Annotated in this window: 64 protein-coding genes, 1 pseudogene and 1 riboswitch (1 of these 66 cut by a window edge); of the genes and pseudogenes, 35 read left to right on the plus strand and 30 right to left on the minus strand. The window is 45.4% G+C overall.

Annotated features, from left to right (window positions below; all coding sequences use genetic code 11):
• The 3 genes from B4F99_RS12640 to B4F99_RS12650 form a co-directional block, all read right to left on the minus strand.
• The coding region (locus tag B4F99_RS12640; RefSeq protein ID WP_290758482.1) for a DNA gyrase subunit A at window positions 1-279 on the minus strand (279 nt) is incomplete at its 3' end.
• On the minus strand, window positions 272-2242 hold the full coding sequence (gene parE / locus B4F99_RS12645; RefSeq protein ID WP_035407952.1) for a DNA topoisomerase IV subunit B: 1971 nt from the start codon (window positions 2240-2242) through the stop codon (window positions 272-274). The genes parE and B4F99_RS12640, both read right to left, overlap by 8 nt.
• A 178-nt stretch (window positions 2243-2420) precedes the next feature.
• Window positions 2421-2822: a CoA-binding protein gene (locus tag B4F99_RS12650; protein ID WP_035407950.1), complete on the minus strand. Its 402-nt coding sequence runs from the start codon at window positions 2820-2822 to the stop codon at window positions 2421-2423.
• Between the two features lie 429 nt (window positions 2823-3251).
• On the opposite strand from B4F99_RS12650, the gene B4F99_RS12655 reads away from it, so the two are divergent.
• The 10 genes and pseudogenes from B4F99_RS12655 to B4F99_RS12700 all read left to right on the plus strand — a co-directional run bounded on the left by B4F99_RS12655 (window position 3252) and on the right by B4F99_RS12700 (window position 14128).
• Window positions 3252-4292 (plus strand): tyrosine-type recombinase/integrase, encoded by a 1041-nt coding sequence (locus tag B4F99_RS12655; RefSeq protein WP_290758487.1) that lies wholly within the window; start codon window positions 3252-3254, stop codon window positions 4290-4292.
• 297 nt (window positions 4293-4589) lie between these two features.
• Window positions 4590-6310: pseudogene (locus tag B4F99_RS12660) on the plus strand (DEAD/DEAH box helicase); the annotation flags it as partial.
• A gap of 147 nt (window positions 6311-6457) precedes the next feature.
• Window positions 6458-6916 carry a helicase-related protein gene (locus B4F99_RS12665; protein ID WP_290759475.1) on the plus strand — a complete coding sequence of 153 codons (459 nt, stop codon included), beginning with the start codon at window positions 6458-6460 and terminating at the stop codon, window positions 6914-6916.
• Window positions 6913-7443, plus strand: coding sequence for a glycerol-3-phosphate acyltransferase (locus B4F99_RS12670; protein ID WP_290758490.1), 531 nt, complete (start codon window positions 6913-6915; stop codon window positions 7441-7443). Before B4F99_RS12665 ends, B4F99_RS12670 begins: the two co-directional genes overlap by 4 nt.
• 13 nt (window positions 7444-7456) lie before the next feature.
• Window positions 7457-8263, plus strand: a complete 807-nt coding sequence (locus B4F99_RS12675) for a GNAT family N-acetyltransferase (protein ID WP_290758493.1) — start codon at window positions 7457-7459, stop codon at window positions 8261-8263.
• Between the two features lie 1033 nt (window positions 8264-9296).
• Window positions 9297-9953 (plus strand): 50S ribosomal protein L25/general stress protein Ctc, encoded by a 657-nt coding sequence (locus B4F99_RS12680; protein WP_290758496.1) that lies wholly within the window; start codon window positions 9297-9299, stop codon window positions 9951-9953.
• A 95-nt stretch (window positions 9954-10048) separates the two neighbouring features.
• A riboswitch (TPP riboswitch) is annotated at window positions 10049-10148 on the plus strand.
• A 100-nt stretch (window positions 10149-10248) separates the two neighbouring features.
• A complete protein-coding gene (locus B4F99_RS12685) occupies window positions 10249-10821 on the plus strand; it encodes an ECF transporter S component (protein ID WP_290758499.1) in 573 nt (190 codons plus the stop codon).
• A complete protein-coding gene (locus tag B4F99_RS12690) occupies window positions 10818-12347 on the plus strand; it encodes an ABC transporter ATP-binding protein (protein ID WP_290758502.1) in 1530 nt (509 codons plus the stop codon). Before B4F99_RS12685 ends, B4F99_RS12690 begins: the two co-directional genes overlap by 4 nt.
• Window positions 12319-13041, plus strand: coding sequence for an energy-coupling factor transporter transmembrane component T family protein (locus B4F99_RS12695; RefSeq protein WP_290758505.1), 723 nt, complete (start codon window positions 12319-12321; stop codon window positions 13039-13041). The genes B4F99_RS12690 and B4F99_RS12695 overlap by 29 nt, the downstream gene beginning before the upstream one ends.
• Window positions 13042-13096: 55 nt before the next feature.
• The gene (locus B4F99_RS12700) at window positions 13097-14128 is read left to right on the plus strand and encodes an NAD(P)/FAD-dependent oxidoreductase (protein ID WP_290758508.1); all 1032 of its coding nucleotides are present in this window, start codon (window positions 13097-13099) and stop codon (window positions 14126-14128) included.
• Between the two features lie 73 nt (window positions 14129-14201).
• Here the strand turns inward: B4F99_RS12700 and B4F99_RS12705 are convergent, their stop codons facing one another.
• Entirely contained in the window at window positions 14202-15020 is an 819-nt protein-coding gene (locus tag B4F99_RS12705) for an alpha/beta fold hydrolase (RefSeq protein WP_290758511.1), read from the minus strand.
• Between the two features lie 154 nt (window positions 15021-15174).
• Between B4F99_RS12705 and B4F99_RS12710 the strand changes: the two genes are divergently transcribed.
• Window positions 15175-16443, plus strand: coding sequence for a hypothetical protein (locus tag B4F99_RS12710; protein ID WP_290758514.1), 1269 nt, complete (start codon window positions 15175-15177; stop codon window positions 16441-16443).
• The gene (locus B4F99_RS12715; RefSeq protein WP_290758517.1) at window positions 16440-17705 is read left to right on the plus strand and encodes a hypothetical protein; all 1266 of its coding nucleotides are present in this window, start codon (window positions 16440-16442) and stop codon (window positions 17703-17705) included. The genes B4F99_RS12710 and B4F99_RS12715 overlap by 4 nt, the downstream gene beginning before the upstream one ends.
• A 1-nt stretch (window position 17706) precedes the next feature.
• Here B4F99_RS12715 and B4F99_RS12720 read toward each other — a convergent pair whose 3' ends face one another.
• The 4 genes from B4F99_RS12720 to B4F99_RS12735 all read right to left on the minus strand — a co-directional run bounded on the left by B4F99_RS12720 (window position 17707) and on the right by B4F99_RS12735 (window position 19475).
• Window positions 17707-17943: a hypothetical protein gene (locus B4F99_RS12720; RefSeq protein WP_290758520.1), complete on the minus strand. Its 237-nt coding sequence runs from the start codon at window positions 17941-17943 to the stop codon at window positions 17707-17709.
• A gap of 115 nt (window positions 17944-18058) precedes the next feature.
• Window positions 18059-18388, minus strand: coding sequence for an antibiotic biosynthesis monooxygenase (locus B4F99_RS12725; protein WP_290758523.1), 330 nt, complete (start codon window positions 18386-18388; stop codon window positions 18059-18061).
• A 32-nt stretch (window positions 18389-18420) separates the two neighbouring features.
• On the minus strand, window positions 18421-19044 hold the full coding sequence (locus B4F99_RS12730) for a hypothetical protein (RefSeq protein ID WP_290758526.1): 624 nt from the start codon (window positions 19042-19044) through the stop codon (window positions 18421-18423).
• Entirely contained in the window at window positions 19041-19475 is a 435-nt protein-coding gene (locus tag B4F99_RS12735) for a GNAT family N-acetyltransferase (protein WP_290758529.1), read from the minus strand. The genes B4F99_RS12730 and B4F99_RS12735 overlap by 4 nt, the downstream gene beginning before the upstream one ends.
• 44 nt (window positions 19476-19519) lie before the next feature.
• Here B4F99_RS12735 and B4F99_RS12740 point away from each other — a divergent pair, with 44 nt between their 5' ends.
• The gene (locus B4F99_RS12740) at window positions 19520-20305 is read left to right on the plus strand and encodes a pentapeptide repeat-containing protein (RefSeq protein WP_290758532.1); all 786 of its coding nucleotides are present in this window, start codon (window positions 19520-19522) and stop codon (window positions 20303-20305) included.
• 70 nt (window positions 20306-20375) lie between these two features.
• Here B4F99_RS12740 and B4F99_RS12745 read toward each other — a convergent pair whose 3' ends face one another.
• Window positions 20376-21077: a nucleotidyltransferase domain-containing protein gene (locus B4F99_RS12745; protein ID WP_290758535.1), complete on the minus strand. Its 702-nt coding sequence runs from the start codon at window positions 21075-21077 to the stop codon at window positions 20376-20378.
• A 10-nt stretch (window positions 21078-21087) separates the two neighbouring features.
• Entirely contained in the window at window positions 21088-21561 is a 474-nt protein-coding gene (locus tag B4F99_RS12750) for a hypothetical protein (RefSeq protein ID WP_290758537.1), read from the minus strand.
• A 199-nt stretch (window positions 21562-21760) separates the two neighbouring features.
• Here B4F99_RS12750 and B4F99_RS12755 point away from each other — a divergent pair, with 199 nt between their 5' ends.
• Window positions 21761-22330, plus strand: a complete 570-nt coding sequence (locus B4F99_RS12755; protein WP_290758540.1) for a recombinase family protein — start codon at window positions 21761-21763, stop codon at window positions 22328-22330.
• Between the two features lie 26 nt (window positions 22331-22356).
• Here the strand turns inward: B4F99_RS12755 and B4F99_RS12760 are convergent, their stop codons facing one another.
• Window positions 22357-22764, minus strand: coding sequence for a hypothetical protein (locus tag B4F99_RS12760; RefSeq protein WP_035407875.1), 408 nt, complete (start codon window positions 22762-22764; stop codon window positions 22357-22359).
• 145 nt (window positions 22765-22909) lie between these two features.
• Here B4F99_RS12760 and B4F99_RS12765 point away from each other — a divergent pair, with 145 nt between their 5' ends.
• Window positions 22910-23293, plus strand: a complete 384-nt coding sequence (locus B4F99_RS12765) for a hypothetical protein (protein WP_290758543.1) — start codon at window positions 22910-22912, stop codon at window positions 23291-23293.
• 16 nt (window positions 23294-23309) lie between these two features.
• Here the strand turns inward: B4F99_RS12765 and B4F99_RS12770 are convergent, their stop codons facing one another.
• A complete protein-coding gene (locus tag B4F99_RS12770; protein ID WP_290758546.1) occupies window positions 23310-23837 on the minus strand; it encodes a hypothetical protein in 528 nt (175 codons plus the stop codon).
• Window positions 23838-23947: 110 nt separating this feature from the next.
• Here B4F99_RS12770 and B4F99_RS12775 point away from each other — a divergent pair, with 110 nt between their 5' ends.
• A complete protein-coding gene (locus tag B4F99_RS12775) occupies window positions 23948-24547 on the plus strand; it encodes a TetR/AcrR family transcriptional regulator (protein ID WP_290758548.1) in 600 nt (199 codons plus the stop codon).
• A gap of 40 nt (window positions 24548-24587) precedes the next feature.
• Here B4F99_RS12775 and B4F99_RS12780 read toward each other — a convergent pair whose 3' ends face one another.
• Together B4F99_RS12780 and B4F99_RS12785 are read right to left on the minus strand one after the other, a co-directional pair.
• Window positions 24588-25874: an MATE family efflux transporter gene (locus B4F99_RS12780; protein ID WP_290758551.1), complete on the minus strand. Its 1287-nt coding sequence runs from the start codon at window positions 25872-25874 to the stop codon at window positions 24588-24590.
• A gap of 387 nt (window positions 25875-26261) precedes the next feature.
• Window positions 26262-27131 (minus strand): methyl-accepting chemotaxis protein, encoded by an 870-nt coding sequence (locus tag B4F99_RS12785; protein ID WP_290759478.1) that lies wholly within the window; start codon window positions 27129-27131, stop codon window positions 26262-26264.
• A gap of 285 nt (window positions 27132-27416) precedes the next feature.
• Here B4F99_RS12785 and B4F99_RS12790 point away from each other — a divergent pair, with 285 nt between their 5' ends.
• Window positions 27417-27893 carry a transposase gene (locus B4F99_RS12790; protein WP_290758554.1) on the plus strand — a complete coding sequence of 159 codons (477 nt, stop codon included), beginning with the start codon at window positions 27417-27419 and terminating at the stop codon, window positions 27891-27893.
• Window positions 27890-28321, plus strand: coding sequence for an ISL3 family transposase (locus B4F99_RS12795; RefSeq protein ID WP_414651136.1), 432 nt, complete (start codon window positions 27890-27892; stop codon window positions 28319-28321). The genes B4F99_RS12790 and B4F99_RS12795 overlap by 4 nt, the downstream gene beginning before the upstream one ends.
• A gap of 253 nt (window positions 28322-28574) precedes the next feature.
• Here the strand turns inward: B4F99_RS12795 and drmB are convergent, their stop codons facing one another.
• From drmB to B4F99_RS12815, 4 genes are all read right to left on the minus strand, one after another.
• Entirely contained in the window at window positions 28575-30506 is a 1932-nt protein-coding gene (gene drmB, locus B4F99_RS12800) for a DUF1998 domain-containing protein (protein WP_290759484.1), read from the minus strand.
• Complete coding sequence (locus B4F99_RS12805) at window positions 30478-34026, minus strand: helicase-related protein (RefSeq protein ID WP_290758557.1); 3549 nt, start codon at window positions 34024-34026, stop codon at window positions 30478-30480. Before B4F99_RS12805 ends, drmB begins: the two co-directional genes overlap by 29 nt.
• An 8-nt stretch (window positions 34027-34034) precedes the next feature.
• Window positions 34035-35441 carry a hypothetical protein gene (locus B4F99_RS12810; protein WP_290758560.1) on the minus strand — a complete coding sequence of 469 codons (1407 nt, stop codon included), beginning with the start codon at window positions 35439-35441 and terminating at the stop codon, window positions 34035-34037.
• A gap of 82 nt (window positions 35442-35523) precedes the next feature.
• On the minus strand, window positions 35524-36486 hold the full coding sequence (locus B4F99_RS12815; RefSeq protein ID WP_290758564.1) for a hypothetical protein: 963 nt from the start codon (window positions 36484-36486) through the stop codon (window positions 35524-35526).
• A 297-nt stretch (window positions 36487-36783) separates the two neighbouring features.
• Here B4F99_RS12815 and B4F99_RS12820 point away from each other — a divergent pair, with 297 nt between their 5' ends.
• Together B4F99_RS12820 and B4F99_RS12825 are read left to right on the plus strand one after the other, a co-directional pair.
• Window positions 36784-37923 carry a hypothetical protein gene (locus B4F99_RS12820; protein WP_290758567.1) on the plus strand — a complete coding sequence of 380 codons (1140 nt, stop codon included), beginning with the start codon at window positions 36784-36786 and terminating at the stop codon, window positions 37921-37923.
• 668 nt (window positions 37924-38591) lie between these two features.
• A complete protein-coding gene (locus B4F99_RS12825; RefSeq protein ID WP_290758570.1) occupies window positions 38592-39482 on the plus strand; it encodes a hypothetical protein in 891 nt (296 codons plus the stop codon).
• Window positions 39483-39547: 65 nt separating this feature from the next.
• Here B4F99_RS12825 and B4F99_RS12830 read toward each other — a convergent pair whose 3' ends face one another.
• From B4F99_RS12830 to B4F99_RS12845, 4 genes are all read right to left on the minus strand, one after another.
• Complete coding sequence (locus B4F99_RS12830; RefSeq protein ID WP_035407860.1) at window positions 39548-39985, minus strand: Asp23/Gls24 family envelope stress response protein; 438 nt, start codon at window positions 39983-39985, stop codon at window positions 39548-39550.
• 42 nt (window positions 39986-40027) lie between these two features.
• On the minus strand, window positions 40028-40234 hold the full coding sequence (locus tag B4F99_RS12835; RefSeq protein WP_290758573.1) for a DUF2273 domain-containing protein: 207 nt from the start codon (window positions 40232-40234) through the stop codon (window positions 40028-40030).
• 15 nt (window positions 40235-40249) lie between these two features.
• Entirely contained in the window at window positions 40250-40792 is a 543-nt protein-coding gene (gene amaP / locus B4F99_RS12840) for an alkaline shock response membrane anchor protein AmaP (protein ID WP_290758575.1), read from the minus strand.
• 283 nt (window positions 40793-41075) lie between these two features.
• Complete coding sequence (locus tag B4F99_RS12845) at window positions 41076-41525, minus strand: hypothetical protein (protein WP_290758577.1); 450 nt, start codon at window positions 41523-41525, stop codon at window positions 41076-41078.
• Window positions 41526-41610: 85 nt separating this feature from the next.
• Here B4F99_RS12845 and B4F99_RS12850 point away from each other — a divergent pair, with 85 nt between their 5' ends.
• On the plus strand, window positions 41611-42339 hold the full coding sequence (locus B4F99_RS12850) for an SDR family oxidoreductase (protein WP_290758579.1): 729 nt from the start codon (window positions 41611-41613) through the stop codon (window positions 42337-42339).
• 65 nt (window positions 42340-42404) lie between these two features.
• Here B4F99_RS12850 and B4F99_RS12855 read toward each other — a convergent pair whose 3' ends face one another.
• From B4F99_RS12855 to B4F99_RS12865, 3 genes are all read right to left on the minus strand, one after another.
• A complete protein-coding gene (locus B4F99_RS12855) occupies window positions 42405-43373 on the minus strand; it encodes an LLM class flavin-dependent oxidoreductase (protein WP_290758582.1) in 969 nt (322 codons plus the stop codon).
• Between the two features lie 63 nt (window positions 43374-43436).
• A complete protein-coding gene (locus B4F99_RS12860) occupies window positions 43437-44126 on the minus strand; it encodes an ABC transporter ATP-binding protein (RefSeq protein ID WP_050677982.1) in 690 nt (229 codons plus the stop codon).
• A gap of 107 nt (window positions 44127-44233) precedes the next feature.
• Complete coding sequence (locus B4F99_RS12865; RefSeq protein WP_290750545.1) at window positions 44234-44626, minus strand: hypothetical protein; 393 nt, start codon at window positions 44624-44626, stop codon at window positions 44234-44236.
• Between the two features lie 195 nt (window positions 44627-44821).
• Here B4F99_RS12865 and B4F99_RS12870 point away from each other — a divergent pair, with 195 nt between their 5' ends.
• Both B4F99_RS12870 and B4F99_RS12875 read left to right on the plus strand, forming a co-directional pair.
• On the plus strand, window positions 44822-45340 hold the full coding sequence (locus B4F99_RS12870) for a DUF4256 domain-containing protein (protein WP_290758588.1): 519 nt from the start codon (window positions 44822-44824) through the stop codon (window positions 45338-45340).
• Window positions 45341-45479: 139 nt separating this feature from the next.
• Window positions 45480-46343, plus strand: coding sequence for a sensor domain-containing diguanylate cyclase (locus B4F99_RS12875; RefSeq protein WP_290758591.1), 864 nt, complete (start codon window positions 45480-45482; stop codon window positions 46341-46343).
• On the opposite strand, the gene B4F99_RS12880 is transcribed toward B4F99_RS12875, so the two are convergent.
• A complete protein-coding gene (locus B4F99_RS12880; protein WP_290758594.1) occupies window positions 46305-46994 on the minus strand; it encodes an alpha/beta fold hydrolase in 690 nt (229 codons plus the stop codon). The genes B4F99_RS12875 and B4F99_RS12880 overlap by 39 nt on opposite strands.
• Window positions 46991-47827, minus strand: a complete 837-nt coding sequence (locus B4F99_RS12885) for an alpha/beta fold hydrolase (RefSeq protein ID WP_290759487.1) — start codon at window positions 47825-47827, stop codon at window positions 46991-46993. The genes B4F99_RS12880 and B4F99_RS12885 overlap by 4 nt, the downstream gene beginning before the upstream one ends.
• A 48-nt stretch (window positions 47828-47875) precedes the next feature.
• Between B4F99_RS12885 and B4F99_RS12890 the strand changes: the two genes are divergently transcribed.
• Together B4F99_RS12890 and B4F99_RS12895 are read left to right on the plus strand one after the other, a co-directional pair.
• Window positions 47876-48544, plus strand: coding sequence for an HAD family hydrolase (locus tag B4F99_RS12890; protein ID WP_290758597.1), 669 nt, complete (start codon window positions 47876-47878; stop codon window positions 48542-48544).
• Complete coding sequence (locus B4F99_RS12895; protein ID WP_290758599.1) at window positions 48541-48924, plus strand: GNAT family N-acetyltransferase; 384 nt, start codon at window positions 48541-48543, stop codon at window positions 48922-48924. The genes B4F99_RS12890 and B4F99_RS12895 overlap by 4 nt, the downstream gene beginning before the upstream one ends.
• Here the strand turns inward: B4F99_RS12895 and B4F99_RS12900 are convergent.
• From B4F99_RS12900 to B4F99_RS12910, 3 genes are read right to left on the minus strand one after another with little or no spacing between them, the layout of a single operon-like run.
• Window positions 48916-49353 (minus strand): GNAT family N-acetyltransferase, encoded by a 438-nt coding sequence (locus B4F99_RS12900; protein WP_290758602.1) that lies wholly within the window; start codon window positions 49351-49353, stop codon window positions 48916-48918. The genes B4F99_RS12895 and B4F99_RS12900 overlap by 9 nt on opposite strands.
• A gap of 13 nt (window positions 49354-49366) precedes the next feature.
• On the minus strand, window positions 49367-49822 hold the full coding sequence (locus B4F99_RS12905; protein ID WP_290758605.1) for a hypothetical protein: 456 nt from the start codon (window positions 49820-49822) through the stop codon (window positions 49367-49369).
• Complete coding sequence (locus tag B4F99_RS12910; protein ID WP_290758608.1) at window positions 49819-50313, minus strand: sigma-70 family RNA polymerase sigma factor; 495 nt, start codon at window positions 50311-50313, stop codon at window positions 49819-49821. Before B4F99_RS12910 ends, B4F99_RS12905 begins: the two co-directional genes overlap by 4 nt.
• A gap of 157 nt (window positions 50314-50470) precedes the next feature.
• On the opposite strand from B4F99_RS12910, the gene B4F99_RS12915 reads away from it, so the two are divergent.
• From B4F99_RS12915 to B4F99_RS12960, 10 genes are all read left to right on the plus strand, one after another.
• On the plus strand, window positions 50471-50881 hold the full coding sequence (locus B4F99_RS12915) for a group-specific protein (RefSeq protein WP_290750574.1): 411 nt from the start codon (window positions 50471-50473) through the stop codon (window positions 50879-50881).
• Window positions 50878-51198 carry an AAA family ATPase gene (locus B4F99_RS12920; protein WP_290758611.1) on the plus strand — a complete coding sequence of 107 codons (321 nt, stop codon included), beginning with the start codon at window positions 50878-50880 and terminating at the stop codon, window positions 51196-51198. Before B4F99_RS12915 ends, B4F99_RS12920 begins: the two co-directional genes overlap by 4 nt.
• Window positions 51199-51268: 70 nt before the next feature.
• Complete coding sequence (locus tag B4F99_RS12925; RefSeq protein ID WP_290758613.1) at window positions 51269-51478, plus strand: hypothetical protein; 210 nt, start codon at window positions 51269-51271, stop codon at window positions 51476-51478.
• 66 nt (window positions 51479-51544) lie between these two features.
• Window positions 51545-52351 (plus strand): phosphotransferase, encoded by an 807-nt coding sequence (locus B4F99_RS12930; protein WP_290758615.1) that lies wholly within the window; start codon window positions 51545-51547, stop codon window positions 52349-52351.
• Window positions 52352-52404: 53 nt separating this feature from the next.
• Window positions 52405-52836 (plus strand): hypothetical protein, encoded by a 432-nt coding sequence (locus B4F99_RS12935; protein ID WP_290758617.1) that lies wholly within the window; start codon window positions 52405-52407, stop codon window positions 52834-52836.
• 197 nt (window positions 52837-53033) lie between these two features.
• Window positions 53034-53864 (plus strand): DUF2268 domain-containing protein, encoded by an 831-nt coding sequence (locus tag B4F99_RS12940; protein ID WP_290758619.1) that lies wholly within the window; start codon window positions 53034-53036, stop codon window positions 53862-53864.
• Between the two features lie 9 nt (window positions 53865-53873).
• On the plus strand, window positions 53874-54191 hold the full coding sequence (locus tag B4F99_RS12945; protein ID WP_290758621.1) for a hypothetical protein: 318 nt from the start codon (window positions 53874-53876) through the stop codon (window positions 54189-54191).
• A gap of 540 nt (window positions 54192-54731) precedes the next feature.
• The gene (locus B4F99_RS12950) at window positions 54732-55427 is read left to right on the plus strand and encodes an ABC transporter ATP-binding protein (RefSeq protein ID WP_290758625.1); all 696 of its coding nucleotides are present in this window, start codon (window positions 54732-54734) and stop codon (window positions 55425-55427) included.
• Window positions 55428-55454: 27 nt separating this feature from the next.
• Complete coding sequence (locus B4F99_RS12955) at window positions 55455-56222, plus strand: hypothetical protein (protein WP_290758628.1); 768 nt, start codon at window positions 55455-55457, stop codon at window positions 56220-56222.
• A gap of 19 nt (window positions 56223-56241) precedes the next feature.
• On the plus strand, window positions 56242-57671 hold the 5' portion of the coding sequence (locus B4F99_RS12960; RefSeq protein ID WP_290758631.1) for an ABC transporter permease. It continues 1198 nt past the right edge of the window; the window shows 1430 of its 2628 coding nt (coding positions 1-1430); it begins with the start codon at window positions 56242-56244; the stop codon falls past the right edge of the window.

Consider the following 57671-nt stretch of genomic DNA (forward strand, 5'->3'; position numbering starts at 1 on the left):
TTGGCTCAAGCGGACCATTGCTTCATAGACCGATGAGTCACCATGCGGGTGGTAGTTACCGATGACGACGCCGACCGTCTTCGCCGATTTTCGGTAAGCACGGTCGAACAGGTTGCCTTCCGTATGCATCGCATACAAGATCCGGCGTTGAACCGGTTTCAGACCATCTCGGGCATCCGGTAAGGCACGATCTTGAATGATATATTTCGAATAACGACCAAACCGGTCGCCGACGACTTGCTCGAGCGACAGGTTCAGGATGTTTTGTAGATTAGACATGTTCGTTCACACTCTCTTTCGTCACGTGCTCATTCTCGATGATCGAGAGGTCTTCTGCGAGACCGAAGGCGACATTGTCCTCGATCCACGTCCGGCGGTGTCCGACGTTATCTCCCATCAGGACAGAGACGCGTTTTTCCGCTACGGCAGCATCGTCGATCGTAACCCGAATCAACGTCCGTGTCTCGGGATCCATCGTCGTTTCCCAGAGCTGCGGTGCGTTCATCTCCCCAAGTCCTTTGTAACGCTGGATCATATAACCTTTACCGAACTTCTTCGTCGTTTTCTTAAGCGTCTCTTCGTCCCAGACGTATTCGAACTTCTCCGATTTGCCTTTCCCTTTTGAGACACGATAGAGCGGTGGTAAGGCAACGAAGACCTTCCCAGCGTCGATCAACGGACGCATGTAGCGGAAGAAGAAAGTCAGCAATAAGACTTGGATATGCGCGCCATCGGTATCGGCATCGGTCATGATGATGACTTTATCGAAATTACAATCTGACAAGTCGAAATCAGCTCCGACACCGCCGCCAATCGCGTGAATGATCGTGTTGATCTCTTCATTCTTCATGATATCGGCAAGTTTCGCTTTCTCTGTGTTCAAGACCTTCCCACGAAGTGGAAGGATTGCTTGGAACGTCCGGTTTCGTCCTTGTTTCGCAGAACCACCTGCAGAATCACCCTCGACGAGGAACAATTCATTCTTGTCCGCGTTTTTTGAAGCCGCAGGCGTCAGTTTTCCGTTCAAGATGCTCGAACGTTTTTTCTTTTTCCCGTTTCGTGCTTCTTCGCGCGCTTTCCGTGCCGCTTCCCGGGCTTGCGCAGCGCGAATTGCTTTTTTGATTAACAGCGTCGCCGTTTGCGGGTTTTCCTCCAAGTATGTCGAGAGACGACGACTGATGACAGCGTCACAGCTCGTCCGCGCTTCCGGTGAGCCGAGTTTCGACTTCGTTTGTCCTTCGAACTGGAGGAATTCTTCTGGGATCCGGATCGAGACGATCATCGTCAACCCTTCGCGGATATCATTTCCGTCAAGGTTCTTATCCTTTTCCTTCAAGAGCGTGTTTTTCCGGGCATATTCATTCATGACCCGTGTCATTGCTGTTTTTGCCCCGACTTCATGTGTGCCGCCGTCGCGTGTCCGGACGTTGTTGACGAACGAAAGGACGTTTTCCGAGTACGCATCCGTGAACTGGAAGGCGATATCGACTTCGATCTCATTTTCCGTTCCTTCGAATGCAACTGTCGGATGAAGCGTATCTTTATCATCGTTCAAGTACTGAACGAATTCGCTGACACCGTCTTGGTACTGGAAGATGTCCTGTTTGTCGGACCGTTCGTCCGTCAACGTAATCTTCAGACCTTTTAGCAAGAAGGCTGATTCGCGTAAGCGTTCCGCAAGCGTATCGTAGTTGTATGTCAACGTACTGAAGATCGAGCCATCTGGTTTAAAGTAGACGCTCGTTCCTTTTTGACGCGTCGTACCCGTTTCAAGCAACGTCGTCTTCGGAATCCCGCCGTTTTCAAACGTTTGCTCATATTGTTTCCCGTCACGGAAGATCGTTACTTTCAAATCCGTTGATAAGGCGTTAACGACCGACGCCCCGACGCCGTGTAAGCCACCGGACGTCTTATATCCACCTTGACCGAACTTACCACCGGCGTGAAGGACCGTGAAGATGACTTCAGCAGTCGGTTTTCCTGATGCGTGCATCCCCGTCGGCATCCCACGTCCATGGTCACGGACCGTGATCGCATTATCTTTATGGATCGTGACATCAATTTGTTCCCCGAATCCTGCGAGTGCTTCATCGATCGCGTTATCAACGATCTCGTAGACGAGATGGTGAAGTCCACGGTGATCGGTAGAACCGATATACATACCTGGGCGCTTCCGGACTGCTTCGAGTCCTTCGAGCACCTGTATGGCATCATCATTGTAGTTATTTAAGTCTGTCGCCATTCATTTCACCTCAAAATTCAAAATTACGACGTCGTTTTTACAAACGTTCGTTCGTTATTTCAAGTAGTCTGTCTCTAATTGTAGGCATCTTCTTGCTTCCTGACAAGCATAACCTGTAATGGGCATGAAAAAAGACACCTTCACGAACGGGTGAAGATGCCTAAAGTCGTGCGATGATTCACAGGTATTGATGCTCGATTTTGATGCAACGATTCTCAATATATGGAATGCCAGCGCCGAGCGCCAGGCTCTCTGCTTCGACACTTGAGAGACCCAGTTGATTCCAAATCATCCCGACGTCACCGTGAGCGACAGCATCTTTCGCGACATCCGCCAAAAACTCAGACCGACGGAAAACGTCAACGATATCGATGTGTCCTGGAATGCTTGCAACACTTGGATAGACTTTTTGACCGTTCCACTCGTTTAACGTTGGATTGACCGGAATGACTTCGTACCCGTGTTGAACCAAGTAGTCAGCAATCCAGTTCGCCGTCTTCCCAGAATCACTTGAGACACCGACGACGGCAATGCGTTTTGCATCCTTCAAATACTGACGTGCTTCTTGATCGGTAATCATTTAGAACTCCCCCTTATGAAAATAACTCTTACCTAACACTCTATACCCGAACCAAGATGAAGTATGCGAAATCGAGCACGTTTTCGTCGTTTTTCAGAAATCGTCTTGAAATCAAATGAGTCGACCAATGACCCATCAGACGTCTTCTCGATGCAACTGAGAGCGAAATTGACTATTCATTCTTTTTTAGTGATTTAGGTGACATAATACTATTATTGTTATTAAATAGACTCTACAACCCTTAAACCTCTAAAAATAAGTTAAATTCTCACGTGCATCGAGTTGACCAACGACCCGTCTATCACCTTGTCGATGCAACTGAGCGCTCCCTGTCTGACAATTTAACATTGCGTGAAATAACTATTTCACGCAAACAAGTGTCTGACGTACCAACGTTTGGTATACTACTACTAGAGGGGTGATTGTCGGATGAGTTTATTTAAAAACCTAGGAAAAACGATACATAAAACGACCGTTTCGGCTACAGCACCAGCGATTCCCGGTTATGAGCGGATGCCACGCTTCATTCAGTCCTATTTAGATCAGTTAACAGCCAAACATTTCTCATTAGCAACGATGCGCCGCTACGTCTACGATTATGAGGCGTTCTTTCAATTCGTCGCTGCGGCGTCAGGTGAAGAGGTAACAGCGCGAGATATTCCGCTTGAAGCATTCGTCGAGATCGATGCAGCAGGAATCGAAGCCTACGCCGAATACCTTGCCTTAACGAAACAAAATGCACCGAGCGTCATCAACCGGAAGTTATCAGCGTTACAGTCACTGTTTCGTTATTTGGTCGATACCGGTCAGTTGTCGGAAAACCCGGTCGCCAAAGTCAATCGACCGAAACAAGCGAAACGGGAACCGGTTTATCTGACAAAACGCGAATGGGACGAATTGATTCAGTTATTACCGTCAAACGTTGAGATGAATGCCCGTGAAGCGTCGCATTATGAACGGGATCGTGTTCGCGACGTGACGTTATTCCAATTACTTGGCTATAGCGGGATGCGTTTAAGTGAGATGACGCAACTCGTCTGGAACGATGTCGATTTCCACGAAAACACGCTCCGCGTCATCGGGAAAGGCAATAAAGAACGATTGATTCCACTTGCGAAACCAGCACGAATTGCCTTACGCAAATACGCGATCCATTATCAGATGCCAACGAGCGGCGCCGTACCTGTCTTCCAAAAACACGGGAAACCACTCAGCCCACGGGCAGTCCAGCATATTTTGCAGCGGCACACGGAACGGCTGAAGCCAGTCCTCCCCTTTTTAGAGCGCAAAAAAATTACGCCACATAAACTGCGGCATACGTTTGCGACACGACTTGCGACCGGCGGGGTCGACGTCCTGACGATCCAGCAGTTACTCGGTCACGAATCCGTCGCAACGACGCAGGTCTATGCCCATATCGGTGATTCGGAGAAAAAACGCGCCGTCGATTTATTTGATGGTGAACGATAATAATATTATGTTAACTAAAGGAGGGATCTCATGAATTACGGGCTCAGTGAACGCAAAATCAAACAGATGTCTGATGCCTATGCCTTTCGACGGGGAAAGAAGTATGTCGCTGCCCGAAAGGTCACGTTACACAATTACCGGATGGGTGACGAGCTAATTGAAGCGAGCGTCGACGGCGAGGAACGATTCACGGTGACGGTCCGCGTCAAGGCGCACGGCGTCGACGCTGGCTGTAATTGTCCGTCGCTTGCGATGGATACGTCATTTTGTGGACATATCGTCGCTGTTTTGCTGGCGATGCATCATGTACAGGCACACGGCACACCAACACCGCTCTCACCACAGATTCGTCCGTTCTCGGCGATTCAAGTCGACGACGCAGGCGCGCGCAACTATTTACGCAGTCTCACACCTGATCGTCGGGTGGCGATCCATTTCGAACTGACCGGACCCGTCGTGACGCTCAACCGATTGACGGATAAACAGCAGCATCAACTGTCCTTGCCCTACTTCGATCGTTTGCTTAGACAGACGGAGTATTTACAGCGGGTTGCGGATGTTTCGTTCAGTCCTGATTTACAGGAACGGATCGTTTCCGGTACCCCGATCGTTAAGCTCCATCTCGACCGAACGGCTCAAGAAGTCGAAGTCCGCGTGTCGTTTGATTATCAAGGGATTCAACTGAATCCGCTCGATGAGACGATTTATGCTGGACGGGATCAAGTAACGGAGCAAAGTGTCTTACGCTATTTACGTGAATTCCAAGCAACACCATCGAATTCGCACTATGTCATCACCAGTGACGCCGCGCAGTATGCTTTTTTGCGGAGTCTGCTTGACGAACGGGTTGCGCTTGGTCAACTAGAGTTATTTGCAACGCAAGCCATCCGAACGACGTTACCAAAAGGACCATTTCATCCGCGGATCGAAGTCGACGTGACAGACCGCCTCGACTGGCTTGTGTTCAACTTTTCGATGGACGGAATTCCGGAAGACGAGCTGAAACGTGTCCTGAAGTCGCTCGTCTTACAAAAACGCTATCACCGCTTGAAATCCGGACAGTTCGTATCTTTAGAGGCACGGGCCTTTCAGCAGTTGCAACGGGTTCTCGCCCAGATGGAAGCGAGTGAACGCGACTTACGCGACGGGCGACTCGTCTTACCTGCCGTCCGGAACATGAAGCATCTGATCGGTGCCTCCATCCTGCATCTCCATGCCGATTTGCTCGAGAAATGGATCGAATTGAAATCCGGACAAGGATTCCGGCTCAACTTGCCGAATTCGTTAGAGTCACGACTCTATCCGTATCAACGGACGGGCATTCAATTTCTGAAGAATTTGGACGCGCAAGGTTGTCACGGCATCTTGGCCGATGAGATGGGGCTTGGAAAGACAATTCAAGCGATTGGTTATATAGCAACGATTTCGGATAGTCGTGCACTGATCGTTGCACCGGCATCACTGCTCCGCAACTGGGAGGCGGAACTGAAGCGCTTTTTACCCGGTCGACCGGTTCATGTCGTGACGGGATCTCAAACTAGCCGACTTTCCGAACTGAAGTACTTGGCTGAAAACACAGTGACGATCGTCTCCTACACAACGCTTCGGACCGACGTCCGTCGCCACCCCGTATATGACGTCGTCTTCTTTGATGAAGCACAGCACTTGAAGAATCCGCAGNNCTACGACATCTGCAAGCAAAACGCCGGTTCGCCTTGACGGGAACTCCACTTGAGAATCGACCGCGCGACATCTGGTCGATTTTCCATGTCTTGTTTCCGGAATTACTGCCGGATTTAGCGACGTTTGAGAAATGGTCGTTTGATGACATGCAACAATTCATTCAACCATTTTTATTACGGCGTGAGAAAAAAGATGTCTTACAGGACTTACCAAAGAAGCAGATCGAGCATCATTATGTCGAGCTTGGACCGAATCAAAAACGGTTATATGCGTCGTATCTCGCCAAATTGCAACTCGAGACGTTGCAGCATTTAGACGAAACGAAACGTGAAGATCGTTTGAAGTTACTGGCGGGCTTAACGCGGTTGCGGCAAATTTGCAACGATCCGGGATTATTCGTCGAAGGGTACACAGGGGAAGCAACGAAACGAACGCGTCTGCTCTCACTGATTGCAGAAAAACGGGCAGCCGGAAAACGGATCTTGATCTTCTCGCAGTATACGCAAATGCTCGAGCGCATTCGCTCGGATCTCGCGCAACGTCACCTCCCCCACTTCCTATTGACGGGTGAGACACCGCTCGAAGAGCGGGTCGCGTTATGCGACCGGTTCAATGACGGTGAAGTCGATCTCTTCTTGATTTCGCTTAAAGCCGGCGGAACGGGACTGAATCTCGCAACTGCTGATACCGTCATCCTGTTTGACAGCTGGTGGAATCCGGCTGTTGAACAACAGGCAGCCGATCGCGCCCATCGGCTTGGACAACAATCCGACGTGACCGTCATTAAATTGCTGACACGCGGAACGATCGAAGAGAAGATGACCGAATTGCAAGATCGAAAAGCCAAAATGGTCGATGCCGTCCTGACAGCTCCAGACAGTGACGCCTTGACCGTCAAAGAACTCGTACATCTCGTAGAAACAAAGGAGGAACAACGGTGATCCTTGATCTCCTGCTTGGTTATCTCATCGGTAGTATTTTAGGTGGTACGCTCTGGAAGTACGTCAGTCGTACCGATTTGGCTCAGGTTGGTTCCGGAAACATCGGTGCCCGCAATGCCCATCGTGCCGGTGGGCTTCCGGCTTTTGTATTCGTTTATCTGTTTGATGCCGCGAAGACGGTCCTTGCACTACAGATCACAGACATGTTTTATCCGGTCGCCCTCACCGTGCTCATCGGTCACTTGTTTCCGTTGTTTCACCCACGATGCGGCGGTAAAGGGTACGCTGTATTTTCCGGAATCGTCTTCGCTATCACGCCGTGGGCATATCTTGCCGGATTAGGCATACTCGGTTTGTCTTATCTCGTAACGAAAGATAGTGTCAAAGCGGGGCTTATTCCGGTCGTTTTACTTCCGTTACTACCCGTCTTCTTAGACGCAGGGTCAGTCAATATCTTGTGTACCGTTGCCGTAAGTCTACTTGTCCTGTGGGCTCATGATGCACTCCACAAGCCAGCCATTACATAAGGAGGACGTCTCCATGATCGACTTTTCCATTGCAACTGCGGACGACGCGGAAGCAATCCATGAATTGAACTACCTCACCTTCACAGAAGAGATTCCACAACATCAACCGAACACCGAACGCAAACGGATTGACCGGTTTCATGATCAAAATACTTATCTGATTGGCAAGGAAGACGATCGACTCGTCGCGATGATCGCCATTCGAAAGCATCGTCCCTTTTCGCTTGAGGAAAAGGGCGTGACGCTAGACGAGACACTGACGGATCCAGCAGAAATCCGCTTACTTAGCGTTCGTCCCGAATACCGCAATAGTCGTACGTTCATGCAATTGATGCGCTTTCTAATGGTCTACCTCGAGCGGGAGACGATTGATCATGTCTATATCAGTGGTACGACGCGAGAAGCAACACTATACGCGCGGTTCGGCTTCACACCGATTGCAGCGACGCTTGGTAGTGGTGACGCCCAGTTTGTACCGATGTTGTTGTCGCGCGCAACATACGAACGATCCGTCATCGCGGATGTCTTACGTCCCCTGCATTTTCTAGCCGGTCCGGTCGAGGTTGCGCCGACGGTCCGTCAAGCGGCGCAACAAGCACCGCGTCCACACCGGACGGCCTCGATGCGTCAGCTCGATCAAGATTTACGTGGCCGAATGTGTCAGTTGCTGGATTTGCCACATGTCTCGATGGCCGTCGGCAGCGGTACGCTTGCCAATGATATTGTCGCGCAACAACTCACTGGGCATGGATTGATCCTAAACGGTGGCGAGTTCGGTCAACGCTTGATTGACCATNNCACGTGCCGGCAAGTCTTTTGATGTCCATACGCTTCCCCCCGGTCACCCGATCGACTTGGGGCTACTCGCTCATCAATTGAGGCAAACGGCATACAACTGGATCTGGTTGACGCATTGTGAGACGTCAACAGGTGTTCTCTACGATCTTGATGCAGTAAAAGTGCTGTTAGATCAACGAACCGCACTCGTCGTCGATGCGATCAGCGCTGTTGGAACCGGACATTTCTCATACGCTGGCTGCACTTTCGTCACGACTGTTTCCGGGAAAGCGATTGGTGGTTTACCGGGTCTTGCGTTCATTGGTCACGCAGATCGCGTCCTACCTTCTCTCTGTATTCCCCGTTATCTGGATTTAGGGCTCTACGCGGAAGGGGTTGCCTTTTCCGGCTCGTCGAACCTGTTGCTTGCCTGTCAGGCAGCGCTTGATGCCCTCGATCTTAATCAAGCAGCAATCAAGATGACCTATCTCGAACAAGCCGTCCGCGCAACTGGATTCCAACTCCTCGCACAACAAGAAGCACAAGCGCCGGGAATACTGACGATCGTTCATCCGTCCGCAACTGATTTAGGCGACGCTCTGCGCATTCAGGGGTATCACGTCCAGTACGAAAGCGACTATCTCGTTTACAATCAGTGGCTTCAAATTTCGACGATGGGACAGACGACGATGCGACAAATTGAACGTCTCGTTCATGTTTTAGTTCGTGAAAATCAACGAATCACCATAAAGAATGAAAAAAATGAAAGACCTCTCAACCCCTGATTTCAAGCAGTTTGGAGGTCTTTCGACTTCAAAAAGATAAAAAAAGAGGTTTATGGATTTAAAACATAGGGGTATAAAATCACTAGCACCGCATCAAACCGGTGACTTACTCACACATGTTTCTCAATATCAGCGTAATGACCTGGGAGAGAAATGCAAAGTCACGAAAGCGTCAGACTCATAAGAGTCTGAAACCGATTGTCTTAGCATGATTCATATTGTTCAGGATTCGTCCTGCTCCTACATTCATTACCTTTTGAGGGCTATACCAAATTCAAGGGGGAAATGAACATGTCAGTTAATTTAACAGCCGAAAAACGCGAGGTACGTCCACGCTCACTCCGTAAACAATTGCGTCATGAAGGAAAAGCTCTTGGCGTCGTGTATGGTTACAAAGTGGAAAGTACACCAATCGCATTTGAAGAAAAAGAATTGCTTAAAATCGTCCGAGAAAACGGTGAAAACGTCTTGATTTCACTCAAACTCGACGGTAAAAATATTAACGTCTTGATCAATCGCCGTGATATGGATGTCTTCACACCAACCGTCGATCACGTTGAATTCATCGCTGTGAAAATGGATGAAGAAACAGAAGTCGAAGCAGACGTTGTACTCGTTGGTGAAGCAGCCGGTGCAAAAGTTGGCGGCTTCCTATCACAAACACTCTTTAAAGTAACAGTCGCCGCTACACCAGATAAATTACCAGAGAACGTCGAAGTCGACGTCACGAACCTCGAAATCGGCGATTCGATTTCTATAGCTGATCTTCCAGAGCAAAAAGATTTCCGCATCGTTACAGAAGGCGATATTCAAGTCGCAGCTGTCGTCGAATCGACACTCGAGCAGGATCTTGAAGAAATCGAGGAAGCAGAGGGACAAGCAGAAGCTGGCGAGGACAACGAAGCGTCTTTAGAAGAAACAGCGGAAGAGAACGAAGACAACAAATAAGTCGTTTAACGATACGCCCTTTGCGGCGTATCGTTTTTTTATGTCTTGACAACAGACGCTGGATTGCCTAAAGTGAACAGCGTATCACCTATTACCATATCCACTAGGGGAGCCCAATTGGCTGAGACGATTCACTTCGGACCCTTCGAACCTGATCTAGTTCATACTAGCGTAGGAAAGTGGAGCGATCACATCCAATGACTCCTGCTGCGCGCAGTTTTTCTGAGGACCGCTCTCTTTTTTACGGAGGGCGGTCTTTTTTGGCGTCTCCCCCATTCAAAGGAGGACGTATCTGATGCAACACTGGAAAATGAAAGAAATCATGGTCATGATGATGCTCGCCGTCGCTTGCGGCGTCATCTATCTCGGTTGGTCAACACTCTGGTTACCGATCTCAGCGGTCTTCGGACCTGTCGGTGCCAACTGGATGTTTGGTATCTGGATCATTACGAGTCCGCTCGTCGCAGCAATCATTCAAAAGCCAGGTGCCGCTTTAATTGCGGAAGTCGTCGCGGCAGCCGTCGAACTGTTCACGGGAAGTCATTTTGGTTTATCCGCTCTTCTGATCGGAGTCTGCCAAGGACTTGGTGCGGAACTCGTCTTCGCGATGACGCGTTACCGTCGTTATGACACATGGACCTTGATGTTATCGGGTGTCGGAGCCGCGATTGGTAGCATCGTTTATAGTCTAATCGCGAACGGATTCGGTTACTACACAACGACGACGTTGCTTGCGACAACTGGCTTACAATTGATCAGCGGCGCATTACTCGGTGGCTTGCTTGCAGCGATTCTCGTCCGTCGCCTTGTTGCGACCGGTGTCTTGAACGGGTTTGCGGCAGGACGTGCGAAACGGGAAGTCGCATGATTACTGTCGACGACCTCAGCATCCGCTATCCGGGTCAGATGAAATCGGTGCTCAATCATGTATCGCTGACGATCGAGCACGGGACGACCCTTTTGCTTGGTCGCAGTGGGAGTGGCAAGACGACATTACTTCATGCCCTTGCCGGACTGACACCGGAAACGATTGAAGTCGAACAGACTGGAACTGTTACCCGCTCTGGTTCGGTCGGAGTGCTGTTCCAAAATCCAGAAGAACAGTTTTGTATGGAGACGATCGGACGGGAAATCGCTTTTAGTTTAGAAAATCGCTCGATTCCACGCGTGGAGATGGATGAACGAATTGAACGCTTACTCGCACTCGTCGGTCTCCCTCTCCCCTTCTCTACACCGATCGCGAGTCTATCCGGAGGAATGAAACAGCGTCTCGCGCTCGCAGCGGTCCTAGCACTTGAGCCGACGATCTTATTACTCGATGAACCAACGGCTCAGATTGATCCAATCGGACAACATGAGCTGATGGCGTTGATTTTTCGGATTCAAAAAGAACACGATTTAACGATCGTCTTGATTGAACACCAACTTGATGTCTGTTTGCCGTACGTCGACCAAGTCGTCTTACTTGAGGACGGATCGATTACTGCGACGGCGGATCCACGGGATCTGTTCCCGCAGGATTACAAAGAGCTTCAAACGAAAGGTATTTCCGTTCCCTCTTTGTATCCGTATACCTTAGAGACGTTACCCATAGATGGACCGCAAGCGGCGCGACTTCAGGTGCCTTCCGCTGTCGCTACAGCTGGGCGCTCTTTGTTACACGTCGCTGCATTATCGACGAAAGCGCCATATCCGTTGACCGATGCGACATTTTCCATGCAGACAGGAGAATGGGTGATGCTGCTCGGGGCAAATGGATCCGGGAAAAGTACATTGCTTGCGACACTCGGGCGGTTGCTTCCCAATCGTGGAACGTATCAGCTCCAGGGGCGTCCGGTTCATCGTTACTCCCGGCGTCGCTTTTATGAGCACGTTGGCTATGTCTTTCAACAACCGGATCTGCAGTTTCTTAAGCTGACGGTCGAAGCGGAAATCGACTGGAGTCACCGGGCAGCGACGAATGTTAAGCGCGCGGCGTTGCTTGAACGGCTGGAACTGACATCTGTCAAACAGCAGTCACCACTTGCTCTTAGTACGGGGCAACAACGACGGCTCAGCGTCGCAACGATGATCGGACAAACGAAAGACTTGTTGTTGCTCGATGAACCGACCTTCGGACAAGATGGATTGACGACACGACGCTTAATGGAACAGTTACAGATGGAACAACAGAACGATACGACACTCGTCATGGCGACGCATGATATGGAGCTCGTCGCCCGGTATGCGGATCGTGTCCTCGTCATGGAGCAAGGACGGATTGCTTTTGATGGTCGCCCAAGCGAGTTATTCGCTGACGTTCCATTACTCGAGCGCTGTCAGCTACAACGTCCACTTTCGTACCAATTCCAGGAGGTGAAACGTGATGCAAACGAACGTGTCCCCGTTCGCTGAACTCAATCCCGTCATTAAGGGAAGCGGATTGTTTTTGATCATGTTTGCCTTGATTGCAACGAATGACTGGGTCAAAACGTTAGTATTCCTGAGTTTTGCTATCGCACTGCTACTCCTCTCCGGATGGGGTCCTTTTGATTTCTTGAAGCGACTTGCGCCGTATAGTCTATTATTCTTATTGACGTTCTGGATGATGGCGGCTTTCGGCAAAGGAACGAATATTCTTTGGTCGTTCGGTTGGTTTCATGTCACGTCGGAAAGCGTCGCGCACGGCTGGTTACTTGCCTTGCGGATGGCCACGTTCGTCTGCCTGAGCCTCGCTTTCGTCACGACGACCGATGCGACCCGTTTCGTAATGAGCTTGATCCATCAGGCGAAGTTATCGCCCCGCTTTGCTTACGGATTCCTTGCCGGGATTCGCTTTCTGCCGCAACTGGTCGAAGAAGTCCGCGTTTTGCGGCAAGTCCGGATGATTCGCAATGTGCACAGTCGCTTTCCTGGTGATGGATTTCTTTCAATTGGCTTACCGCTCTTCTCACGGTCGATCCAGCGGGCAGAACGGATGGCGATTGCTCTCGAAGCCCGTCACTTTTCAGCAGAGCGAACGTATTACGAGGTACCGGTCGTTCAGCGTCAGGATATTATTTATCTCGTGGTCATCCTCCTATTCATTAGTCTTGTCTTTTGGCTATGATTACCGCCACCCGTATCCGGGTACACTCTAGCAAGACAGATTGAAGGAGAACGACATGAAACGTATCCTCTTGATTGGTGCAGGTCACGCTCACCTGCATTGCATTACACACGGACCAACAGAAGACGTCGAATGGCTGGTCCTGAACGCCTCGACGTACCAATATTACTCGGGCATGTACTCTGGACTTGCTGACGGAACATACGACATGGATGAGATGCGTATTGACGTCGCCGCCTTATGTCGTGCCTATGATAAACCATTCATCAAGGAGACCGTCATCAAAGTCGACCCTGTTGAAAAGTTCGTCTTCGGTGCATCCGGCAGACGTTACACCTATGACGTCGTCTCAACGAATATCGGCTCATTCGACTGGTCGGAAGATACGACGCGATTATCGATTAAACCGAATTACCGGTTACCGGATACATTAAAGCGACTGCAACAAGCAAAGCGTCCGGTCGTGATTGGGAGCGGACCAGCTGCCGTCGAGATGGCAGCGTCCTTGAAAGCGGCGGGGGTACCGATCACATTGATCACGGATCGAGATATCCTTTCTCGTCATCCGGCAGCGGAAGCCATTACGAGACGGTTAAAAGAACTCGGAGTGTACTGGATCAGGGAACGTCCTATAGATGACGAACTACCACTCCGCTTTAAGCAACACCCACCAATCGAGTCAGATGCAATCGTCCGCTTGACGGGTGCCGAAGCTCCGGCATTGTTTGCAGACAGCAATCTCTTCACGGAAAACGGATTTTTACTCGTCAATGAACAGTTACAAGCGCTCGATCATCCAAGCTTGTTTGCTGCGGGTGACGCGGCGACCCTCGTCGCCTACCCCGACATTCCGAAGAATGGTGTCACGGCTGTCCGACAAGCGCCAATTTTGCTTACGAACCTTTTACGATACCTCAAGGAAGAAGCACTGCAAACCTATCGTCCGCAAACGAACTATTTGACGATTTTATCGATGGGACCGCGTCATGCGGTTTCCCTATATGGTCGTCATTATTCGACTCACCCGTTCGGTTGGTACCTGAAGCGCTGGATCGATCAACGGTTCATGCGGAAGTATCGCTCTTAAAAGCGTGCGCCGGCGCACGCTTTTTCTGTACACAAAAACACAAGCCATGGACGCGTGTCCATGGCTTGTTAAATTAGACGGTTTGATTTCCTTTAACGTACGTCAGTAATGTCTCGTTGAACTTCTCTTGTTCGTCAAGTAACATCCCGTGTCCACTCTCTTCGAAGACTTCGAGTCGCGCATGTGGGATTTCCTTTTGCATCTCTTCCGCAAACTCGAACGGACAGACTTGGTCTTTTTTACCGTGGATGATCAACGTATCGACTTTGATGTTCTCGAGTTTTCCACGTAAGTCTTCGTCACGCAAGGCGATTGCTGACTGAATCGTTCCGTGGGATGAAGCGGCGATGCTAAGACCATGGAACCATTGTTGCAGCGGTTCTGGATGTTCCTTCGCAAAGAAGATTTCACCGAATCCTTTGAGCATCGACGGGCGATCCTGTTTCGTATCGGCAATCAACGCATCGACTTCTTCTTTCGTCATCCCGTATGGGTAGCCGTCACGTTGCGTAAAGACCGGTGCCGCAGCTCCCGCAAGAACGAGCTTACTGACTTTTGAGTCCCCGTAGTGCAAGAGATAGGACAAGGCGATTCCTCCTCCCATCGAGAAGCCAAGCAACGCGACATTCGTTAATTTCAGCTGTTCGATGACTTCATTGACATCGGACGCCATCGTCTTATAATCGTATCCCGTTGCTGGTGCATCTGATTTGCCATAACCACGATAATCGATTCCGACGTAACGGTACCCTTCTTCGACGAGCAGGTTCTTTTGATACTCGAACATGTTGTTGTTTGCTGGCCATCCGTGTAAAAAGACGACTGGTTGACCCGAACCGACATCCTCAACGTAAATCTTCGTGCCATCAACTGCTTGAATGAATGTACCCACCATAAAACCCCCATAGTAATAGATTGACCATGCATGCCTCTATTATTCCCGAGTTAATGGATGTCAAACATCTTGATGTTGAAACGTTATAGAAAATTCTGTCTATTATAGAAAATATGGTAAAATACAGACAATCGTATAGAGGAGGTTTTTCATGAGACGCTATATACATACCAGTATTCTCGCAGGAGCAGTTCTCCTTGCCGGGTGCGGAAAAGAACAATACTTAGATCTTACATATGATGCCAATTACTGGGGCGGTATCTCGACTACCTTTGATGGTCAAGAAATACCGGATCTCCCGAAAAAACAAACGGCGGCTTTGTTGAAGGTTTGTCAGCAAAAACCAGATAAGATGCGCTTGCCAGATCGACATGTGCAACACGAAGGATTTGATTTATACTTCCTACCTCCGAGTGTCCAAGGGCGCGAGTTCCAACACGTTCGTTTCCTGTCAGACGAAAAAAAGGACTATTTGGCGTGTCAGCCGATTCGCCACGCGGATTATGCGGTCCACCAAATCAAGCGCAGTGATTACCCATTCGTCGATTGGTCGAACCAACCGCTTAAAGCTAAATCGACAGACGTTCACTTTAAGCCTGTCCCAAAAGAAGTGACGGATCAACAAAAACAAGAAAATGAAGAAAGTAAAGACACGAAAGGACTTGGTCGTTACCTTTTCCCATCGTATCAATTGTCCTTACCACCGGAAGGACAATTCGTTCTCTTCATGAAAGACAAAAATAAGGATAAAGAACAAACACTCTTCGAGACGACCGAGTCCCGAGTCGGTTCCGAATTGAATTTAGCTTTTCGTGTCATTCCGAATAGTGGTTTGCAGCACACATCGATTGAACTCATGACCAGTGGTGATCGTATTGGGATTCCATCCGTCATTCAAGACCATGTAATGGGGCAATCATATCAAATCCAGCGAAAGCAACTTCCTGCTACGCTTTCAATGGGACAGACGGTTCCTTTTGCGACTGTTTGGAAGAAAGAAGGAGGCAAAATCGTTCAAGAAACATCGCTATATATGCGTCTTAATCAGACCTACAAAAAACCTGAGAATTACAAATATGGCTTTCTTGATGCATCACCAACCACATATGTCGGCTACATTCACGACTCACCAAAGCAGCTCATCGATAACGATTTTAAATTCATCTCGGCCATTCCGGATAAACTAGCAAAAAAAATGGCTCAAGAATTAAAAGAGACCGATGTGATGGAGCCACAAGGAACAAAGCTGAAACAGAAAAAAATGACCTTGATCCGCAAAGGAAAAAGTCAAACGTTCGAACTATTCGAACGCAAACGAGCTAAAAAGCTTGAAATCTATGTTGTCAAACCGGGATCAAAGAAAGGTGCGAAGCTGTCAGGTACGACAAGTGAAGCACTTAGTGAGGTGCTCAACCAATGAATAAACGTTACTGGATCGGACTAACACTTGGAGCGACGCTAGCATTAAGCGGTTGCCAAAGTGACGCCCAGAATTTTAAATGGGATTACTTATCACAAATGTATGATGGAGGGCAATTCAACGAAAAAGAATCTCGCACTTTGTCAGCTAAAGAGCGAACCGTCATCCAAAAAACATGCGCATCTAAAGCGAGCGATGCACCCGTCAATTACGCAGTCGGTAACATCTATTCCGTCATGATGACGAATCCGTTCGAAGATTATGATAGTCAAACCGTTCGTTACGTGAAAGCTGGGAAAAAGACGTATTTATATTGTCAGACATCGTCTAAAGATGGGTATTATCCGTTACCAAAGAAAGAAGACATCTTCAAGAAGACTACTCTGACTCCACAACGGAAAAACTTTAGCATGAAGCCTGTTGTATTAAAAAAAGACGACTGGTTCAATCCTGATGAGAAGATCGCAGACCATTCTGCTCGAAAATTAGAACTTCCAGGATCAGGTTACCTCGTCATCGAGGCAACGGATGTCACAAAAAAAGATGCACGGACGACGATTTTCGCATACGCGAATTCTCTGACACCGTTCACCCGTGATGTCAATCTCTACCTCGTCTACAATCAGCAATACGATTCGACATACGACGTTTCGGTTCGTATACCGCAGTTGTATGGTGGACGCCGTGCGGAACACCCGATCCATTCAATGAAACAACCAGGAAAGGTCCGATTCGTTCCGGGTGACGGCACGCCGGAACATTATGGAACGGTCATCGCAACGGAGAAAAACGGACGCGAATTCCGCTACGAATTATCGATTCGCCATACGATGCAACAACCGACTGAACTCCAAGGACCGGATCGAACAACAGACGACGACGTTGCGGAAAACCAAAACGAGACACTGTTCCATCAAAAACAGTTTTCGCATATCCGTTTTGAAGAAGATGATCGAGGAAATCAGTTTTCGGAAAAAGATATTGATTGGGAAAACATGATCATGATGACAAGTGATGAATCCGGAAAATTAAAAAAAGCGATCAAGACGAGTGAACAGGCTGATGTGCGGGGCAAGAGGGCGAAGTGGAAATACTTGACGTTCCGAAAAGGCGTGACTGGTCAACAGTACGAAGTCTATCTTGATAAACGCGTCAAAAAGACTGACATCTACTTAAAGGATCCAAAGCGTGACGTGTCAATCCACTTATCAGCAACGGGTCGTGACATCATCCTCCCTTTATTCGAGCAGTATGAAAAATGACTTATGTCATGAAGACGAGGTGTTGCAGTAAATAAATCAAGGAACACCAGAAGATGAAAGCGATCCCCTCTTGCAACCACTCTTTACGTGTCAACGGTTCACGTAAGAAGGAGACGCAAGCAAACAGTAAGACGAAGAAGTAGAGATAAATGAAGCCACCGCTCGTCAAGAAACCCAAGAGCAGGATCATACCACCGAGGACGGATAGGCTAGAGACGACAGGTTTACGATAGACCATGCGATGCCACCTCGTTTCATCTAGTTTGTTAGAATATACCCAGATTACGGTAAAACAATCTAATGTATTATTACACACAAGACCCCCGAGAAGAATCCTCTCAGGGGTCTTGTGTTTATTCTGTTGCTGCGCTATGGTCGGCGACGATCGCATATTCCGTGACGGTATTTGAGATGACGAGCGGTTTGACTTCGGACGTCCCGTTATCCCGCTTATGGTGAACCCCTTTATACGCTTGACTCTCCTGCCATGCATGAAACGCCGCTTGATTCGACCATGTCGTCATGATCGTGACGATGTCTTCTTCTTCCTGACTAATATCGACGAGGACTTGCATCCGGTGGAAACCCTCCATCCGTTCGATTCCCTTCGTCGTCTTAAAACGCGCTGCGACTTGATCTGCTGCGCCCTTCACGACGTGTAGCTGATTCATGACGATCCACATGTTCTTTTCCCCCTTTTTTCGTCTTCAGTATACTAAAAGTCACGGGTCATAGAAAACGCGGATGCGTTTTCGCTTAATGACGTCAAGCGTTGGATCATCTCTTTTCCATTTATACGCGTCGCGATCATTTCAAAGTAGAGCGAATGCGGGAAGGCGTCCGGTAACGGTTGGACGGTATGGAAACGTTCCTGACCTGCGACGGTTAACGAGCGCTGCATCGGACGTAATGGTACTTCCCCATCAGCCGTCGTCTTATACGGCTCGAACCGAATCGTTTTCATTTGTTTTGAGCCATTCATGCCGTAGGCGACGAGATACCGACCTTCCGGTGTCGCAAGCAACCGTCCCTCGAACCAATCCGCCTCCGTCGTCTGCTTGGCACGAATGATTCGATCGATCCGTTGTGCCTCATCGGTTTGTTGCAGGAGCAGAAACAAGCGATCATGTTTCGCTTCAAGATATGCGACGGCATAATGTTCAGACAATCGTTCGACGAAGTAGACATCACGCGCTTCGATCGATGTGTTCGTCATCTGTTTATATAACTTCGTGACCGTTTTTGCCGTGAAGGAAGGGGTCTCGGGACGCTGGTACATCCCCGTCAATGCTCCGAGTACTAATCCAATCACTAAGATAAAAAGGAGTCGGCGTTTCATCGGTCGACCTGCTTGACGAGCAGGTGATAGCTAGCACCCGGTGGATAATCATCGATTCGTCCGACTTCGATGAATCCCTGTCGTTCATAAAACGAGAGCGCTTGAAACGAGAACGTCTCGACACGGATTCTGTTGATTCCTGCTTCTCGTGCCCATGTTTCCAATCGATGAAATAACGTCATGCCGAGTCCACTTCCCCGCTCCTCCTCGACGACAATGAACCATTCAATATGTAACCAGCCCCAGTACGCCTCTCCCGTGATGCCACCGATCGGTTGATCGTTTCGCATCGCCGCAAGTAATGTGACGGCTTGTATTCCATTTAACCGTTTTTTGGCATGAAACGGCGAAGTCTCGACGTTATAGCGTCGCACCTGTTGTCTGATCCAATCTTGTCCGTCTTCATTTTCATTGAGTTGAAATTGCAGCATATCCGGACTCCTTTCTTGCTATAGTAGTAGTGGAGGTGAATGCGATGGAACCCACATTCCAGATTGATTGTACGAAGTGTTTTGGTTTATGTTGTACGGCACTTGCTTTTTCAAAATCCAGTGATTTCGGTCATGATAAACCGGAAGCGACACCGTGTCGCAATCTTGATGCGGATTACAGTTGCCGCATCCATGACCGGTTACGCGATAGCGGCTACAAAGGTTGTACCGTCTATGATTGTTTTGGTGCCGGCCAACATTTGTCACAGCAGACGTTCCAAGGCGATGATGCACCAAAGCGACACCAAGCGATTTATGCTGCTTTCCCGAAGATGGTTCACTTGTTTGAGATGATGTGGTACGTAACGGACGGAAAACGCGATGTCACGCGTGACATTCACAATCAACTCGATGAGATGCTTGCCGCGTTGACCCGATACGCTGCCTTACCGGCGGATCAATTTGCACGGCTTGACCTGATGTCAATCCGTCAAACCGTCCGACCCCTCCTTGGAATGATCGCTTCTCGTGTTCAAGTTCAGTATAGCGGAAGACGCGACCAGACACCACGCGACTGGGTCGGAAAACAGCTACAAGGACGAGATTTTTCAGGTGCCAGCGTTCAGAACCAGTGGTTGCTGGCGACGAACTTGTCGAATAGCCGTTTGTGCGGTGTCAACTTTCTCGGAGCTGATCTGCGAGACTGTAACGTCAAAGACGCCGATCTGACAGACGCGCTCTTTTTGACACAAGCACAAATCAATGCCGCAATCGGCAATGCCGCAACACAGTTACCGCCGCGTTTGCTCCGTCCGTCCCATTGGCGTTAAACAGAAGCGAACGATAAAGAGACACGTTTTCGGATCATCGACCGAAAACGTGTCTCTTTATGTATGCTTGTTATCTTTTTCCGAGCATAAAGCCGTCAAAATAACGCCCGCCAAACGGTGCGAGATAATCGTCGACTAACGCGATGACGACTCGGCGGTCATTCGACTGATAATACGACTCAAAAGCTCTTGTGTGTCGACTGGCATATTCTTCGTCAAACTCCGCAAGAGCACGGATTGTCCACTTCCCTTGTCCGATGTAGCGTTGATTGGCACGAAGGACGAATTCGATGCTCTGTTCATATAAACGTGACGCAATCGCTAGACCTTCTGCGCGGTTCGTCACACTCTCGAAGTCGTCGAGCAAGTCACTTAAAAAATAACGCGCGCGTTGTTGTTCCGGATTCGACCACGCAACAGGTCCTTCCGCCAATTGTTGAACGGCTTCCTTGCGGATAGAGGCAAGGTGTGGATGATCCTCGATCGTCCAGCTGTCAGCAATCATGCGTTGCAGGGACGGGCGACCACGTTCCCGGTCACTCTCGAAAAAATGCGCGATCGTCTCAAAGGAATGGACGAATGCTTCGATCGGGACACCGTCATAGGTAAACGATTCCCGGTATGCCCGTCGTCGACTTGCTTCAAAGATGATTAAATCGACATCTGATTGTGCGGTCGCTTGTCCTCGCGTGTGACTGCCGGCAAGTAAGACGGCACAATGATCCGGATAACGTGACGCGACGAGCGGCATGATCCAATCACACCACTCCATGCGTGTCCACTTAGTCTTCAACTTGTTCACCAATCCCGGAGAAGACAGCTAGTTCGTCACCCGGTACGGCAACGATCGTCGCGTCGGCTCGGTGTGGCGTGAGACCGATATCGATCGCCCACGATTCGTAATATGTATCCGACCCGTTCAGGACAAGCGTTTGTCCGTTACTGAAGGTCAAGAATAAGTGTGGTGCCGTCTTGCCGATCCGGACACCGGTGATCCGTTCCGCGTGCAGTGAGACGATCAAGTGTAGCATCTCTTCCTTTGTCGCATGGCGAACGACCCAATTCTGTGTCGTCTCGACATCGCCATAAAATAGACGGTCCGTCTCGATCCGAAGTCGCAGTTCAGGCGCTGTCGTATCGAACAAATTGATGAATTCGAGCGTGACGTAGCCTGCGACATGGACCGTCGCTAGTTGTGTGCCGATGAAATAGGTCGTCAAGAGCTGACGGGCGAGTTGATGATCTTCTTTGTTCATGGTGAGCACCTCATTTAAAAAGAATGAATGGTATAAGGATGAGTCCGAGAAACTTACTTCCACTCAATTTACCACAAATTAGTCGATCCGAACATGAGAAGAAAGGCATGTTTTCGGTTTTCTGCGGCACGAAGGTGAGAATACGGTATACTGATGAGGAACTGACGTCGATCGTGATCGACAGAGAGGAGCTCTATCCATGCAATATTTCTATATGAGACCCTATCCGGATGATCCTGACTGTTCTGCGCAACAAGCAGAGGCGGATCAGATTGATGTGACGGCACGTGTCGTTGAGACCCATGATTCGGCCAAACGCCGAATGGAACTTGAACAGATGCTTGAGGCGCTGCAAGCGGGAGACGAAGTCATCGTCACGCATCTCTACGTCCTAGCAGACTCGACGCGGCACTTGATTGAGATGCTCGAACAAATGGAGATGCGTGGCGCGACGCTGTGGTCGCTCCGCGAACACATTCGCACGAGCGAACGGGCATCCTTGTCGTTCCTAGAAACGGTCCGCCACCTGGTCCAGTTGCAAAGTGATGTCATCAGCATGTCAACGCGTGCCGGACTCTCAAAAGCAAAAGAGCAAGGAAAACAGACCGGTCGACCGCGGAAACCCGATGAAAATGTCCGCCGCGCGATTGCGATGTATCAAAGCAAAGAGTATTCGCTCGCTGATATCCGAGAACAGACCGGTATTAGTAAAAGTACGTTATACCGATATCTCGAAAGCGAGACGATCGATGCAACGGACAAAGGCTGACTCCATTATGGAATCAGCCTTTTTTGTCAGCTATTTTGCTTTAATGTGTTGCCGAGCCATTTTTGGAGGGCTTTACCGCCTTCATAGAACGAACAGTCCCGTAATTCATACGTATGACCGCCTTGTTCAATCAAGTCGAGGAACGTATTCCCGACGTCCCGGTTTTCCCATTTCCGCTGATCCGTCAAATACTTGAAGCCGAAGTTACACTCGACGTTGAAGATGATGTGGAAGGGTTCCTTGAACGATTGGACGGCGCGGATCATCTCGATCAAAATCATTCGTTTTGGTGACGACGCTTCGAACGTATCGAACAGTGTCGTCCGGCGTCCGTGAAACTCAATGACACGGATTGCGCGTCCGGTATCAGCTTTAAAGTCATAACTCGTCCGAATCGAGACGATGATCTCACGTTGGTCTGGTTGTACTGGCATGGTGTATCGCTTCCTTTCTCTCGGTCGATTATAGCACGGACCTGTTCGCTTTTAATAGATATCAACGACTCGGTCTCAAGAAGGATTGTCGTAACCTAAAATTTGTCTTATACTAAAATTACCAAATACATAAAGGAGCGTTTTCGTGAAACATCTATTTTCGATACTCCTCTCGGCGAGCCTCTTGTTCACGGGTTGCTACTGCACTCTCGATGAACGAACGGACGAGCCACACTTCAAATCACGTGCCCGCTCCATCTCCTCGTATCATACTTTCGATATCGAATACGCGAAAGGACTACGCAAGGAACAGGTCTCAAACCGTACTGTTACCGTGACGGATTCAAATGGTGAGCGGATGCAAACGGAGATTGAAGTCCTAGACGGCAAAGAAATCCGGATTAAACCACCGCGTACTGGATATAAAAAAGGACGTCGCTACATCATCCACATTCGGGATTCAATCGACGCCCGGAAAGAAGTACATACGAATACGATTCGGGAACGAACCTTCACTGTCGACCGCTGACAGCCAAGGTTCGTTTTTATTTAGAGCGAGCTGGAAAAACGGTATAACTCATCGAGATGACGCCATCGATCACAAGAACGAGTCCCCACAATTGTAACGTCCGCAAGAGGCTTTCGGTTTGTTCGGTATTTCCGAGCCAGAGTATCATTGCTCCGAGTAAGGCACCACCAATCAAGAATGCCAGGATGTGCCGATAGAATCCGTTGCGTTCCCGTCGCGCACGCGATATGCGTTCTTTTGCTACTTGTTCCTTGAGGATCACCCGGCGATACACCCCATCCGCCCAAGAAATCATCTGCTTCCCGAATGCGAGCGATACGCCGATGTAAATCGCAGCAAGTCCGTGTGCAAGCGTTGCTGTGCTACCGCGACTTAAGTCCAACACTGTTAAGACCAGTAAGACGATATCAATCACTGGTGACATCGCCATCAATCGAAAACCGAGCTTCTCTCGCCTGAATCCATAACGCACGAACAGTCCTGCGACGATGAATACCCAAAATAGAATTTCACAACAAACGATTGCCCAAGCGACGAGTTGCATCGTGATCCTCTCCTTTTTTAATACGACTGTATTATAAAGATAACATCACTTTCATCACTTGACTAGTCTTTTTAATACATTCGTGCTAAAAAAGCTGATATACTTAATGTATGCCAAAACAAGTCAATCACGAAGAACGAAAACGCCTCATCGCAGAAGCGACGTGGCGCACGATTTCTAATGTCGGTATCGAACAAGCTAGCGTCCGGGCGATCGCCAAGGAAGCGGGTCTGTCCCTTGGTGCCTTACGGTATTACTTTACGACCCAAGAAGAATTGCTCCGTTTCTCGATGCAACTCGTCCAAGAACGGGTCCAAGAACGCATTACAACCATTTTCGAGAGAGGAGGAACACCAGAAGAGACGTTATGCAACGTCTTACTCGAAGTCTTGCCGTATGCACCTGAGCATCAGCTTGAGATGCAGGTCTGGTTCCAATTCATGATGTCTGCGTATGCGTCTCAATCAACAGAGAATCCAGACGACATTTACCACATGTGTCTGGTATTACTGACACGGATTCCGGACGGTACGTTCCGAGCAGGTATAGACATCGAGCTTGAGAGCGAACGTCTCGCAGCACTCGTTGATGGATTAGCCTTTCATGCGCTGTTTCGACCAGAACGCCTCCCGAAAGAACGATTGCGTCATATCCTTGTCCATCACTTGAATGCCCTATTCGTCCGTCCTTTAGCGCTCGACGACAAATAACCCGAAGTTCCTTCATCTGCATGAGGGAACTTCGGGTTATTCATTGTTTCGCTTCTACGAGGATCAACGATAAAGAGCGGATTAAAAAGAACGTCAGAAATGCTACCCAGACTCCCTGATTGTCAAAACTTGATGTCGACAGCAGCACAATCGCAAAACCGATCCCTGCTTGAATCATCGAGTTCCGGACTGGAGTTGCCTCGACACGACCAGCAAAGATTCCTTCGTAAATCATCGCCCACCCGGCAATCAGCGGTAGGATGATGATCCAGAGATAATAGTCGCGCGCCGCGTCTAGGATCACTTCTTCTGAAGTGAACAACTGAAGCAGCGGTGTTTCAAGGAATAGGAGCACAAGTGACCAGAACACGACTGAGTAGAATCCGAACGTCCGTGCCAAACGGACACTCGTCCGGTACGCTTCCTGATCTTGATGCCCTCTCGCCCGACCGACAAGAACGGTTGACGCATGACCGAGTCCACCGAACCAATAAGAGATCAGATACTGAATCTGCAGTAGGATCGCATTGGCTGCAAGGATATCCGGTCCGAATTGTCCTCCCGCTCGTGTAAACCAGCCGGTAACGAGTAACAGGAAAATCGTTCGAATGAATAAATCTCGATTGACACGAAAGAATTGCCGGTAGGCGTGCCAATCCGTCAAGGCACGCAGTTCGTCGCGCGTCATCGACAAATGACTCCGAATCAGATAGAGACTGCAGGCGACAATGCTGATTTCCGCGATGATGGTCGCAAGCGCAATTCCAGCAACACCGGTGTTCAATCCGTAGACGAATCCAATATCGAGTACGACGTTGACCCCGATACTGAATAATTGGACGAACAAAGCATGTTTGACTTGTCCCGTTCCGATTAACCAGCCAAGTAACGCATAACCCATCAAGACGAACGGTGCGCCAATCATCCGGTACGAGATGTATGTCTTGACTGCATCCAGCAAGTCAGCAGGTGGTGCAAGTAGGTAGAGTCCGAGCTGCTCGAGCGGCTGACGGAACAACAGAATGAGCAAACCGATACAGGCTGCTAGGAACAGCGGTCGGTAGAGCGAAATTCGTAAGGCATGGGCGTCATTCGCGCCGCTTGCCTGAGCACTAAATCCTGTCGTACTGACTTTTAAAAAGCCGAACAACCAGTAGATCGTATTGAAAAAGACGGCACCAACAGCGATGCCACCAATCGCGCGCGGATCTCCCGATTGACCGATGACGACGGTATCGGTCACACCAAGCAACGGTGTCGCAATACTTGAGAGAATGAGCGGATAGGCAAGTAACCAAAACGTTTTGTGGTTTGGTTGAGTACTCATCATACTAGTTGGACCTTCATATGTAAGACAAATGATGTAGTAGTTGGTTCAAAAATCATTGGTTCACATCCCTTCAAAGTAATTTTCGAACATACAAGGTGTGTAAGCCCTAAGGATATCAAACTCTTTTTCTAAACACTATGGTTTTAGTAGCATGAAACAATCGTATAGATTAAACTTCATGTTGAATTTAAAATTATAAAAATAAATTTGGTAAGTGAAATAAATAGTGTGATATTTTCCTTATTTGCGATCTTTTCGTATTCTTTTTCTACCTTTATAACAGCATTGCATTGCTGATTGTTTGCCATATTTTTTTGTAAATGCATAAAAAGAAGCCGGACCTAGGGTCTGACTTCTTAAGTCTATTTAAATAGTGTCACTCGTTCATAAGACATCGACGAATTGTTTTGCCTGGCGCTCCAGTTGTTTCGCTGAGTCAGCTAACTGATCGAACTCACTCACTGTATGTTCAAGCTGACCAGTACTGTTCTTTACCTTGCTTGAAATCCGTTCGATACTGTGCGAGACGTCCTCGATTCGCTCAACGATCCCTTCGACATTCTCCTTGATTTCCCCGATCGAATGCGAGACTTTATTCGACAGGTTTCGGACTTCGGTTGCGACGACATCGAATCCACGTCCGTGTTCACCAGCGCGTGCTGCCTCAATTGCCGCATTCAAGGCGAGTAGATTCGTCTGCGCCGCAATTTCACGGATCGTCTTGACGATGTCGGTGATCGAGTTTGCATCTTTACGCAAGGCGACAAGACTCGATAAGTTTTCGATGGATTCAGCCTCGACTTGTTGGACGGTTGCAAGGACGTTCAAACCGTCTTGTCGACCACTTTCCGATTTGACCGTCAAGAAGGCTGATGTCTCGTTGAGTTCGGCCGCCATTCGTAAAACGTCCTGCTGGCGAATCGTGATGTCCGATGCAATTTTCGAGACCCCGACGACCCGGCGTCCGTCATCCGAGTAAATCGGCATGTATGTCGCTTCGAGCCACTTTCGTTGTCCGTCAGCAGCCCGGCGTTCAATCTTATCCTGATACGTGATGCCTTGCATCAATTTTCGCCAAAACAACTCGTAATCTGGACTATTAACGAAAGCCGGATAACAGAGATCACGATGGTATTTACCGATTAACTCTTCCACTTCGTACCCCATCGTCCGGGCAAACAACTCATTTACGTATGCGACTTTACGTCGATCGTCAAAACGAATGATGGCTAGATTTTGTTCGATTGCCCGGATGACTTGTGTCGGTGACCTGTGTTACTTGCCCTTGCATCGACATGCCGATTCCTCCCTGGATTCAAACTGAGGTCATGATTTACCTATTGTCATATTATCCCTTATATCGACAAGTTCCTGCTATTTTAAGGCTCATCACCATAAGGTGTGGTTGACACATAAAATCCATCGGATTTGAATTGAACATAGAAAAAAAGCGAAAACCCCGGTATCGTAATTGTTGCCTAGACAAACCACGATTGGAGTTTTCGCTTTGTCCCACGTCAAAGATGCTTCTCTTGTGATTTGACGTTCGTATATGACTACGGTCTCGGGCTCGTCCGTACCTCCACCGAGGTGTTCCGGAAAGGCATCGCAGAACGTTGCCACGGTAGGACGATCTCAGATGTAGCGCGTGAATACGGGTTACCTTACACGACGGTGGAACGATGGTTTTATCGGTACGCCTCAGTAGAGATAGGGAAGCATACGACAGACGTCCTCATCGACGAGTTCGCCACACGAAAAGGACATCACTATGCGACAATCGTCCTCGATGCCGAGAGTGGTCGGCTCCTGTCCATTGTCCCGGAAAGGGACGTCACGGCCATCACGGCTGCACTCCAAGGCATAGCCGGAGACATCCGTTCTGTCGTCAGTGACTTTGCACCGGCGATGGCGAAGGCCGTCGCACATGTCTTCCCGGATGCGAAACATGTGCTGGATCGTTTCCATCTCATCCAGTTCTTCACGGACGCCCTTCGCCGCCGGCGTCGTTTTTGAACGAGGCGAAACGTCACCATCATGTCCGTGTGATTGACCGTGCTCTCGCCTGTCGTCCGGAGACGCTGTCCCCCGAAGACCGGGAGGTCGCCGATTCTTGCCTTCGGGAAGATCCGTTCACCCGGGACCTCTATCAAGGACTTCAACATATCCGATATGTGCTGAAGACCACGTGCCATGGACAGGCGAAACGTCGACTGACCGATTGGTTGGATCGTTATCAGTCCCATCCTTGCGGGCCTCTGGCGAAGATCGCGAAATCGATCCAGAACCGAGAGGAAGCGATGCGTCGAACACTCGTGTCCCGTCTATCAAACGGAAAGATGGAAGGAACGAATAACAAAATCAAGCTCATCAAACGCCGTGGTTATGGCTATCGAAACCTTGAACGGTTCTTTTTAAGGTTGTATCTAGAAATCGGTCGTTAAAATAGCAACCACGAGTTATGGTGATGAGCCAATATTATTTTTAAACTCATTCATTTTGAGGAAATTATGAAAAAGTCATTAGAGATCTAGAACAAGATCATTAAGTATCTGATGATGATAGGTAGCTAAACATCTAGAGCATTTTCGTAAGCGAACTTAGCAATGTGACATTTGATAATATCGATTAGGAAATACCCTAACATATTTGCGTAACTAGATAAAAACAAAGAGCGAAAATAAAACCCACATTTGCTTACCTCTTAAAGAAACCAATCTCTTCATCCACTAATAAACTCCTATCTAAATACAAGTTCCAAAATTCACAAGATGTCTCTGGTATATGTGAGCAGTTATAGCATGCAGCGCCATTTAAATTATTTACACCTTGCCCTTGTTTACTTCCAAGTTCTGAACATACTGGATCAGAACTACACCAATCAGCATTATTTATTGCTTTATCTAATAAATGAAAGAAATTCTCCTCTAAACCTAAGCGAACTAGCCCACCTAATGTTCCTTCAGAATCTCCCGCAGAAATATAAATAAGAACACCCGCTTGCTCACTACCTAGATATAGTCTTTCTCTGATAGATGCACGGTTATACCCGCAAACATTTGCAAGTTCGTCTATTAAAAAATGAGATAGTGTATGCAACATTATATTACTGGGCTTGAGAATCGTTTCGTCGCGGTGCTCTACATCTTTAATACGCTCTAGATATTGATTAAAGTATTTCTGTACTTGAGGAGAAGATTCCCATTCTTCAATTCTACTCAGATTCAATTGTAAAAAGATACCCTCTCCATATACTTCGTTAACCGGTAACCATTTTTCTGGAGCATTTTCATAATCTTTATAAAGTGAGGGATAGTAAGAACTATACTCGGTGCTATTTTTATAATCACGACGATCAAAACCATACAAGGCCGTAGTTTCTTTTAGTTTAATTACTCTTGATAAACGATTTAAATATGGTTTGTAGTAGTGATTCTTGTCATCAGCTTCATCTTCAAATATCCATTCTGTTCTTACTTTTAGTTCTTCTGAATTGACTTCAGAAACTAGTTTTTCAAATTCTTTTTGTTTGATTACTAACCCTGGCTTTTCTAATTCGTCTTCAGTATACTGATATTCTTCTCCGGCCTCTAGATACATTAAAGCGTCCTTTATATCTTCATCAGTAAGCTCTGTTATAAATTCCATTTTCAGCTCTTCTCGCACTGCCTGAATTTTTTTCTCTAAACTCTCTATCACATCAAGTTTGATACGCAATGTGTATCTACTCTGTGATTGAATTTTAGCTACAATTGCATCAACATTTTCACTGTAGTCTCCAGGAATAGCTAATGCACTGATTTTTTTCGCCATGTACACATTTACAGAGTTACGCAATATCGCTACCGGGACGCCTGTACATTCTTCTTTTTCATTACCACACCAAGGTTTTTCCCCTTCACAAGTATATTTTCGAGACCTTTCTTCATTTAACGAGTCTCCTAAAACACTACTATTTCCTTGAGTGGAATTTGATACTGTCACTCCTCTTAAACTACGACTTTTATTACACCTCTCACATTCAACTACCCATGAGTCTAGTGTTGTCCCACCGCTCATTCGAATTTTCAAATGATCAGTACATGTAGTATCTTCATTATGGTGAACCCATTTTGCCCATGGGAAATCAGACAAGTGCCCATGCTCACAAATAACTACAAAAGGAACTTGTTTGAAATACCTTTTCGTCTCACATTTACTACAATTTAAGTAAACTGAAGATTGATCAAGTTCAAGTTTCTTTAATGACTTGCAGTAACTACAATAATGCCATCTTGGAAAACGCATTAGCGGCACTATTAAATTACTATTTGGACCTTGTTCTAGACTATTTGTTATTTTTCTAAAATCAGGTGGTGTATAAAACTTATCTACTTTTAATACTGATTTTAACCTAGGTTCATTAACTATGAATTCTTCAATGTTTTTTGCTTTTTCACCCTTAAAGTCCCTGAACCAAAGATCTAAAGCCCCTACCACAGCCGTCTCTCCTTCTGGGCTAATTACTAATGATCCAGGTCCTTCTGTCCCAACTAATTTAGAACGCCTCATTGGTAACTGTCGCATCAATTCATCACCTTTCTCACCAGATTCAATTTTTTCACCAAATAAATTCTTCCTCACTTTCACTTTCAAGTTCGACGATAGAACCCCTGCTTTCAGCATCTACACTTCTTAACGAATTTATTACAGGAATACTGTTTATATATTTTTCTCCATCTTTTAACTTGCCTGCCTGATACATTAATCCTCTTTCCACCTCAGAAACAGACCAGGTTTCATAGCGACCTTTTAATAGTCGGTTCATAAATATAGTTAAGGTATCATTCCAAATGGTTAACTGAGCTGGGTCAATTAAGGTTACTCGTTCTTCAAAACGACGCAAAAAAGATTTGAAACGTTCATCTTTTATAGCACGTTGAATTTCTTTAGATGTTGGAAAATTTGCGATTGGGCTGTCAAGCCGTTGACGCATAAAACCTATAATAACAGCTGTTAATCCTCTTTCTAATGCGGATGTAGAAAAGGGGGTTAAACTTGTTGTTTCCACTTGTGCATATAATCTTTGGTGATACTCATTAAAATGTTCAAAGTGTGATTTATCACGTGAATTTTGGTTTGAATATACAGTCACAATTAAACCTGGTCTTTCATACGGTCTTCTCCCAACACGACCGCTCACTTGAATGTATTGAGCAGTCATTTTAGGCTGACCAATAATACCCATTAAAGATAATCGGTCAATATCAACTCCAACTTCAATAATATTCGATGCTAAACAGGATGAGAGCGCCTTAGTTCTCTTTTTATTATCTTTTTCAGCATAAGACACATTTAAATCATCTATTGTTTTAGCAATTTCGTTACTCTGCTTTCGGGAAGTCAATTCAAGTGGTGAAGCTAAATATCTACTATTTTTTAATTCTTCTCGTTTTACTAATGAATTTATATAAGTGGGTATATCACTGTTAAATAAGTTTAACCCTGCTCCTAGATCTCTCAAGCTATTGTAGAAAGAAAGTAATGTCCAAAACGGATCTCTTTCATCTTCAGAAAAACTCTCTACTTCTTGCAAGATTGCTGAATATGTCATGACTTGTGCCATCAACAAACGTACTTTTGATGTAAATACACCAACGTATTTTCGACCTGGCATTGGTTTACCATTCTCGTCAATTGCCACTTTTGAGAAAAACGAATCATCTATATCGATACCTGGGCTTGGAAATAAACTCGAATTATCTCTTCCAAATAAACATTTTGCTTGCTCCTGAAAATCTTTAATGGTTGCAGTTGCTGCAATAATTTTTGGTTTAATTGGTGTCTTACCTCGATCGTCAATACATAATTCTTCAATTAATACTTCATATAATCCGGCAAGAGTTCCTAAAGGACCTGAAATTAAATGCAGCTCGTCTTGAACAATTATTTGTGGAGGAGAAACGACGCGTTCTCCCTTCCCATCTAATCCAAATAACTGTCCCGCCTCAGGTCTCCATGTCAACTGAACAAATTTATCGATTGTTCCAATTAAAAATGTTGGCTTTTTTTTATAGATTGTTTCATCTACAAAGTAAACTGGAATTTCGTTATGAAAATCACATTTTTTATCAGGACATCTCACTAGAAGTTGATTATTTTCCTTTTTAAAGCCTATTACTTCACTTTCATTACGTTTCGAATTTTTTCCTCTAACTTCAACTTTCCCAATCTGGCAGCCACACCACGGGCACCTTGTTACGACTAAATTTTCAGGACCTTTTGATTTGCTCATTGCTTTTACTTGGGCAAATGCTTCTTTATTTGTATTGGGCGAAGTACTTGATCCTACCCAGATCCCAATAGAATAAGGAGTTTCTCCCAGTTCTTTTTCATTTTCTCGTCTTACGTATTCCATTCCACATATTAACCTTGATGCTCTCTGGAACTGATCAGCTGTCAATAAACGAAGTGTATAACGCATCATAATATCTACACCTGTATCAGCATTATCTAGCAACCGTCTGTAGAACATTTGAAACGCTGCAACTCCAAGATATGCTTCCGTTTTACCACCGCCGGTTGGAAACCATATCAAGTCAACTATGTTCCGATCATAAGATTCTTTTTCAACTAAAGATTGAATAGATAACAATAAGAAAGCTATTTGAAAAGCCCGCCAGCTATTATGATATGAACTTAGCGCTTGAATATTCACTTGTGATTCTGTCAATAAGTCCTCGATAATTAAATTTAGTGTATTATTTTCTTTTTCAAAAAAAGCTTTTCGCGGTGCCTTACCTTGTATTTGCTGCAATAAAATTGCACGATTAGCTAACTTAAATGCTTTCAAAACCTTAGGTCTTTCTAATATTTCAAGTCCCTTTTCAATTCTTCTCAAACTATCTTTACAAAGTTCTAAATTAGTATGAGCTGCTTTTTTTAGTTCTTGTTGTAAACCCGCTACTTCATTTTCACGCTCGATAATCCAGTTTTTATATCCTGAAACTAAAGGTTGTAATATATGCAGTAATTCATCATAATTTTCCACATTCATTAAGGCTTGCATTTCGATTTTTAATTTTTCTTCTTTATTATTAATATTTATCGTAACGTCTGGGGTCATACTCTCTGTTTCATAAGTTGGAATAAATGTTGAACTTATTTCTTCGATACCATCAGAATATTGATCCCAGGTAACGGAACATCCATGACCAAAAGCGTAGTTATGTTTATTTTTGAATAGTAGCTCATTGTTCCATTCATCATTCGTTAAATCAAGATTCCTTTGTGAAATTTTAGGATAATTCAAAAAGCTATTTCGATTAGCTTTTATACTTAAACATGATTGAAATAAAGTAAACTCGTTTACATTATATTTTTCCGTGGGAGCAGAGACATTTATCACTGTCACTGATACTAACTGATATTGGTCTTTCACCCGCAATTGAATATGTAATTCTAGTTTTATTTTTTCAATCTTATTTTCCCCGTTGTCATAAACCACTAAAGGAATTCTTTTTATGCTAGTCTGTTTTTTTAGATCGAAGTCTTGTAGCTGTATTTCTTCATCAGCGAAAACTGAGGTACGTAACCACCAGTCTTCATCATATTTATAGCGATTTTTTTTATTGCTGGCACTATTGCTATTAATATCCACATAAATTTTGTGTCTATCATAGACACCTGCTGTGAATTTAATTTTGAAGTTATTTACCTCTTTGGATAAACAAAAAGTAATCCCCATACTGGAAGGCATACTTTCATTTTGTTTGATACTAGAAAGAGAATTTTCTACTCCAGAATCTTCAATTATGTCTTCCTTCTTTACATCATCTAATTTTGCATAAAATTCAGGTACTTCTTCATTCACGACATCGATTACAGTCTCTTCTTCTATAATGTCCAGTTCTTTGAGTTTTATAGGATATAACATTCCTGCAGCATATCGTCGCGATGGATTATCTTTTCGAATAATCTCCTCTTTTAAATTTGCTTTATTCCAATAATAATTAGTATTCAGTTCTTCAAAAGTTGTAAAGGTAGTATTTCCAATTATATTTAATGGCTTCGTGGTGTGTTGAATATTACTTGGACCTACAATTTCTTGTTCAATTGCTTCAATTAAACGTTCACGGTTTGATAAAGCACGATCTAATATTGAATTCATTTTTCCACCTATCCTTTTATAATTTTTAATATACTGTCTTCTGAAATAAAATAAGTCGTTTCAGAAATGCTTTTTATTTCTTCAATGTTTATATAAGAGCCTTCAAATTCTTTAGATTTAAATGAATAATATCCATTTTCGTCAATTATATTTTCCACATTGTTATTTAACTCACCTTTTAAAGTACGAGAAATATAGTGCCCAGCCGCAATATGGGCGCTACTGATCTCAGACGCTGCTTTCAATATTCTACTTTTTTCTTCCGAATCAAATTTAAAAGCATCTAACAGGTCACTTAAGCACGAAGGTTTAATAGAATCAATTTCCATCCAGTTTTTAATATTTTCTTCTTTTGCAACTTTAATCCCGTATTTTTCCGTCAAGATCTTCGAGACTTTGTTTATTCCTTTTTGTTTAACATTAAAGCGTAATCTCATCTTCCACTTTTCTAAGCTCTCTCTATATGGGATGGCTTTATGACCTAGTATTTTATCTGCTTCTTCTCGAACTAATGAAGTAGCGTTTAAATCTCGAAAAATTAAGAGATCCCCTATATTAATGTCTTTAATATCTTTTTGAGTGATTTCCAGAGAGTCTCTTATGATTACATTAATCTTTTGTTTTAAAGGTAAGAAAACAAAATTATTATGGGAGATTGTTGCTAATTTTACTTCTATACTTCCTTCTGATGTACTTTCTAAAGATTTATCTAAATCGTTAATAATAATTTTTTTTGATTGTTCTTCATTTCCTTTTAAAAAAGTGTCTTTATAGTTTATTCCTGAATAACCTTTTTCTACAGTTACATTCTGGTATATAGTGTTTATATAGTTATCAGGTGAAGTTAAATCTGAAAATGACTGTTTTTTTATTAAACGATTTTCAAAGCAGCTATATCCTAAAAAGAAAATTTCCTCCCCATAGAACACTTGCGAAAATTTAGAGTCGAAATAACTCGGAGTGCCTATAAATATAAGTGTTTTCGCATAAACTCCTCTTTCTATAAGCTCTTTATCTCTTAAAATTTGATATCTTTTTCCATTAAGGTTTATATAATTTATTGTTAGTTCTTTTTTTGTCACAATATATGTGTCATTTTCAAGAAAGTCGTATTCTATAGTCAAATCAGTCAGTTGTTTAATGTAAGAGTTTGTTTTTTCTTCTCTTAAAGTTCTTAGAATATTTATTATCGGCTGAATATTGTTATTAAATAAGTCTTCATATTTTTTTCTCTTGGTGTTTGAAAAATATTCTCTAATTATGTCGTCATTTTCTTCAAAATAACTACTATAGCAAGAAAAAGTATCGACTACTTTTCGACATGTTTTTATAAAAACTTCTGTTTTTTCTATCAGAGCAAGATCATATGTATAATATTTTTCAACCTCATTTTTCAACTGTTTTAATTCATTCATTAATTGCCCTATGAGATTATGTTCTACCTTAACGAATTCAATTTTCGTTGACGACGAATGGAACTTATTTGCTAAATCAATATTAACTCTTCGAGACCCACGCAAAGACTTCAACCCCTTTAGGAATTTCTACTGATTTTCTTTCCATATACTCTCTTAGTTCATTGTTAAAGATTAGTGCATTATTTGTTAGAACATCATTTTTGATTTCGTTTTGCAACTCTTCTACTCTTTCCTCTGACTCATGTTGATCGACAATAATTATGCATTTGTGATTTACAAACTGATGCAACATCCTCAGCCCTCGGTTACTTCCGAGTAATATAAATGCTGCATCTACATGAACGTCAGAAGTTACATCTCTTTGAATGTATTGAAAATTTTTAAATGTTCCTTCTGTTCCATCAAAAAATAACTCATTCATACTTATGATGTTTTCACTATTTTTAAGTGCTATAACAGATAAATTTTCTCTCCATTCGTTTTTGTTGGCAAACAAGAGAGTATATGCTGTATTTTGCATCATCAACAAGTTTAAGTTTTCTTCTGAATATAGCTTTCTTAATTTTTCATTATCTATTATATTTTCTATGTTTTTTACTCGCCGAATGTTTTTGATTTTATCTGTTCCATCTACATGTATTCTTACATGTGTGAACCATCTTTCTTCAGGTATATAAGTTATTGAATTAGATCTATCCTTAATAATAATTGCTTTTTTTTCTGTATCAGGAAACGTCCCGACTTTTATAACAGAATGAGCAATCCACTCTTCCCCTGTCCTATAAAGAATTCTTTGACCTTCTTTTAAGCCCAAATAATTTTTTAGTAATAGCTCTTTAGTAGGGTTCTTAAAATCATATTCAATACAACCCAACGCAAAAAAATAAGAAAATAATAAACCAGACGGTACAGATATGTATATTTTTAGTTGCTTATCTTGTGTCTTTGTATAAGTGGCCAATTCCATGCTAAAATTCATCCAAGACTCTAACTCAACAAACCTTGAGTTAGAGTCTTTATATTTCCATTGATTCAAACTCATGACATACTTCCTTCCAAATGCTTTTTCACTTAATTTAAAAGTAAACATAGTGATTACATGTTTATAAAGTAGAATTTTTTATCCACTTGATCACTGGATAGAATTACCTCTCTATTATCTTACATTTTCTGATTTCTGGATAGAAATTCTCTATTAGCTTTTAGCGAGATTAAAATTGTAAATAGTCGTAAAGCTTTAAAAGTATGCGCCGGCGCATATTTTTAAAGCTTTACGGTATTTGTGCGAAATTATCAAGAGAATCGTGGTTATAACAAAGAACTTCGAGCCAAACACGACATGATCTCAGCCTATGTAAAAGTTGCAGGTCTTGAAGGACTCTACAAAGAGTTTCACGTGAAAACAATTGAAGACTACATGAATCTTTGTATCAGCGAGATTGAAGAGTGGGCAGAAGACCCAAACCAACTAATCCACACATATCCGTACTGGTCTCAAAAAACCGTCAATCAAAAAACTACGACGTTAAAAACAGATGTGCTCATGATATTAGGGGAAGTTGCAAAGGAAATTGATTCAACTAAGCGTGTAGCACATCATTCACCGACACTTGCTGTTGATATTCCATTTTTCGGGATGTCTGATCGCATCAAAAATAAAACAGATCAACTTGATGAGAAGCTCAATGAAGCATCACAGCTTAACCTCGAGCTTTTAAACTACGACTCGGTCGTCCCGAAATATAAAGATGGCGTTCCACAGAACCTTTCTGTTCTAGTTAGTAAAGAGTTTATTCAAGAGTTAAATGGTAAAGTACCTGATCTAGACGCAAAAGACTTCGAGACCTTCACCGAAATCTTGTCATACCGGGATATCTCGTTCCAAACGAGTCGCAAGATCATCTTCCCACTCGTTCAATTAGTTGAAAAACTCTATGCTAACAAAAGTGGAAAGAGCTATGACTTAACAACAAAACGCCTTATGAAACTTGGTTATTATAGAGTAGCTGGGCACAATGAAGAAGGCGATTTCTTTATCCGTGGCCTCTTCTCTTCCGTTACCATCAAGAACGCCACAACCCTTGCGGATAGTCAGGTTATCGTCACATTAGCTGAAGAAGTGTATGATGATCTACTCAAGCAGCAAATCGTCAGTATCTACGGTGAACAGATTGAACAGTTAAAAGGGAGCTTTGCCTATCATTTGGCATTCGTTCTTCAAAAAGAACGCATTGCGTCGCTTCAGACAGGGGAGCAAAGCCCGGTTCGTCGGCATTGGCGTCAATTTACTTATTCGATTCGTTTCAATAAATCACGAAAGTCAGAGAACTTGCGAGAACTTGAGGCAAATCTTGACCGTATCAAAGAACATGAGTTCATCTTGAAAGATTGGCACCGCTCCGGCGACTACTATTTCTTCACGTTTTACCCACTCGAATCATGGGAGTTATTAAATCATCCCGATACATTGCTACTCTAATAGGAACAAAACATAGAAGAAGCGTACTATATTAAAGGCTTCTTCTTTTTTATGCTTACTCTTTAGTTTATGTTTCACATGGAACGTTTTTTTGGTGGATTGATGATTAAATCCAGGTGAGCGCCAGCGTATAACTATCAGTTCCATCCTTTCAATCTACAATTAAGTGATGTGATCAAATCATTTTTGCTAATTAGCTGCATAAGCTTGTCGTACTGAAATGACACTTATGAGTAATTTAGAAAGAACATTCTTACCAAATTGTTCGCTTTAGGGTGAAATGATTCGTAAAAGTGCGTACTGAAACGACATTATAATTGAATTTGGTCGCAAATTGCCGTACTAAAATGACACGCCTCTTAATTTGGTCGCGGATCATTGTACCGAAACGACATTTATTTGGTTTTTGTCGCAATTTGTCGTACTAAAACGACACTTCTCAACTTTTTGATGAAAAACCCAAAAAAAAAATTAAGTGTCTGTCTCTTAAAAATGGTCGCAAACCCTCGTACTGAAATGACACATTTTTATAGCTCTAAAATGGCTTAACATCAACGTTTCATCAAATTTGGTCGCGATACATCGTACCAAATCCACACTTTGACACTATCTCGAAAGAACAAGATACTAAAACTAGCATATTTTAGGATAGAGGAGGTGTAGGGTACGTGGCTTACAAAAACCGTCACATTTTAGTTGCAAACAAACTACTCGTCGCGATGAGTGGCTTAACTCGTTGGACGAAACGAGCTGATCACTATCGCTATGAACAGCATCACTATAACATCCCTACATGCTTCACTTCTTTCAAGTGGACAAAGTCACGGATTCGCCATGTCCTCACACTTCTTTCTTATGCAGATGACCAAGGTAAGATTGAATTTATGGAAGATACTGAGCTTGCTTCTTCCGCTCATACGTCTGTCCGTTCTTTACATAATAACTTAAAAATATTTGAGAGCCATGGCTTGTTACGGCTTGTCCGGCATTTCCCTGGAGTGCTCTCGATTGAACTAACCGATTATCTTGAGAATTATCGTGACCTTTATGTTGACGGAGCCTCTGTTGTTTCGAAGACCGGGTACACGTCTATTTGGCATGATCTTCTTTCCGAACTGCTCACGCTTGATAACGTGAACGCTTTGCGCCTTGCGTTACGTACACTCGTACAAGTTGAAAAAGATATCCATGTTCAATCACATGACCAAGCTATCCTTACCTATGACGAGATTAAAGGTTTCTTGCCAAAATACTGTGGTCACAAACTTGCCATTCAAAAGATGATGGATCGTTTGAAGTTCCTTCAAGTTTCCCTTGTAGAAGGCAGCCATCATTTCTTGAATGTGGTGAAGCAAAATCTCACGCTAAAAAAACGCGTTCAAGATATGACGCGTCCAGTCCTCATTGAATTGACATTGGACAAGTCTCAAGACAGTAAAGTGATCCGAGAAGAAGACGGGACTGATATAATACGGATCGTTTTGTTTCAAAGATACATCCCCTTCTCAAACAATAATTATTACTGTGGCTATCGTACCTCATCCATCCGCTACTTTTGAAAATCACGTCATTTTTTACACACATAAAAAATGCCCCGACGAGTTTGTCGGGTCTTTCGACTTGCTTATTGCAGTTCGCGGCTTTTTTCTTCTTGTTCGTTGTTCGATTTATTTTTCGCTTCGAACTCGGCACGCGTCATGACGTCCTCGACATGCATGTTGACTTCAACGACTTCAAGACCTGTCATGTCACTGATTGATTTTTTGATTTTAGCGACTGTCTCTTGGAAGATCGACGGAATATTTTTGCCGTATTCGACGATGACTTTCAAATCGAGTGCAACTTGACGTTCACCAACTTCGGCACCAATTCCTTTTGTGATGTCTTCCGTGCTCCGAAGACGATCCGTCAGTCCACTCATGAATCCACCACTCATTGACAAGATGCCTGTCACTTCGTTCGACGCGATCCCAGCAATTTTTTTGATGACTTGATCTTCGAACGTCAATTTATTCTCGCGTACCACTTCGTTTTCAGTAGTTGGGTTTACTTCGTTTGCCATTTGAAATCTCTCCTTTTAAATGTTTAGTAAGTTATATATGAATCAGTCCCGTTGAAAGAACTGAATCCACCCTTCAATGTCGAGCGCACCATCGCGCCATTTTCCAATTAAAAATCCAATTGCTGCGAAGGCAACGATAAGGATTGTCGGACCAAAGCCAATCGTCAGGAATAAGATGGCGAGGATCAGACCGGCAAGTCCTCCGATCAGTCGGAACCGATACGGATAGAGTGCTTCTCTTGGCTTCATGTTCCCTCTCCTCCTTTAGACGACACGTTCCGATGTTTTCGTTTTCGTGTCACTGATCGTGACTTTCGTACTCGATACTGGCAACTCAAGTAAGGATTCGACAGCTTGTTTAGCGCGTTCTTGAATATCCTTCGCAATCGTCGGCAGTCCCTCTTGTCCGAAGACTGAGCAGTCGACTTTTAAAGCGACCGTCTCTTTTTTCGAATGGATATCGGCATGGACACGCGGTGTCCGTACACCACCGATGCCACGAATCGACTCTAAAGCGGTCCGTTCGATCGTCTCCTTCGAAATCGTGATCGTTCCGTCACCCGTTTGAATCAACAGTCGTTGACCTTTTGAGCGGCTAAATAATCCTGTGAATAATAGAATGACGAATACGAATGCTAAAAATCCTCCAATGGATAGAACGGTATAGCTATACCATTGCTGATCCTGCCACTGCTCAATTAATGAACTAAGCCGTGGAACATCATACACACCGAGCACAAGCAGCCCGACACTGATTAGTCCGAGTATGCCTATGATGACGAGTAAGAATCGATTGAACCCATTCATCTGCACCTCTCCTTTACGATTATTGACATCTTACATCTAGGTGATTCAACACATGAAATATTATGTGTATGGTGTGTTTATTCCCGTTCATTAGAACCCGAAACATTTAAATACACTTTCATTCAAATGTTCATATATTCTGATTATTCAGACTAAATAAGTCGAAACTAGTGCTTTATTTACTATATTTCACGAAAAAAACCTCTTCCAACTTAAGAAGAGGTCAGCATTCGATTTATTTATCACTAAACATATATCCTGTCAATATGTTTTTGTTCATTATTCATTTTACATCAATCGGAAAGGCAAAATCGCCATCACCTTCTTTCCAATCGGCTTTAATCTGATAGACATACTTTCCAGGAGTCGAAGGGATGGTAATCCGCTCAATCTTCTTATATGTTTTCATCTCTTTATGATCTTTGACCGACCATAAGACAATCGCGACGGACTTCGGAGCTGGTCCATCTTCAAAACGAATCGTCAATCGATCTTCAGGATTTGCTCGCGTACTCGGATCACCTTTTACTAAATCGACGGCTTCGGCCTTCGCATCAGCTGTTTCTCCGCGAAACATCCCTGACCAACTATAGGTACCTCTATATACCTTTACTTCACGGTCTTCGATTGTCACGGTAGGTTCTGGTGGTTGATGTCGAAATGGATCAAGTGAAAAAACCCATCCGACTGCAATCGCAATCACAATCAATCCAATAAATAGAAAACGTTTCAAAGACAAACCTCCTACGTGATGTTTTTAATTCAACAAAAGCGGCAATATCTCTCAAGGAGTACGTTATTCAGAAGGAGGAGTTCAGATGATTCAAGATAAAGTCGTCATCATTACAGGGGCATCAAGCGGTATCGGGGAAGCAACCGCGAAAGAACTTGCGAAACAAGGAGCAAAACTCGTTCTTGCTGCACGCCGGGAAGATCGTTTGCAAGAGCTTGTCAAAGCGGTTGAAGCGGAAGGTGGTCAAGCCGTTTATCAAGTGACGGATGTTACCGATCGTGAGCAAGTTGATGCGCTCGCAAAACTTGCGAAAGACAAGTTTGGTTCTGTTGATGTCATCGTCAACAACGCTGGATTGATGCCACTATCGCACCTCCATAAGAATCAGCAGGACGAATGGAACACGATGGTCGACGTCAACATTAAAGGCATCCTCCACGGAATTGGAGCAGTCCTACCATACATGCGCGAACAAAAAAGCGGACATGTCATCAACATCTCTTCTGTCGCCGGTCATGAAGTCATGCCGTCGAGCGCCGTCTACAGCGGTACGAAATTCGCGGTGCGCGCCATCACGGAAGGTCTTCGTAAGGAAGAATCGGTCGACAATCACATCCGTGCAACAATCATCTCACCGGGAGCGGTCGATACGGAATTGAAGGACCATATCTCGGATGAAGAGATCAAACAAGGAATTGGTGACTTGAAAGCCATTGATGCGAGCGCGATTGCGCGTGCTATCGCCTATGCTGTCAACGAACCAGAAGATGTCGCGGTCAACGAGATCTTAATTCGTCCGACAGCGCAACGTTAATTGAATGTAGATGTGTAGACAGGACCCCTCATTAGCAAAACAGCTATTGAGGGGTCCTGTTCTGTTTAAAGAAGTCGCTCCGCTATGAACTGGTACGACTGCAATCGCTTTTCTTGATCAAAGGCATTGTTGATAAGTAAAAACTGATCTGTTTGATAACGCGTTGCTAATGCTTCAAGCTCCTGCGCAACAACGTCCGGTGTACCGACAATCGCTCGCCGTCGATCTTTACGGATCCGTTCCGCTTGAACGTCATTCCAAACCTTTGCTTCAGTCGAGGCAAACGACGGAACGATTGAATTGCCGAGTCGAACACCTTGAATCCAGGCATCTTGAGTTCGAGCGAGACGTTCTGCTTCTTCTTGCGTCGGGGCACAGATGACGAAAACGCAGACGATGACGTCTGTTCCTCCTGCCTCACGATAAGTGGACAGTGTCTCTTCCCAACGATCCGGATTGATGAAGTGACCAAAAACGAGACCATGGTCTTGTTCTGCAGCAATATGCGCACTACGTGGCGACAGACCAAGGATTGAGATTGGAGACGCTTGTCGATCACGCGGTGTCGTCTTGACGATCCGGTATGGGTGTCGATTCGATAGACTATCTGTCAAGAAGCCAGCCGTTTCCTGAACGAGTCGACTAAACTCAGCTGCCCGATTTTTTTCACCATCTGTCAAAGCAAGTCGTGTCCGCTCACTTCCACCCGGAGAATTGCCGATCCCAAGTTCGATCCGTCCCGGATAAAAGGCATCGAGTGTTGCAAAACTCTCGGCAACTTTTAGCGGATGATATTGCGGTAACAACACGCCACCTGAACCAAGTTTGATTTTTGAAGTCTGCGCACCCATTCGGGCAATGAACAACTCCGGTGATGCACTGAGCAAACCGTTCGTATTATGGTGTTCTGCGAACCAGTACCGTTCGTAACCGAGTCGCTCGGCTTCTAAGATGAGTCGTTCCGTCGCTTCCATCGTCGCTTCGACCGTATCGCCCTCATGCAATGGTACTTGATCCAGTATTCCTAGTCGCATCACGCATTCCTCCTCTACCCTCTTAAGTGTAAAGGGTGGAGGAACGGAGTTCAAAAACGAGGCTCAGACACGGACGAGACGATCTTCGATAATAACGCCGTCTCGCATCTCGATCGTTCGATTCGCTCGTTCCGCAAGTGCCGGGTCGTGGGTGACAAACAAGACGCCACACCCTTTCTCTTCGTTTAATGACCGTAAAAGATTGAAGATGATTTCTCCCGTATCTGTATCGAGGTTCCCTGTTGGCTCATCGGCAAGCAACCATTTCGGTTCATGAACGAGTGCTCGGGCAACGGCGACCCGTTGTTGTTGTCCACCGGAAAGTTGCGACGGCAAACTGCCTGCTTTATCGGCGAGACCGACTTGCGCGAGTAACTGCTCGGCGCGTTCTTTTTTATCATACGGTACTTTCCGACCGAACAGTGGCGCCATGACATTTTCAAGCGCCGTCAGCGTCGGAATCAAATGAAACTGTTGGAAGATGAAGCCGATGTTTTCGAAGCGAAAGTCTGATAATTCTTTACTGTTCAATTTGTTGATTGGTTTCCCGTCATAATGCAACTCCCCGCTCGTCGGTCGATCGAGCGTGCCGATTAGACTAAGTAACGTTGATTTTCCAGAACCCGATGGTCCGATGATCGAAATGAAGTCTCCCGCTTCAAGTGTCACGTCGATGTCTTGTAACGCATGTGTCTCGACACCGTCTCCTGAAAATGATTTTCCCATCTGTTTGCATTGAAATGTTCCTTCCATAGGTACCCCTCCATTGTTCGTGATAACGTACTATTCAAGAATAGATTGGTAATTCCTTCTAAATGAAAGGAAATAAAAAACAGCACTCTTATAGAACAAGAATACTGTCAGGAAACTCTCGGTTGAATAGAAACGAAATTTTTACGATAGACGATCTCATACGGTAAGACGAATAATATACATGCAAGAGTCGTGAACTGAATCATGCTACCGATTGGTGGTAGTGGAGACAGCGATGCTTCGTGCCACACTTCATATAGACCAATGAACAAAAACAGAACGACGCTACTCGTCGTCACGTAGATAAGCAATCGAAGGGTCAATGGATAATGTCGGACAATCCATAACATCGGTAACCCAAAGATAAAATAGGATAACGTCATCGCAAACGTCCCGAACTGATAGACGATCTCAAAATCAATCGTTGTCAGGAACGAATACGCCGTGAACGCTAAGAACGAAAGAATCGTCACAACAGCCGCATAACTGATCCAGCGCATACGGTTGGCTCCTCTCCTGAATGTTATTCCTGTACACGCGATCGTGACAGAAACCAAATATGTACAATTAGTGTAGGTAGTTCGATTTCATTTGTCAATTATCTTCAGATTGACTTATTCAGTCTATGTACGATTGCAATGAGAGCGAATTCATAGAATAATTAAAAAAGAGAATAAGGAAGTGAGGTTTTATCGATGGATGAACAATTAACGGTGTTTCGTGATCGCTTTGAAGCTACACCTGATTACCACGATGGTCTTTCGTATATTGAGGTCGAGTCACGCCTGACACCTTTAAAACGATCAGCACTCGCTTGGATGGAACAAACAGGAGGAGAACCGAATGTCGTAAACCTTGATGGACGATTCGTCATCATCGATACTGTCAAAGAGAGTCCAGCTGGTCGACGGAGTGTCTGTTTCGACGAAGTCGCTCGACTCGGTCGAAAGAAAAATGCGCCCAAAGCTAGTGTCGAGTCAATGATTGAAGCACTCGAACTCCACCTGTTGACACCAGAACAATATCAAGAACTTCAGACACAGTTTTCGTTTGACGAAAAGACCTCCAGTTGGCTCGCAACACCAGACATGATTCGTCAAAAAGGTGGCGCTTTGTTCGGAGATCGTCGTTATGAGACGACATTCACCTATCACAACGGAGCGGACTCCTATTATGCGAGCCGTGGATTCCGTGTCTTACTTGAATTGGAATAAACCAAAAAACCGCTTCGTAGCTCAAACGAAGCGGTTTTTTACAATTATAGGAAATAATACCCAATCATGATATGATGGACGTTGAGTACAGGAGGTGGACGTCATATTTGTATTGGGATTGATTATGGGTAGTCTTTTAATGTTGCTCAGTTTCCGGTTATTCCGCCAGCAACAACCAGATACAATTGCGTTATGTAAAGATATCTTCTATGTGTTTGAAGTCCAACCGGAATATCGATTCCGATATATCAGTCCATCCCTCGATGACCATATCGGCAAGGGAGTGGCAGCAGCCAGCTATATGGATCCAGATCAGTGTTTTGCAAGGATTCATCCGGAAGACATCGAAGTCTTGATGTCGAAGATTTCGGGCGACTGTGACTACCATCAACCGTTCCGGCAACGCTGGCGGACAAATGACGGGACGTACGTCTGGTTCGAAGAATATGCGACGCCGATTCGCGAAAATGGACAGATCGTTGCCATCCAAGGGGTGATCCGTAACATTGACGAGCAGTTGAAATCACAACAGGCATTACTCGATCAATACCGTATCGATGCCTTGACTGGTTTAGGGAATCGCCATGCCTTCAACGAGGCTGTCCGCAATCTCGATCAAGAGAAGACGACGTATGGATTGATCCTGCTTGACTTGAATGAACTAAAGGAGCTTAACGACCGGTTCGGTCACGCGGTCGGTGACGCCTTGCTTGAACAAACTGGACTTTGCATCCGCCGCTTAACAGATCATGGTTACCGAATCGGTGGTGATGAATTCGTCTTGATCGACGATAGTCCGTCGATTGACACGTTTGAGGCATTCGTCGAACACGTCCGCTCGACGTTCGCAACGCACGAGATTGGACTCGCGATTGGTGCCGTTCATTCGACAACAGGACGCCGGATCGACGACGTCCTGCATGAGGCAGATGCACGGATGTATCAAGAGAAGATGAAAAAACGCTTAAGTCGTCAACATGGATTGATGCGCTTGAAGCAGTAAGGCGTTGAAGCGTTCTGGTTGATCAAGATTTGCCGTATGCCCGGCTTCCTCGACCGGTAAGACGATGACGTTCGGCACGTGTTCCGCAACGAACGCGGTTGCGTCGACTTCGTACGTTTCATTCGTCCCGTTTAGGATGACGACCGGAAGCGTGATTGACTGCAACATCGTTTCCGTCAGTGCCGGGAAACGGAACGTCATCAAATCGAGGACTGCCCGTGCTGTCGTTTTCCAGGCAGGACCATGCAACTGTTCAAATTGGTCGGCAATTTCAGGTGCTTGCTGATCGATATTAAGGAAAAACTCTCGTTGTTCGCGCATCAGCGGTTCCATCGCTTTAGGAATGAAAGGTGAAAAACCCGTGATACATACCCCTTCGAGTTCGTCCGGTGGGTCGAGCGCCAGTTGCATCGCAAGCGTCGCGCCGAGCGACAACCCGAGAATCCATCCTGGACCTTCCTGTGCCATCCGTTCGCGGATGGCACGTGTTGCTTGTTGTAAGTAATCCTCCGTTGCCGGTTCCGTCGTCATTCCGTGACCAGGTAGATCGATCGGAATGAACGTAAAATCATCCGCTAGAGCGGATAGTTGTGGCGCAAAGTGTGTCGCTGCCGTTCCCATTAACCCATGCAGTACGTATATGCGTGTCATACGGTAAACTCCTTCGGTTGATGTAGTGTCAAAATCGCGTTTACGATGACGTCCGGACGATCGCGATGCATCAGGTGTGATGTTCCCGGAACGAACGTCACGTTCGCCTGATAGGATAGATTCGCCTGTCGCTGAATCAATTCCTGCCATTTTTCTTCCATCCGCTTCAGTTCGTCTTTTGGAAAACCAGCAGCGCTCATCATTTCGATCGACTGCGCTTTGTCCCGTCCGAGAACGGTCAGCGGGAACCCAAGGTCACGCATGAGTGGCTGAAGCGCCTTCGCATCACTCTTCCACTTTGAAATGATGGCATGCATCGCCTGATAGTACGCTGGGTTCCAGTCCGTGCGGGCGTCACCATCCGGGAATCGAACGCGAAGGTCGGTTGCTGTCGCTAATTCCGCGAATCGTTCGATCCAGACGGAGTCATTTCCTTCTTGATCGAGCGTCGGTGTATCGAGCTGATCAAGTTCTGCTAAGTCAACAGATGTCGCCTCAACAAGGACGAGACCGGCGACACGTTTTGGATAATGTAAAGCGAAAGCTTGTGCGACGAGACCGCCGTAGGAATGTCCGACGAGTGTGACTGGGGTCGTGATATTCATTGCGCTGAGGAACTGGTCGATTTGACGTAAGATGCCGGTCGTTCCGTCCATGTAATCGTCTGACCATTCGTGCAGATGAAAGCTGACGACGCGATAGTGCGGTGTTAGTTTCGTTAAAATGTCCGCCCAGTCCTGATACGTTCCACCGAGTGATGGTAACACTAACAACGGTCGACCTGTCGAACCGTCATCGTAATACGTCACTTGTTTTTCTTGTTGCTGAATCATTCGTTCCAATGAAATCACTCCTCTATAGTATGAAAGGTGTTGTTGATCTTGATTCGTGCACTATTGTTTGATTTAGACGAGACGTTACATGACCGGAGCGGGTCTCTTCCCTCCTTTCTCGAGAACCAATATGAGCGTTTTTCAGCTCAAACCTCGCCTATTGCGCTAGACGAATACGTCAGCGTCTTCTTAGAGCTTGATCAAGGCGGCCGGGTCTGGAAAGACGTCGTCTATGCCGAGATGATTCGGCTCTTCCAGTTGTCGCTTTCTATTGAAGTACTGCTACACGACTACGTGACGCGTTACCCGACCTTCGCACAGAGCTTCCCTGGCGTTACGACCTTTTTTGCGCAATTACCGCCCGAGCTACCGATTGGTTTGCTCTCGAACGGTAGGACGTTGTTTCAACGTGCCGTCCTTGACGCGATTGGACTCACTTCTGCCTTTACGCAGATCGGAATCTCGGAACAAGAAGGCTTACGTAAACCGGATCTGGCGTTTTTCTTACGTGTGACAGAACGTTTAAGTATTCGTCCAGAAGAGGTGCTGTTTGTTGGTGACAATTACGATCACGATATCTTACCGGCACGCGCACTCGGTATGCAGGCGATTTGGAAGCGCACGGGCGATATTGCGTTGACCGACACGCAATTTTCGGACTGGCGTCAGTTGCCGCTTCTGTTACAAAATCTTATTCCGAAGGAGACTCGTCTATGACTGAACAGATTCGCCGTTTTCAACCTGAAGATTTTGATCAGATTCATCGCTTGAACGAACAAGAAGGCTGGCAGGATCTCGTTGCTGATCAAGAGCGGACCCGCAACGCGTGGATGAATGCCAATGCCGCTTACGTCCTCGAGTGCGACGGACAAGTCCTTGCTTATGTCCGTGCTTTGACGGACGGTTTCGTGACGACATACGTCTGTGAGCTTCTCGTCAGCCGAAAAGCACGCAAGCGTGGGTACGGACAACAGTTGCTCGATCACCTGAAGCACACCTACCCGACACGAATTGATTTACTGGCAACTCGTCAATCCTCTTCTTTTTATGAAGAGCAAGGATTTCGTGCTTTCCATGGTTTCCGTCAATCACGATGAAGCGAGTGATTTCGAATAACTCGTGCTCGTTACGCCGTAGCCCATTGCTTGGTAAAAGTGATGGGCTGCTTCGCGTTCTGGTCGATTACCACTGTTCAGCAAGACGGCAGTTGCTCCTCTTGCGTGCGCCCAGTCTTCCGCTGCTCGGATCAAACGGCGTCCAATTCCCTGCCGACGATGTTTCGCGTTGACGACAAACGCGACGATTCGGACATAGGTCGTATCATGCTCGAACGCTTGCGCCTGAAACAGACCGACGCAGCCGAGAAGAATATCGTCGTCTTCTAACACAAGCAATTCATAATCCGGATGACGAGTTATCCGCGAAAATCGTTCGCGTAAGACGTCTTCGCTTGCCGGATAACCAAGTTGCGTCATCAATCCAACCAATTGCGGTAGATCATCTGTTGTCCAAGACCGGATGGTCATATTTCTCTCCCCCTTATCGTGTGGGCGACAGAATCATCACCCGTTCTCGACCCTCTTCCTGACCGACGACTAACACGTGCTCAGATACCGGATCATCCTTGATTTGATAGACGGTAAACGCATCAAGGTTCGACGCAAAATCAGATGTGTCCTGTTCTAGTTTCGTATCGGTTAAGACATCATCCGTGACGCCAAGTCGCTTCCCTTTCAGCTGTTGCCACTCTGTATCCGTAATTTTTTGGGCTACCGTGTATAACTTTTCATCATAATACATGCCGACCACCATCGATTGCGACGATTGCTCGGGAACGGTCTCATGCAAGGAACTAAAGCCGATGATCGTCAGACCTGCTGCGAGACAAGCAGCTTGTAACGAGCGCCGGCGCCGTTTCGCTTTGTGGATGCCCTGAATTGTTCGTTGCCTGACGGATGACGGTACATCGATCAAGATTTTTGGATCGTGATTCATAGACTCATCCCCTTCTGTCGTCGTACTTTCTCGAGTGCGCGGTACAACGTGCTTTTGATCGTACTCAGTGGCACGTTGAAGGTTTGCGCAATCTCTTGCAATGACAAATCTTCTTCATACCGGAAGTAGACGATCGAACGCTCGGTCGGTTCGAGGACTTCCAGTAAATCGTCCAGGTACAAGCGATCGACGAGACGCTCTTCAAACAACGTCGTTTGACTCGGTTCGATCGCGAGCGGCTGAAACGACGCTCGATGTTGCTGGAAAGCGCAATTCATCGTGATGCGCGTCAACCACGTCTTAAAATACGAAGCATCCCGTAAACTCTTTCGCCCACGCCATGCCCGGTACGCGACCTCTTGGACGTTCTCAAGCGCTGCCGCCTCCTCTTTCAGATAAATGAAGGAAATACGGTACACATAGTCTTCTTCTGCGAATAAAGCTGCTTCAAAAGCAGCGTCGGATAATGCTGCACTTGGCTTTCGAAACACATCGGCATCCTCCTTTTTTGCAATCACTCCCCTATTAGATACGCGGTACGTCAAAAAAGTTTCAATTTTTTCAAATTTTTCTTATAATTCCCTTTTCTTGAGTGAATGAATTCGATAGGATGGGACACAGAGAGATAAAAAGGAGGATGTACGACGAATGAAACTCTATATCGCTTCTCGCTTTGACCACATTTTGACCGTCCGCTGGCTCCGGGATGAACTCCGCTTGCGTGGTCACGATTTAACATACGACTGGACGAAGAACGACCGGGCAGAAGATTCTGAAGCATTAAGAAAAATTGGTCTTGCGGAATTCGAAGCTGTCAAGCAAGCGGACGCCTTTGTCCTCGTGTTACCAGCAGGAAAAAGTAGCCACGTCGAACTCGGGATTGCGCTTGCGACGAATCGACCGATTTATTTATGTATGCCGGATGCGACTTATTTCACCGGACCGTTAGCAAGCACGTTTTATCATATCGGGCGAACGACTCCTTGCTTCGGTACGAAAGAAGACTGGCTCGCGCAGATTCTCGCTGATCGCTTACCCGAGGAACAACTAACGTCATGAGGACGGTCCTGTTGACGATCGGTCCGACACATGCCGGGAAAACGACGTTCGCCAAAAAGCTTGCTTATAGTCTCCCCTCAAGCCTTGTCATCGATCAGAATCTACAAGCACGCTTTTTGCTCGAACATTATCCGGACCTCGTCCCAACAGAAGGTCCGAATCACATCAAACATGACTTGACGGGATGGTTGATCGAAAAGGCGATTACTTCATCCTTTGAGACAATCATTTTATGTAATGCCAATACTACACGGACCGGTCGGAAACAGCTGTTAAATCAATTTCCCCGTTCGACGTTCCGCTCGATCCTCGTCTAGTTCGATTTACCCGAAGCCATCCTTTCAAACCGACTGACTCACTCCAAACGCGATGGACGAGAGATTCGTGGTGACTCGACGTACCACGACATCTATCAGCGGCAACGAATCGAGCCGCCAGTTACAGGTGAAGCGGACAAAATCGTTCGTCTTCGTTCGACGGAAGACGTTGACACATTCCTCGATCATGTCACGAATCCGACGCTTGATGCTCTCTTCGATGCAGTGTCGACGATTGAAGAACATGACAATCGTGCGTAAAGCATTCGCTTTTTCATAAACGCATGCAAAAAGACTAGCCGATATGTAACCGATTACAAACGAAACAAAGAAAGTAGGCGCGATTATGTCTGAAGAACAACGATTGACTGGCGGAAATGTCTCCGCTGTCTATCAAAAAGGTAACTATGTCTATCGTACACAAAATGAGAACAGTCCAAATGTTCACCGTCTATTACGCCATTTAGAAGCGAAACATCTATCCGGTGTTCCCCGCTTTGCCGGCATCGACGAACAAAATCGAGAGATTCTGACCTTCCTCCCCGGTGAGACGGCTGACTATCCGCTAAAAGCGTACATGTGGCAAGACGACGTGTTGGACGATGTCGCACGTCTGATGCGCAAGTATCATGACGCTACAGTCGACTTCAAAACCGAAAACTGGGAGCCATTGCTTAATACCCCTACTCCATACGAAGTCATCTGCCACAATGATTTTGCCGTCTACAATACGATTTTTCAAGATCAAAAACTGAGTGGCGTGATTGACTTTGACCTCGCAGCACCCGGGCCACGTGCATGGGACATTGTCTACGCGCTCTATACGTTCGTTCCGCTCAGCAGTAGACGGCAAGCACCTGACGGATCTGTTCTTGCCTATTCACCGGAGCAAAATGATGCACGCTTCGCCGAACGAGTGAGTCGATTCCTTGATGCTTATGGTTATAGAGGTCCGCGTTCCGAATTGCTATCGATGTTATTGTTGCGCGTCGAAGCGCTATATCTGTTGATTGATCAACGAGCTGTCGACGGCGATGCTGCCTTCATGAAGATGAAAGAAGAGGGTCACGATACACATTATCGGGCAGAACATCGTTTCATTGCCGATCATGGTCCGAAATGGTTCATCGATAAAGATTCATCAGAAAAATAACAGTTTATCTTTCACGTCAGATGTCCGTGATCTTCATAGAGGAGTGATTTCCCGTGAAAACGATTGATCTTGATTTTTTACTGACGACTGAAGAATACGAACTCGAACTGGATAAGATGTCGCTAAAAGCAAATGATCATTATGCAATTGATTTCTATTTTTATGGAGCTGACGAAGCGTTCAAGCTTTTGATTGACGATCCTTCGCGTGATTACTTTTTGATGCGTTTTGAAAAGTACGCCGTTTTCCTAGGGACATTGCAAGAGCATGGCATCATCGACGAGAAACTCCGAAATCCATATCCAGTCGTGAAATCAAAAGAATCGATATTTGGAGAGTTCGCCGCGAAGTTTATGAAAACGGACGAAATCTATACTGAACGGGGAGACTTGCACTTATTTGCCATCAGGACACATGAACAGGATTTTTACATTTTGTCCTACAGCGATCCGCTCGTCATTGATCATATGGCGAAAGAGGAATGATTGAACAGCAGTTGTTACATCATAAAAAAAAGGAGGATGAACGTAGCTTGAAAAAATCACTGATATTACTTTTAACTGCTCCCCTTCTGCTTTTATCCGCTTGTACAGAAGAGCAAAAGACAACACAGCCTACTAAAATGATGTCAAAGAGTACAAAAGTACAATCCGAATCTGTAAAAATTGATGTCGAAAGCAAATTGAACATTGTTTTTCTCTATGAACCATATAAAAAATATCTACAAGCGTCCTTAAAAACAAATGATCCTGAAGTAGATAAAAAGAATTATGCGAAGTATGTCTTAAGCTATATCGACAAAATCGGGGAAAAGGATCAGTTCGCGACAGCCGACTTAAAAGGTTCTCTGATGCTGCAATCAACCGTATACGAACAAGAGCTCCTCGATAAAATCGAGAACTTGATGAAACAACAAGATGACATTACAAAAATCATTAAAAAAAATTACATCGCTTCTCATAAGATCCTTCCCAAAAAGAAAAGTACCATCATCGTCGCTCCGGTTAATCCTGAATCCTCTTTCGATCTTCAGTCAATGAAAGGTGTTTCAGGAGCAGCCTATAAAGATGCATTCATTCTCTACCTGGATACAAACTACGATAAAGACGTCCTGGCATATTCGACGGCACATGAATATCATCACTTAGTCCTCATGGATACACCTGATTTTAGTTTAAATACGACTCTTGATTCCGTCATTGTAGAAGGAAAGGCAGATGCCTTTGCCGATCGAATCGTCAAAGGCGTTTCCATCCCTTGGAATGTCGAGATGGATGAAGCAACGAAGAAACATGTCGTACATCTGGTCAACAACTATGAAGTATCACAACTCGACTTCGTCGTAGGTAACGAACAAAAAGAGATTCCTCGCTGGAGTAACTACATGTTAGGGCGTGATATCCTCAATCATTATTTTGAGTCGCATCCCGACCAGTCCATCGCTGAATGGACCTATACGGATCAAGCAGATATCTTAAAAGGATACAAGTATCAAAAGGTTCTTGAGCAATGAGGTGCTTTCATGAAATACATATGTCCCGTCTGTGGATATGACCGAATGGACGACGTTGCTTATTATGAAAATGGTGACGCTTCGTTCGAACTTTGTTCTTGTTGCGGCTTTCAGTTCGGAGTAGAAGATGATGTCGAAATCGATGATGGTATCTTCTTATCAAAAAGTGAAGCACACGACTTGTATCGTGCGAACTGGCTCAAGGACGGTGCTAAAATCTTTAGTGATTATGCCTTTGAGCGTGGTACAGGAAAGGGTGAACCTTTAGCGAGAACGGCTTTGAAAAAACAATTACGAGCAATTCATATCAGACTAGAAACATATTAAAAGAGCGCCACACTTCACGAGGACCTCGTGTGAGTTCGCGCTCCTTTTTTATGTCATCATGCTCGAATCCCGTGCATCATCAACAAAACGGTCACGATAGTTCCTTGATGCAGATGATTCTCAATCGTTACCTCACCATCATGTGAATCAATCATCCGTTTGACGATGACAGACATGCCTAGTAAATCAAGGGCAGGTCGAAGTGATTTCTTCGTCCACTGTCGTTCCTGAGCAGTAGAAGAATATTTTTAATGTCTTCGACTCCACTACTCTTTTCGTTCCTTATTCCTCTCATCGTCCTAAAAGATGGCGGTATCGATTCTCAGGAGCTTCAGCATGATTCTTCTACTGATGCATAGCCATTTCTTCCGTCTTCGTTTCATTTTAAATACCTCCCTAGATTGGTGTTAATCCAATCTTAGAGAGAAGTTATGAGAAAAATATAAATGAGTAAGGATTTCAAAAATAAAAACACAATAGACAAAATTTTCTAAAAATAATACACTATATTTAACCAAATTATGTAAAAGGAGTGGTCACATGAATATTACCTTTCAAGATGTTTCGCACTCGTTCGAGCGAAGAGGTGTCCGGACCGATGTCTTGCATCAACTAAACGGACAATTTTTGCAATCGGAAGTAACGGCACTCGTCGGTCCATCCGGGTCCGGAAAATCGACGTTCCTTAGTCTCCTTGGTTCGCTCGATCGTCCGTCGTCTGGTCAGATTTTCTATGACAGACAGGACATTACGTCTTGGAAGAACAAACGGTTATCACAATTCCGCTCGCAAGAGATTGGCTTCATCTTCCAGCAGTTTCACTTATTACCGGCACTGACGGTATCTGAAAACCTAAAGGTTGCCTTGTTAAAACAAAAGACGTCGTTTAATCAAGACGAGCGAATCCTTGAGCTGCTCGAACGGGTCGGACTTGACGACAAACGAAATGCTCTACCTGCTCAACTATCCGGCGGACAGCAACAACGGGTCGCAATCGCCCGCGCCTTGCTGCATCATCCGCAATGGATTCTTGCAGATGAGCCGACTGGTAATCTTGATTCCGTGACCGGTGACGCGATTTTCGAGTTATTACTAGAGCTGCATCGTGAAGCCAAGTGTGGTGTCTTGTTTGTCACGCATGACTTGGAACTCGCCGAACGCGCTGACCGCATTCTCTTCATGCAGGATGGACGAATCGTCGAAGACCGCCGGAAGCGCACCGTGCAAAGTGTCTAAGTACTGTTTATAGGGAGGTGTTCCGCGTTGCAATCGTTTCGCGCCAAATTAATCACGAGCTTCATCGGCTCGATTGTCGTTTTTCTGTTGCTGTCGGTATCGACGCAGTCCGCATATGAAGCGTTTCGGAATGCGGACTTCTCGGAACAGGAGACGACGATCGTGCGGGGATGTAATCATAACGACTTATCCAATTTATTCTTCACAAAAAACAGTTGTAATTTCGATGACAACATCGATGAAAAAGAAGACGGCGTCGATCTGGGGACGTCCGATGAAAAAAGTAAAAATACGGGTGGCACACCACGCGGTCGAAAAGTAAAGGATCTTCCTCCATTTTCTATTTTGAATGTTGTAGAAGGCACATCCTCCAACAACATTCTATTCTTTACCGCTGTACTTGTACTCGTTGCTTTCGTAGCATACCGGATTCTTCGTCGGCGGCGACGTTCATCACAGTCACTAGAAGTTGACAGTGAAGCAAATCATTGGGTCCAACCATCGTCTGAAAGTTATGTCCAACAAACAAACCTTCAATCGATGCTTACTCCGCCTGAAGAATCATTACGCCTGATGCTATTTGATTTTAACCAACGATTACCACGCGCCCTCAAGCGACGAAGTCACGAATCGTTGACAGACTGGACAGAGCGCATCCATCTGGTGACGCCACTCTCTCCTTATTTCGTCACCCGCTACGCGACGCAAACAGAAGTAGAAGCACTCGATGCACAAGCGATTCACCATTTCGAACAAGATCTTGCGCGTTATTTAAAGACGCAGCTCTCCCAATAACAAGCAAAGGAGACTACATATGTTACGCTTCGTCATCAATCAATGGCGTCGGCAGCGCGGAAAATTCATCCTGACGCTTGTCGGTGCCCTCATCATCAGTGCCGGACTCAGTCTGATGTTCAACTTGACGGACTCGAGTCAAGGGACGGTCGAACAGACCTTACAGAAAAAATGGTCATCCGCCTACGATATCGTCGTCCGACCAAAAGGCAGTCAGATGTCGACGGAGTCGAGTAAGTTACTCGAACCGAATTATCTCAATGGAATCAACGGTGGGATTTCGTTTAAACAGTACCAACAAATCAAACAGATGAACGAGATTGATATCGCAGCCCCAGTTGCTGTCATGGGATACGCTAATATCGGCATCTCGATTCCAAATCAAATCCACTTTCCGGACAAGCCTGGTATTTATCGACTGAGTAATTCACATTATGGTGCTGGTGGATTTTCGAAAGAACTCATCGCGCAGGATGGTGCCTACTTTTCAACCATGGAAGAGCCGCTTGTTCCTCCGAACACGCGATTGATCCATCTTCAAGATCCGAAAGGTTTTTCATCCATACAACCCTTTACCTATAGTCTTATCGTCGGAATCGATCCGGAGGCGGAAGCGCAACTCGTCGGTTTGGATAAGAGCATCCTGAATAAAAAGAAGTTTCGTTACTTCAACCAGAAGGATGTCCCCTCAGCCAGCAAGAAGAGTTCCAATGAATTCAATATTCCGGTATTGATTAATCCAAAATCCTTCAATACGGGATATAGTCAATTTAAGTTAGAACAAGTTAACGTCGATCTGAAAACGAAACAAGCACGCGACACATTTTATCAACGACTAGCTCAATCGAACGCTCCTCAACCTCTCGATCAAGAAAAACGAAAGATCATCCAAGACATTAAAGTCGATGCCTCTAAAGTCGAGAGCGCTTTTTTTGATTCCCTACTCGGTCAAAAAACTAAGGTACTTCCGCATTCGGAAGCAAATACTAACGCTCAACTCGTCGCCCAGACAGGCTCATTGACTTATCAAACGATGAAGAGTCCGTTCCCTACACGATGGGAGAATGCTTATGAAGTACACACAGCACCTACTGCATTCAAAAACACGATATTATCGTCCTCTTATCTTCCGAAACGCGGCTTCCGGACGGTAGATTCTTATGAAATAAAAATGAAAAAATCAGATGGATCTGCTTTTAAATCAATGAATCCTTATCTGACATTTGATGTCGTCGGTTTGTATGATCCAAACAAGATCAATGTCTCCAAAGATCCATTAAACGAATTACCGATGGAGACCTATCGACCTTCGGCTGCGAGTATCGTACTTGACTCAAAAAATGAACCGGTCAATCCTGCCCAACCGATCAACACGACCGGGAATCCAATTGGTCTGTTGACGAACTCTCCAAACGTGCTCACGACAATCGATAGTGTCCAAAAGGTGAT

The organism is Exiguobacterium sp. UBA3491 (assembly GCF_002377745.1).
In the GTDB taxonomy this organism is placed as follows: Bacteria; Bacillota; Bacilli; order Exiguobacteriales; family Exiguobacteriaceae; genus Exiguobacterium_A.

Bases quoted from the DNA above. Each gene is read 5' to 3' on its own strand.
- parE (WP_035407952.1), bottom strand. From the start codon at position 2,242: ATGGCGACAGACTTAAATAACTACAATGATGATGCCATACAGGTGCTC.
- B4F99_RS12650 (WP_035407950.1), bottom strand. From the start codon at position 2,822: ATGATTACCGATCAAGAAGCACGTCAGTATTTGAAGGATGCAAAACGC.
- B4F99_RS12655 (WP_290758487.1), top strand. From the start codon at position 3,252: ATGAGTTTATTTAAAAACCTAGGAAAAACGATACATAAAACGACCGTT.
- B4F99_RS12680 (WP_290758496.1), top strand. From the start codon at position 9,297: ATGTCAGTTAATTTAACAGCCGAAAAACGCGAGGTACGTCCACGCTCA.
- B4F99_RS12685 (WP_290758499.1), top strand. From the start codon at position 10,249: ATGCAACACTGGAAAATGAAAGAAATCATGGTCATGATGATGCTCGCC.
- B4F99_RS12690 (WP_290758502.1), top strand. From the start codon at position 10,818: ATGATTACTGTCGACGACCTCAGCATCCGCTATCCGGGTCAGATGAAA.
- B4F99_RS12695 (WP_290758505.1), top strand. From the start codon at position 12,319: ATGCAAACGAACGTGTCCCCGTTCGCTGAACTCAATCCCGTCATTAAG.
- B4F99_RS12700 (WP_290758508.1), top strand. From the start codon at position 13,097: ATGAAACGTATCCTCTTGATTGGTGCAGGTCACGCTCACCTGCATTGC.
- B4F99_RS12710 (WP_290758514.1), top strand. From the start codon at position 15,175: ATGAGACGCTATATACATACCAGTATTCTCGCAGGAGCAGTTCTCCTT.
- B4F99_RS12715 (WP_290758517.1), top strand. From the start codon at position 16,440: ATGAATAAACGTTACTGGATCGGACTAACACTTGGAGCGACGCTAGCA.
- B4F99_RS12720 (WP_290758520.1), bottom strand. From the start codon at position 17,943: ATGGTCTATCGTAAACCTGTCGTCTCTAGCCTATCCGTCCTCGGTGGT.
- B4F99_RS12725 (WP_290758523.1), bottom strand. From the start codon at position 18,388: ATGTGGATCGTCATGAATCAGCTACACGTCGTGAAGGGCGCAGCAGAT.
- B4F99_RS12730 (WP_290758526.1), bottom strand. From the start codon at position 19,044: ATGAAACGCCGACTCCTTTTTATCTTAGTGATTGGATTAGTACTCGGA.
- B4F99_RS12735 (WP_290758529.1), bottom strand. From the start codon at position 19,475: ATGCTGCAATTTCAACTCAATGAAAATGAAGACGGACAAGATTGGATC.
- B4F99_RS12740 (WP_290758532.1), top strand. From the start codon at position 19,520: ATGGAACCCACATTCCAGATTGATTGTACGAAGTGTTTTGGTTTATGT.
- B4F99_RS12745 (WP_290758535.1), bottom strand. From the start codon at position 21,077: ATGGAGTGGTGTGATTGGATCATGCCGCTCGTCGCGTCACGTTATCCG.
- B4F99_RS12750 (WP_290758537.1), bottom strand. From the start codon at position 21,561: ATGAACAAAGAAGATCATCAACTCGCCCGTCAGCTCTTGACGACCTAT.
- B4F99_RS12755 (WP_290758540.1), top strand. From the start codon at position 21,761: ATGCAATATTTCTATATGAGACCCTATCCGGATGATCCTGACTGTTCT.
- B4F99_RS12760 (WP_035407875.1), bottom strand. From the start codon at position 22,764: ATGCCAGTACAACCAGACCAACGTGAGATCATCGTCTCGATTCGGACG.
- B4F99_RS12770 (WP_290758546.1), bottom strand. From the start codon at position 23,837: ATGCAACTCGTCGCTTGGGCAATCGTTTGTTGTGAAATTCTATTTTGG.
- B4F99_RS12775 (WP_290758548.1), top strand. From the start codon at position 23,948: ATGCCAAAACAAGTCAATCACGAAGAACGAAAACGCCTCATCGCAGAA.
- B4F99_RS12780 (WP_290758551.1), bottom strand. From the start codon at position 25,874: ATGAGTACTCAACCAAACCACAAAACGTTTTGGTTACTTGCCTATCCG.
- B4F99_RS12805 (WP_290758557.1), bottom strand. From the start codon at position 34,026: ATGAATTCAATATTAGATCGTGCTTTATCAAACCGTGAACGTTTAATT.
- B4F99_RS12810 (WP_290758560.1), bottom strand. From the start codon at position 35,441: ATGAATGAATTAAAACAGTTGAAAAATGAGGTTGAAAAATATTATACA.
- B4F99_RS12815 (WP_290758564.1), bottom strand. From the start codon at position 36,486: ATGAGTTTGAATCAATGGAAATATAAAGACTCTAACTCAAGGTTTGTT.
- B4F99_RS12820 (WP_290758567.1), top strand. From the start codon at position 36,784: ATGATCTCAGCCTATGTAAAAGTTGCAGGTCTTGAAGGACTCTACAAA.
- B4F99_RS12830 (WP_035407860.1), bottom strand. From the start codon at position 39,985: ATGGCAAACGAAGTAAACCCAACTACTGAAAACGAAGTGGTACGCGAG.
- B4F99_RS12835 (WP_290758573.1), bottom strand. From the start codon at position 40,234: ATGAAGCCAAGAGAAGCACTCTATCCGTATCGGTTCCGACTGATCGGA.
- amaP (WP_290758575.1), bottom strand. From the start codon at position 40,792: ATGAATGGGTTCAATCGATTCTTACTCGTCATCATAGGCATACTCGGA.
- B4F99_RS12850 (WP_290758579.1), top strand. From the start codon at position 41,611: ATGATTCAAGATAAAGTCGTCATCATTACAGGGGCATCAAGCGGTATC.
- B4F99_RS12855 (WP_290758582.1), bottom strand. From the start codon at position 43,373: ATGCGACTAGGAATACTGGATCAAGTACCATTGCATGAGGGCGATACG.
- B4F99_RS12860 (WP_050677982.1), bottom strand. From the start codon at position 44,126: ATGGAAGGAACATTTCAATGCAAACAGATGGGAAAATCATTTTCAGGA.
- B4F99_RS12865 (WP_290750545.1), bottom strand. From the start codon at position 44,626: ATGCGCTGGATCAGTTATGCGGCTGTTGTGACGATTCTTTCGTTCTTA.
- B4F99_RS12870 (WP_290758588.1), top strand. From the start codon at position 44,822: ATGGATGAACAATTAACGGTGTTTCGTGATCGCTTTGAAGCTACACCT.
- B4F99_RS12875 (WP_290758591.1), top strand. From the start codon at position 45,480: ATGTTGCTCAGTTTCCGGTTATTCCGCCAGCAACAACCAGATACAATT.
- B4F99_RS12880 (WP_290758594.1), bottom strand. From the start codon at position 46,994: ATGACACGCATATACGTACTGCATGGGTTAATGGGAACGGCAGCGACA.
- B4F99_RS12885 (WP_290759487.1), bottom strand. From the start codon at position 47,827: ATGATTCAGCAACAAGAAAAACAAGTGACGTATTACGATGACGGTTCG.
- B4F99_RS12895 (WP_290758599.1), top strand. From the start codon at position 48,541: ATGACTGAACAGATTCGCCGTTTTCAACCTGAAGATTTTGATCAGATT.
- B4F99_RS12900 (WP_290758602.1), bottom strand. From the start codon at position 49,353: ATGACCATCCGGTCTTGGACAACAGATGATCTACCGCAATTGGTTGGA.
- B4F99_RS12905 (WP_290758605.1), bottom strand. From the start codon at position 49,822: ATGAATCACGATCCAAAAATCTTGATCGATGTACCGTCATCCGTCAGG.
- B4F99_RS12915 (WP_290750574.1), top strand. From the start codon at position 50,471: ATGAAACTCTATATCGCTTCTCGCTTTGACCACATTTTGACCGTCCGC.
- B4F99_RS12920 (WP_290758611.1), top strand. From the start codon at position 50,878: ATGAGGACGGTCCTGTTGACGATCGGTCCGACACATGCCGGGAAAACG.
- B4F99_RS12930 (WP_290758615.1), top strand. From the start codon at position 51,545: ATGTCTGAAGAACAACGATTGACTGGCGGAAATGTCTCCGCTGTCTAT.
- B4F99_RS12945 (WP_290758621.1), top strand. From the start codon at position 53,874: ATGAAATACATATGTCCCGTCTGTGGATATGACCGAATGGACGACGTT.
- B4F99_RS12950 (WP_290758625.1), top strand. From the start codon at position 54,732: ATGAATATTACCTTTCAAGATGTTTCGCACTCGTTCGAGCGAAGAGGT.